The sequence below is a fragment of the Limnoraphis robusta BA-68 BA1 genome (assembly GCF_034932365.1).
Lineage (GTDB): Bacteria > Cyanobacteriota > Cyanobacteriia > Cyanobacteriales > Microcoleaceae > Capilliphycus > Capilliphycus robustus.
On the sequence record NZ_JAYGHR010000098.1, the window covers coordinates 1 to 44,329 of the forward strand.

The window sequence follows — 44,329 nt, forward strand, 5'->3', positions numbered from 1 at the left end:
GTTATTTGTCGGAGTGGGGCGGGTTTATACAGGTTATTTCTGAGAAACATCAATCTTTGCGGAACCCGCCCCTACAAAAAATTCATCATTGTGTAGGGTCAAGTTCAAATTTATTTTTAATTTCCCAAAAACAATATTAATAAACCCGCCCCGTAAATTTGAGGTGATTTGTCATGTAGGGTAAAGTTCAAATTGATATTGAATTTCCCAAAAACAATATTAATAAACCCGCCCCGTAAATTTGAGTTGATTACCGAGGTGGGTTTATACAGGTTATTTGTCGGAGTGGGGCGGGTTTATACAGGTTATTAGTGAGAAACATCAATCTTTGCGGAACCCGCCCCTACAAAAAATTCATCATTGTGTAGGGTCAAGTTCAAATTTATTTTTAATTTCCCCGAAACAATATTAATTAACCCGCCCCGTAAATTTGAGTTGATTTGTCATGTAGGGGCGGGTTCAAATTTATTTTTAATTTCCCCGAAACAATATTAATAAACCCGCCCCGTAAATTTGAGTTGATTACCGAGGTGGGTTTATACAGGTTATTTGTCGGAGTGGGGCGGGTTTAGAGAGGTTATTAGTGAGAAACATCAATCTTTGCGGAACCCGCCCCTACAAAAAATTCATCATTGTGTAGGGTCAAGTTCAAATTTATTTTTAATTTCCCCGAAACAATATTAATAAACCCGCCCCGTAAATTTGAGGTGATTTGTCATGTAGGGGCGGGTTCAAATTTATTTTTAATTTCCCAGAAACAATATTAATAAACCCGCCCCGTAAATTTGAGTTGATTACCGAGGTGGGTTTATACAGGTTATTTGTCGGAGTGGGGCGGGTTTATACAGGTTATTTCTGAGAAACATCAATCTTTGCGGAACCCGCCCCTACAAAAAATTCATCATTGTGTAGGGTCAAGTTCAAATTTATTTTTAATTTCCCAGAAACAATATTAATAAACCCGCCCCGTAAATTCGAGTTGATTTGTCATGTAGGGGTGGGTTTATACAGGTTATTTGTCGGAGTGGGGCGGGTTTATACAGGTTATTAGTGAGAAACATCAATCTTTGCGGAACCCGCCCCTACAAAAAATTCATCATTGTGTAGGGTCAAGTTCAAATTGATATTGAATTTCCCAGAAACAATATTAATAAACCCGCCCCGATGAAAAAGTAAATTAAACCTAAGATATGGCTCTGGGGTCTTGAAGCGAACGGGAGAATGCGCTATCTTAGGAAACTTAGCATCTTATTGAGGAGTCCCCATGCGTCAATCATCCTCTCCTAGCACGGCCAGTGATACCCAAACCTCAACGATCCTCTCTCTCAACATCGCACCAGCCCAAGTGTTGCGGGGAATTCACGCCATCGCACAAGCAGGAGAGGCGATCGCAAAATTGGGGAAACGTCCTCTACTCGTCGGAGGCGATCGCAGTCTCAGCGTCACTCAAACGAGCCTAGAACCCGTCTTAGAACAGCATAACCTCAAATTTGCCTCAGCGACTTACACGCCCGACTGTAGCGAAACCAGCCTGGGGAAATTGCGCGAAAAAGCTAATACTCATCAAGCTGACTTGATCATCGGAATAGGCGGCGGAAAAGCCCTCGACACCGCTAAACTTCTCGCCCATCAGTGTCAACTTCCGATCGCCACCATTCCCACTTCCGGGGCGACTTGTGCCGCTTGGACAGCCCTTTCTAACGTCTACTCCAACGAAGGCGCCTTCCTCTACGATGTTCCTTTAGCCAAATGCCCCGATCTGCTGATTCTCGACTACAGTTTAATCCAAACTGCTCCCCAACGCACCTTAGTTGCCGGAATTGGAGATGCGATCGCCAAATGGTACGAAGCCTCAGTCAGTAGCGGACATTCCGAACAAACCCTACTGATCGCCGCAGTTCAACAAGCTAGAGTTCTGCGAGATATCTTACTACAAAAATCCGTCATCGCCCTACAAGAACCTGGCGGCGAAACTTGGCGAGAAGTCGTAGATGCCACTGTATTACTCGCCGGAGTGATTGGCGGAATTGGGGGCGCCCAATGTCGTACCGTCGCCGCCCACGCCGTTCACAACGGGTTAACTCATGTCGCCGCGAGTCATGGTACACTGCATGGAGAGAAAGTCGCTTTTGGTATATTGGTACAACTGCGCCTGGAAGAAATGCTGCAAGGCAACCAACTCGCAGCCGCAGCCAGACAGCAATTACTCAAGTTCTATGGCGACATTGGTTTACCGCAAACTTTAAACCATTTGGGCTTAGAAAATGTGACGTTAACCGAATTAAAACAGGCGGCTGAATTGGCTTGTAATGAAGGTTCTGATATTCATAGACTACCCTTTCATGTCGTTGTTGAACAGTTGATGGCGGCGATGGTTTCCACAACTGCACCCATCGGGGAAGCTAAAATCAAAGCCTAAATCATAAAAATTAAGGGTTGGGAATGATGAGAAAACAGGCAAAGCTGAAAAATTAGAGCTTATGACTTCAACTTGTATTCTTGCTGATATTGGCGACAAATTCACAAATTATTGATCCCCCCGGCTTCGCCACCCCCCTTATTAAGGGGGGAAGGGGGGGATCGGAAATGGGTAGAATTCGCACACTTAAAACCTCACTCAATACCTGTAGAATTAACCGATGACTTTGGATTGGATTAACCCCGCAGATCGGGTCATGCAACTACCGCCTTATGTGTTTGCGCGTTTAGATGAATTGAAAGTTCGCGCCCGTGAACAAGGCTTAGATTTGATTGATTTGGGAATGGGAAATCCGGGTGGCCCTGCCCCTGAACCCGTGATTGAAGCCGCTAAACACGCCCTCCACATCGCTGATAATCACGGTTATCCCCCTTTTGAGGGAACGGCTAATTTTCGTAAAGCGATTACGCAATGGTATTTGCGGCGCTATGATGTGAAACTCGATCCCAATAGTGAAGCATTACCTTTGTTGGGTTCAAAGGAAGGGTTGACGCATTTAGCTTTAGCTTATATTAATCCAGGGGATGTTGTTTTAGCACCGAATCCTGCTTATCCGGCGCATTTTAGAGGGCCGTTAATTGCGGGGGGAAAGATTCATAGTATACTGTTAAAACCGGATAATGACTGGTTAATTGATTTAGCAACAATTCCCGATCACGTTGCAGAACAAGCGAAAATTCTGTTTTTTAATTATCCCAGTAATCCGACAGGAGCAACGGCACCGAGAGAATTTTTTGAAGAAATAGTCGCTTTTGCTCACAAATATCAAATTCTTTTAGTTCACGATTTATGTTACGCTGAATTGGCGTTTGATGGCTATCAACCGACAAGTTTACTCGAAATTCCGGGCGGAAAAGAAATCGGCGTTGAGTTTCATACCTTGTCAAAAACTTATAATATGGCAGGGTGGCGGGTTGGATTTGTTGTGGGAAATTCATCGATTATTCAAGGGTTGAGAACGTTAAAAACGAATTTGGATTATGGCTTATTTGCAGCGTTACAAACCGCAGCAGAAACCGCTCTAAATTTGCCAGATTCTTATATTACAGACGTTCAAAATCGTTATCAAAAACGGCGAGATTTTCTGATAGATGGGTTGGCGGAATTGGGTTGGACGGTTCCCAAACCTTTGGCTACAATGTATCTTTGGGTGCCTTGTCCTCCGGGAATGAGTTCAACGGATTTTGCATTATCAGTTTTACAACAAACCGGGGTGGTATTAACGCCAGGGAATGCCTTTGGAAGCGGCGGAGAGGGCTATGTAAGGGTGAGTTTAATAGCAGATTGCGATCGCCTCGGAGAAGCATTACGTCGGTTAAAAGAAGCAAATATTAGTTATCAACCGGATCTGCTTCCAGTACAAACTCGATGATTTCTGCAACAACATCCCTAGAACCCTAGCCTCAACCCTTGATACCTGATACCGATAACCTGTCAATTGAGATGATGGGTAATTTTGGGGTTGAGATCTGCAAAGTTATATGGGTATGCGATACAAAAATTCGCTTTTGTAGTATATTCTGAGTGAACAGGCTGTCGTTTAGGCTTGAGTTCACCTGTAAACGCTGCCTGAGACTCAGATGACTTGAAATCAAAGTCAAACTTTAACAAAAGGGGAGATCGCATCAATGATTGGTTTTATTATTTCTGTTGTTGTGTTAGCGGTTAGCTTATTAATCATCTCTAAGCTACCGATTGGGGTAGAAATTGATAATCCGGTGATCGCTTTAATTGCGGGTGCGATTATTGGTGCTTTTAATTCGATCTATCAAATTTTTCCAAATTGGTTTAGAACGTTTAATGCAATTGTTAGTATTGGATTAATTCCTTTGATTGGTAGCATTATTGTGTTTGGTTTAGCCGCTTGGTTAGTAGAAGGGTTTAGATTACGCAATGGAGTGATCAGTGCAATTTTAGGAGCGCTTGCTCTGAGCTTTGTGAACTCTATTCTGTTTTTTATTCTCCGTCAAGTTGGGATTATTGCCTAAGCCATCCTCAAACCTAACCTGATCACATCCTCTAAATCAAGTGATGTCAAAAATGACTTGCTCTACTATACATTGAAAATTAGCTTTAGCCCAGTGATTAAGTCATCGGTACACCGCCTTGAAAAAGCCGTGCCTGCGATGACTCGATTCCCGAGTCAAGACCATTTTTGGATAGAGGATTACAATTGTCTTTTTGAGTCAACATTCGGAAAGATACAATTCACAAATTAACCTCATGGCTATGCAAAAACCACGCAGTCATCGGGTTAGAAGACTTGAATGTTTCTGGGATGATGAAAAATCATAAATTAGCGGGTGCTATTGCTGATTCTGCTTTTTATGAAATTCGCCGCCAAGTTGAGTATAAGTCCGAGTGGTACGGTTCAATCGTAGTTTTTGCTCATAGATTCTATCCGTCAACTAAAACCTGTTCAAATTGCGGTCATGTTCAAGAAATGCCGCTCAAAGAACGAGTTTTTCATTGCGAGGCTTGCGGTGAAGTTCAAGAGCGTGACTATAACGCAAGCCTCAATGCGCGAACGTTTCGCCGAAGGCTATTCGGTTTGAGCCTGTGGAATAGGAAGTGCCGACACCCTATGAAACCCAGTATAGTCTGGAAGAAGCAGGAACGAAGCATTAATACGGGTAGAACCCGTGTTATATCAGTTTTCGATAGCAGAAGATACAACCAGTCACAGAAGACCCACAAATTGAAGGTCTTCTCAAAAGTTTAGCAAAATTCCCCCACTCAGGAGCAAAGAATATGGAAGGATGTACAGTGACAGACTTAAAGGTTCATAGCAAGCAAAACTGCTTTGTGCTGGATGCTGCGGCGATGCAACGCATTCAAGAAGAAACAGGGGTTTCTACAACACTAGAACCTGGAACCTATATCGTGAGAATTCGGAATGGTTCATTTGATTACCGTGGAGATGTGAATCATTCTGGTGAACCTTTGGTCATGCTTTGGATCTATGGTGGTCGATTTATTAACAAAAAAACTAACATAGAAATAGAAGCAACCTGGTCAACATTAAATGGAGATGACGATACACTCACCTTAGAAGTTCTACAAACTTGTAATCTCTGTGCTTTCTTTTTTGATACCTACCTGGAAGACAACGAAGGAGAAGTGACCATCTCTGTTGTCAAAATTTGATCGCCAACGCACAAAGATAGTATCGGAAACGGTTACTCAATATTAATAACGACATCAAAATTAATGGAGACTAGAAGAAGTGAAAGTAGAGAATTCCGCTCTTGATTAAAGAAATATTTGAACGATTCTCCTCTTTCTCCCTTCTAGACTTGAAAAGATTTTGTTGTGGTTCTCCATATGGGGCAGATTCTAGAGTATAAGTTCTCGATCAAGATCTTTTTAAATCTAAGAAATTCCACAAGCGCACAACGATTGTTAATTTAGAACCCTGAAAAACAATGTCTCGCTCTCGCAAAGCATTACTTCAAATACCAGTGGTGCTAATCGCTTTAGCATCTACTCCTGAACTTTTGACTGTTTCTCTAGTATCATTTCTCGATCAAGCCGCGATCGCTCAATCATCAGAGACAGAACCTACAAAAGATCCGACACTAATTTTACCCCAAACCTTTGATGTTCCTAAACCCACCTTCACAGTCCCTAAATCTTTAACTGAGAATACAGTTGTTACGGTGAACGGTTCTAGTAGCATGACTGGAACGAACCAAGCACTTCAAGAACGCTTTCAAGAACGGTTTCCCAATACAAAAGTTGAACTGTCAGCAACCGGAACTAGCGAAGCCTTGGAAGCTGTAAAAGAGGGAAAACTGGATATTGCCGCAGTGGGACGACCCTTAACAGAGGAAGAAAAAGCGGCGGGTTTGGTAGCAGTTCCGGTGGGTCGGGAAAAATTAGCAATTATCATCAGTCCTAACAATTCCTTTGAGGGAAATTTGACCTTTGATCAATTTGCGCGAATGTTTCGAGGCGAAATTACCGACTGGTCAGAGGTTGGCGGTTCTGCGGGTGAAATTCGCTTCATAGATCGACCGAATGACAGTGATACACGCCGCGCATTTAGCGCCTATAAAGTGTTTGAAACCGCTCCCTTTGAAAGTGGGGTGAATACAACTCAAGTCTTAGAAGACGAAACGGATGCGGTTGTCGAAGAACTGGGTAATGATGGCATCAGTTATGCGATCGCCGACCAAGTGTTAAACCGGGATGATGTTAAAATTATCCCGATGCACGGAACCCTACCCGATGATCCGCGTTATCCCTATTCTCAGTATCGCAGCTACGTTTACAACGAAAACAACAAGCCTCCCAAAGTCATCGCCTTTTTAGGTTTAGCAACCTCTCAACCCGGTCAAGAAATTATCGCCGATACGGAAACCGGAGAACCGATTGGGGGGGGGACGGCGGTTGTTCCGCCTACGACTACTGCTCAACAAATCGCCCAGACTCCAACTCCTGTTCAAGAACAACAACAACAAGAAAAAGGCGGTTTTCCCTGGTGGATACTGTTGCTGTTGGGAATTCCACTCTTAGGTGGGTTAATTTGGTGGTTGTTCAAAGCAGGTCAAGGAGAACCCGTTAGCGGTGCGACAGCAACACCAACAACGCCCCCCCCAGCAACCCGAACAGGAATAGCTCCCCCCGTTACCGAAACCCCAATAACTCCCCCCGTTGCCGGAACCCCAATAACTCCCCCCGTTGCCGAAACCCCAATAGCAGCGACATTACCCGAAGTTGATCCTGGCGTTAACTCCCCCACAGCAGGAGCAACCCCAGTCGCTGCCGGAGGCGATCTGACAACCGCTACTTTAGGAACCCCTAGCGGAACGGCTATTGCGACTGGAAACACAGGTTTAACGCCTCCCGGTTTAGGAACCATTGGACTAACAGGACTAGCCGCAGCAGGAGCCGCAGCAGGAGCCGCAGCAGGAGCCGCAGCCTGGTGGGGAGAGCGATCGCCCAGTAGTCGAATTACCCTCGCTCCAGGGGAAGCTCAAGATGCCTACGCCTATTGGTTGATATCGGATACGGACAAAGATTTTGCCAAAGAACACGGAGGACGACAACCTCAACTGCGAGTTTACGATGTCACAGACATTGAAGATCTCGATCAGCAGTCTCCTAACAGTGTTGAGAAATACGATATTGACGAGTCACTTCAAGAGCAACTCATTCCCAACTTAGAAGGAAACCGAGACTATCTTGCAGAAATTGGTTATCTCACCGACGATGATCGGTGGTTGATGTTGGCACGTTCTAACCGAGTGCAGATGCCTCTGGCTGATATTGCTGGAGAGACATCGAATTTGGCTGGAGTGGGTGCTGGGTTAGCCGCAGGTGCTGCGATCATTCCTCTACTGACTTCCTTTGGGAGTCAGATTACACTGAATCTCAGAGAAGAAGAGCCTCAAACCGCAGATGCTTGTTGGGATGTTCCAGATGCTGCGAAAACTGCCGCTAAACAGCAGGGAGGACGGCAGATGCAACTGCGAATTTATGATGTTACGGATATTGATCTAGACGCTCAACCTGCTAACCGTGTCCGAAGATATGATTGTGAAGAATCGACTCAACAACGACGAGTTCCTCTTTTAGACCGCAATTGTGAGTATTTAGCCGAAATTGGTTATATTACCGATGAGGGTGAATGGTTGATGTTGGCTCGTTCGGAACCTGTGAGAGTTCCGGTTGATACCGCTACAGATGAGGAATTAACACCTGATGTCGGTTTAATGGGTGCTGGCTTAGTTGCAGCAGGGGCAATTCCTTCTTTAATGGCACTTGGAAGTCGTTTAAGATTGACTCCGGGTGAAAATCAAACCACTGATATTGATTGGGAAATTTCAGACTCAGCCAAAAATCTCGCTCAACAACAGGGCGCACGAAATTTGCAACTGCGGGTTTATGATGTCACGGATCTTGATGTTGGTGATCTCAGTGTTGATCAAACACCCTCAACAATTGTTCAACAGTGTGAGTTGGATGAATTAACCTCTCCTTTGCAGTTAGAACTCGTTGGCAACCGTGACTATCTCGCAGACATGGGTTATGTTACCGATGAGGGTGATTGGTTAATGTTGGCTCGTTCGGAACCTGTGAGAGTTCCGGTTGATACAGCTACAGATGAGGGAATAACACCCAATTTAGGTTTACTGGGTGGTGGGTTAATTGCAGGTGGTGGGTTAGTTGCAGGGGTTATTCCTCGGATGAGGAGAACGACAACCAGCCATGTGACGCTAACACCGACTGATAATGGCGCTGCTAATGTCTATTGGCAAGTCGCTGATACCGAACAGGAAAATGCTCTTGCAAGAGGCGGACGTCAGTTTCAACTGCATCTTTATGATGTTACTGATATTCCACCGGACTCTGTAGCGACTCATAGCGTACAACAATACAACTTTGAGGAATCGATTTCGACTCCCCAATTGTTAACCCTCGAAGGCAACCGCGACTACTTTGCAGAAATTGGCTATCTCACCGATGAGGGTGAATGGCTGATGCTGGCACGTTCTCATCGAGTTCGTATTCCTCAAGAAACAACCGCAACTCCGCTAGTTGAACCTGTAGAACTGTCCAGTGTCGAATTGAGCAGTTCAGAAGTTGTTCCGGCAGTTGAAACTCATCGCAGTCATGTGACGCTAACACCGACTGATAATGGCGCTGCTAATGTTTATTGGACAGTTGACGATACCGAACAGGAAAATGCTCTTGCAAGAGGCGGACGTCAGTTTCAACTGCATCTTTATGATGTTACTGATATTCCACCGGACTCTGTAGCGACTCATAGCGTACAACAATACGATTTTAAAGAATCAATTTCAACTCCCCAATTGTTAACCCTCGAAGGCAACCGGGACTACTTTGCAGAAATTGGTTATCTCACCGATGATGGTGAATGGTTAATGCTGGCACGTTCTCATCGAGTTCGTATCCCCGCATTTACATCAACAGATTTAACAGAGTCAGAGGATTTGTGGAGTGTAGTAGAATTAACACCTGAAGTTGAACCGCTTCCTAGCCTCAGTTCAATTCCCTGTTCTATTGCCCTCACCCTGGATGAAGAAGGAGCCATTGATGCTCACTGGGAAGTACCAGAAGCCGCTAAAACCCTTGCCAAACAACAGGGCGGACAACAGTTCCAAGTTTGGGTTTACGATGTTACCAATACCACTGTTGAAATCTCACCGAGTTTCTGTATTGAGAAATGTCTGTTAGCTGAATCAATTAGTGATTGGCAGTTTGAACTAGAAAGCGAACGGGAATACTTAGCTGAAATTGGCTATGTTCTGGAAAATGAAGAATGGCTGATGCTAGCTCGTTCTAACCGTGTGTTTGTACCGGGAGACGATGAAGATTTAGATGCTTCTGAGGTGGGTACAACTGCTGCTTTAACGGGTGTAGGTTTAGCGGCAGGAACGGCTATTTCAGCTATGAGTTCATTTCCCTGTTATATTACTCTGAGTCTGGGTGATGATCAATGGGTTGATGCACGTTGGGAAGTGCCAGATGCCGCCAAAGAAAGGGCTAAACAGCAGGGCGGAGAGAAGTTTCAACTGCACGTTTATGAGGTGACAGGGATTGATTTAGAGACTCAGACTGCCAATAGCGTCCAACGCTACAACTGCAATGAGTTAATCAAACAGTGGCAAATTCCTAATCTCAATACTGATTGTGAATATATTGCCGAAATTGGTTATGTAACTGATGCGGATGACTGGTTGATGTTGGCTCGTTCTAACCGGATACGAGTTCCGAAATCATCAACTGAAATCATTGATGGAACAGGGGTTTCTCCGGTGCCTGCAATGTCTTCTGAGATCACATTAACGCTGAGTGATAACCCAACAAGCGCTGATGCTCATTGGGAAGTGCCAAGAGCCGTTCAGGAAGCGGCGAAACAGCAGGGCGGAGAACAGTTTCAATTGCGTCTTTATGATGTGACTGGGGTTGATTTGCAGACGACTCCAGCGAGTAATGTGCGACGGTACAATTGCCATGAGTTAATTCAACAGTTGCAAATCCCTAACTTAGAAGCCTATCGTGACTATCTCGCTGAAATTGGTTATGTTACCGATGAGGAAGAATGGTTGATGTTGGCTCGTTCTAATTCGGTGCGGATATCGACATCTTCTCAAACTGTTACTGAGGAAAATGTTGCACCTGCGATCGCAACTTTGCCTGTTACTGCGGGTAACTGTGCGATTGAACATTTGACGGTTCATAGTCGCCGCAATTGCTTCTTGCTCGATGAAGAACGCATGAAACAGCTTCAGGAAACGGCTGTTTCTCAAACGCTGGAACCGGGTATTTATGTGCTGCGAATTAAAAGTGGTCTGTTCGGTTATGGGGGTTTTGATTCCAACAGTTTACCCTTGGGAGAACCGATGGTTATCTTCTGGCTTTATGGGGGAAAAGTCATCAACAAGAAAACTCGCGTTCCAGTCGGCGCTACTTGGTCAACGTTAAATGGATTTCACGAGACGTTAACTTTGGAAGTTCAGGAAACGACGACTTTGTGTGCCTTTTTCTTTGATAGTTTTCCTGATGATAATCAGGGTGAAGTGACGGTTTCTGTGGCTCGGTTATACGATGCTAACTAGATTTTCACTGGAATTCTAAAATTATTCTCCCGTTGCCTGCGTTGTCTGAACGGGAGATTTTTTTGACATTTTTGACAATTGAAAATTCCTCTGATGACGGATGGGGAGTTGGGGAGTGAGTGACTGTTCCCCGTAATCTGTTCCCTATTCAAATACGAATAATTCCAGAGGTGTTATAGAACTGGTAAATACAAAATAAATGATTCCTGCTCCGAGTAGAGTTACTGCTAAACTAAAAACAATCACCCAGCGATCAGGCGGTTCATAGGTATCTTCATCAATATCGCGACGCACAACAAAGTAATGCTGAGTTGAGAGTAAAACGGTTAGTAAACCGACGACAGAAAATAATAACCCCAATTTCCAACCATAACCCGGACGAGGAACAAGCGGGGGATGAAAAGCCCGTAAACGTAAGATCACAACTCCAAACCCCATTAATGCGATGGCGGTTCGCATCCAAGCGAGATAGGTTCGTTCATTGGCTAAATGATCTCGAATGCGAGAAGGATTGAGTTTTTTGAGTTTATCTTTTGATTTGGCTGTGCTGTTTGTTTGTTCAAAAGTGGTGTTTGAAGACATAGAATGAATTAAAAAGTGGAATCAATAAAGAGGGTCATTAAGGGAAATCTTAGCAACGTTAATGGCTGCAATATCACAAGTTTTAGGATAAAAATAACGACTCAGAATTCAAGTTTGATTCGGTTTTTTTCCTGATCTATGGCGCTACAAGATTCGTTGCTGTAAATGCCGTAATTCCGGTCAGTATCGTTGTGATGACTTCGTTCATCGGGAGTCCTGAAAATTTACAGAGTCATTGCTTCTCAAGGCTTGATTTTACTTTAAGCTGCTTCACCCATAGGATCAAATGTTGTTTTTTGTCTAGACGATAAGTAAAAGTGATGCAGCCTTCGACCGACTGAAACTGATGTCCATATCGAAGGCCTGATCACCAAATTTCAAACCCATGCAACTTAATATGTATTGTAAATGAATTTCAAATGTTTTACAATAGGATTGCAAGAACTCAATCGGGGTAACAGCCAGATTCCAGGCGATTAGCGAGTCAAGGGTATCTGGCTCAACCCTTTTGTAAAATCAGCATCAGCAAGAGCAACAATCACCCTTGAGGAGTTCCGAATTTTTTTGGCGGTAGCGGAACATTTACACTTGACCCAAGCAGCAGAAGAACTCTACATCACCCAAACGACGGTGAGTGCAGCAATTAAAACCCTACAAACGGAATGTGTTGCAAATTGCCTCGAGAGGGAACAGGAAACCCGAAGAATGAGAGAGAATTCTTTAATCGGCTGGGGTGAAAACTGGATTTATAACTCAATAAAAATCAACAAAAAAACTATAAAAATAAGTTTTATAAATCAATTTTTATTGAAGATACAAAGTAGAGACTAAGCTTTGAACAATTAACCCAAATTAACAAGTCGCCCCTAGAACTTTGATTTCATCAATCACTTTAAAATCGAATCAAATTATGATAAAGTTGATATTCAAAAGCCTTTCAAACGCGAGGCGGGCTGGAAAGACGGATGGGTTGATCGAAGACAAACCTAGATCATCTGTATCCTTTACAAGCAGAATCAAACCGCTTCCACTTCAAGGGAATCCGATGCAGTTTCCAGTTATTAGAAGTCGAAGCCGATTCATTTGCATCTATTCTAAGTTAACGATCTGAGGCTAAAATTTCATGCGGTTTTTAGTTGTAGAAGAAGATGAAGCACAAGCTCATCAAATCAAAGTAGCGCTCACAGAACAAGGCTATGTCGTCGATGTCGTTATCGATGGCGAACAGGGGTGGGCTTATGTGGAAACGTTCACCTATGACCTACTTTTAATCAATACTAGCCTGCGCGACCTCGATGGCATTGATTTATGTCGGTGTCTTCGCAATGAGGGCTATAGGGTCCCTATTCTGCTTTTAACGGTTCAAAACAGCAGCATCGATCAAGTCTCCTATTTAGAAGCCGGCGCCGATGATCACCTCGTTAAACCCTTTACTCGAACTGAACTATTTGCTCGTATTCGCGCTTTATTGCGTTCCCCTAGCAGAGCCAATGCTCCCCTACTCCATTGGAACGACTTACACCTTGATCCCGTCTCACGGGAAGTCACCTACCGACAAAAACCTCTATCCCTGTCGCCCAAAGAATACAGTCTGCTAGAACTGTTTCTTCGCAACCCAAAACGAGTTTTAACCCAAAGCGCCATTCTTGAACACCTTTGGTCTTTTGAAAGTCAGCCGAATGAACACACGGTACGAGCGCACGTTAAACGGTTGCGACGCAAGCTCCAAAGTGTCAACGCGGAGAAAATCATCGAAACGGTCTATGGAGTCGGTTATCGCCTCAAACCGCCTTCTCCAGAGCTGTCCAAACAACAGGCTGACATCGCCCCGGCGGAAAGTCCAGAAACACCAGCAGAACTGTTATCTGTCAAGTCTGCGGCTGATGTTTCCCAAGGATCGATCGCTCCATCTAGGGATCTCCCCGCATCCAGGGAACGATTTAAGACCATCATTTTCAATCGCATTCAGACTTTAGAAGAAACGATCAATAATGCTCAAACTTTCACCTCAGAACTGTGTGAAAATGCCGAACTGCAAGCCCACAAACTCGCAGGTTCCCTGGGAATTTTAGGTTTAAAATCCGCGTATCAACTCGCTCAAAACATTGAACAGTGCTTCATTGAAGCCCGTCAAAACCCTCAAACTCAAACCTTGCTCGATACTCTAAAAACATTGATTGCTCAACTCTACCAAGAACTCCAACATCCATTCGACGAGTTCGAGGAAAAAAGACCTGTTCAAAGTGAGCAAGAATCAATCTCAGAACAACAAACGTCATTTCAAGTGTTAGTTGTTGATGATGATCTCGAACTCACCGAACAATTAAAACGAATTGCCATCCATTGGAATATCCAACTGAATGTCACGACTAAACTAGAAGAAGCTCGTGTTGCTTTGCGAGAAACTCCGCCTCATTTAGTCTTGCTTGATTTGGTTTTTCCCGATCATCAAGACGGGGGTTTTGTGTTGCTCGAAGAATTAAAATATCAGTTTCCCGAGTTACCTGTGTTGGTGTGGACGGTACGGGATGACATGAGCGATCGGGCTGCGGTGGCTCGTTTAGGGGGAAATGCTTTTTTATCGAAATCGGTTTCTTGTGATCAAGTTCTCGAAGCGATCAAAGATATTCTCCAGTCTACATCAACGGCTCCAACTAAAATTTTAGCAGTCGATGATGATCCGATCACACTCAACTGTTTACAAGAACTACTTCCTTCTTATGGTTTAGAATTAACCCTTTTAGATGATCCGCGTTTATTTTGGGAAACTCTGGAAAAAACGGGGCCATATCTGCTGATTCTGGATTTAGAAATGCCTCATTTTAATGGAGTGGAATTGTGTAAAACGGTTCGCTCTGATCGCAGTTGGAATGCTTTACCGATTTTGTTTCTCTCGGCTCGCAAAGATCCGCAAACCATTCAACAAATTTATCAAGTTGGAGCGGATGACTATATTTCAAAACCCTTTGCTGAAGCTGAATTAATTACTCGTATTTTTAACCGTTTAGATCGGATTCATCTGTTGCGAAGTTTAGCCGAAACTGATCCGATCACTGGTTTGGTAAACCGTCGTCGCTCTACCCATGATTTGCATCGATATTTGCATCTTTCACGCCGTCACTGTCAGCCGTTTTGCTTAGTTTTGATTGCTCTGGATTGTTTTCAAAGCATTAATAATCAGTATGGCTATACGGTTGGAGATAATCTGATGAGACAGTTCGGGCAAATTTTACAGCGTCAGTTCCGCGATGAGGATATTGTGGCGCATTGGGGCGGTGAGGAGTTTATCGTGGGATTGTATGGGAGTTATCAATCTGACGTTGCTAAACGAATTACTCAACTGCTAGAGTTAGTACAAATGACTGTTTTTCCAGTTGCTAATCATGTGCAGATTCAGATGACAATGAGCGCTGGAATTGCCGCCTATCCAGAAGATGGAATGGATTTATCGAGTTTGTATGCGGCTTCTAATGCGGCACTTTATCAAGCAAAAGCTGCTGGGGGAAATTGCTTTTTCACACCATCAAGCTACTCTCGCTCAACAGTCTGAACATTTACGCCTCAACGGGGTTTGTAGAGCGAAACTTTAACATTTCAGCTCTAGTACACCAAGGAGAAACTGGGTTTTTCAGCCATGATGTGCATAAGTCCTCTGTCTTATTTTCTATATCCAGTCAGGCTGAAACCCAGAAAGACAAAAATTGATCATTTATTTTTAACAGTACCAGGATTTAGGCATCAACCGGGTTGATCGTCCCCGATGTGCGTAAGTCCTCAGTACATTGAACTTTTTGATCTCAAGCCTCAAATGGACTTCGATCTAAGAATGTGAAAAACTTGAGACCAATTTTTGGTTTTTCAATTCTTGATTTAAGTTAATAATAGAGCAGAAAATCACACATTTTATAGGAAAATACAACAGAATATGACAGATGAATTAAGAGAAATGAAACGACGAATCTTAGTGATTGATGATGAGGAGGATATTCGGGAACTGCTACAATTGAGTTTAGAAATGAGTAGTAGTTGGGAAGTGTTCACGGCAGGATCGGGTCAAGAAGGCTTAGAGATAGCCCTGACTTCTCAGCCTGATGCGATTATCTTAGATGTCGTGATGCCCGAGATGGACGGGCCAGCAACCTTCAAACAATTGCAACAAAATCCCGCAACTCGGCATATCCCCGTTGTCCTCCTAACTGCCACAGTGCAAGCGACTGAGCAACCCCGTTACACTGAACTGGGAGTGAAGGCGGTTCTCTCTAAATTGATTGATCCTCTCAGTTTTGCCGAGCAATTAGCAAGGGTTTTAGGTTGGTCCGTCTGATCTTCAAGTCAGGCAAAAATCAGGAAGTTTAGGCGAAATTTTATGAGAAACAAAAAGAATAGCACTGATTCTAAAAAATGGTTGATAATCAGCTCATTTTTTTAAAGATTTTCTCATGAATTGAGCTTTCTTTAATGGGTGTATCAATGACTCGAAAAGTGCTGGGATAGCAAGAGACTCGCGGCTTGACTATCTACAGGACGTGAAAATAAAAAGCCTTGAAGATAGGGACATCCCAACTGCTGGAGTTTAACCCAATCTTGTTCGGTTTCGACGCCTTCTGCTATGACTTCTACGTTTAAGCTATTGGCAAGCATCATAATCGCTTGGATCATATTCCATTTGCCCGATCTGACGAAAGAGTTATCAATTTTTAAAACATCAATCGGCCAGTCTTGTAAGCGAGAAAGGCTGGAGTAACCTGTACCAAAATCATCAATATGTAAACGAACGCCTTGCTGTTTTAAATTCTGCAAGTTGGCGATCGCGATGGTAGAATTTTCCAAAAAAGCACTTTCTGTAATCTCTAATTGTAAGCTTTTGCCATCTAAGTGAGTCTGTTGTAAAATTTCCTGCACTCGTTCACTCAAAAGCGGATCGGATAGTTGGAGAGTTGAGAGGTTAACACTGATGTTGAAAGAGGGATGTAAGGGAAATTCCTGTCGCCAAATTTCGAGTTGCTGACAAGCTTGATGCAGTACCCAGTCTCCGATGAGTTGAATGAGTCCAATTTCTTCGGCTAGGGGAATAAATTCTGCGGGTGTCACCCAACCTCGTCGAGGATGTCGCCAGCGAATTAAGGCTTCAAATCCTGTAATTTGAGCGTTTTCGGTAGAAACAATGGGTTGATAAAACAGGAGAAATTCATCTTGCTTTAAGGCTTTGTATAGGTCTTTTTCTAGACGAAAACGTTCGATAGCTTCGAGTGATGAAAGAGAAGCGGATAGAGGTTGATTTTCAAGGATTTGCGTTAAACGGAGCAAGCGGTTTGTGTTATTGAGGGCAATGTCTAACAAACGCCGGCCTTTGGTAGATAAGTTGCCAAGCTGTCCGGTTTGTAAGAGTCGCAATGCTGCTTGAATTGAGGTGATCGGTGTGCGAAGTTCGTGACTAATCAATTGGTTAATATCTTCTAATGATGCTGTAGAGGTCGCCTCTAACTCAGCGTTAGGTTTCGATGGCTTTGAATGGGGTATTTTTATCAGGGTCATGAGGGTTCTCCAGATTTTAATGAGGGTTTTGTTTACATTACTCTGAAAATGGGAAAAAATATGACAAATGGGTTTTTTTGTTCACTTGTCCGGTCATTATCGATCACCCTCCTCTAATCATAGCTTTAAAAGCGGCTTTTATAAATCCGTAGAAATTAGGAAAAGTTATAAGTTTTTTATACTTCTAATCTTAGTCTTGTTCATCTCTCTGATTGGTCTTAGATTCATCGAATGATTGAGAATCATAATATCACTCTACATCTAAATTTAATGTAAAGTAAAATGTAGCTCCTTGTCCTAGAACTGATTGCGCCCAAATTTTTCCCTGATGACGGTGAATAATTCGTTGAACGGTTGCTAAACCAATTCCTGTCCCCGGAAACTCTTGGGATGAATGTAAGCGTTGAAAGGGTTTAAAGAGTTGATCGACTTGACTCATCTCAAAACCTACGCCATTATCCTGCACAAAGTAAATGGTAGGAAGAGTCTGTTGAGAAGAATTGACTGGAGAGGTGCAAATTGGGGATCGGATTTTTCGTTCAGAGTCTAAAATCGTTTGAGGATCTGATAAAACTCCAAATTGAATGGAAGCTATTTTTTCTTGAGCTGTGTACTTCCAAGCATTCGCAATTAAATTTTCTAAAGCCACCTTTAAAAGCTGCTTATCCCCTTGAACGGTGAGATTCGGTGTAATCATAAAATTAACAGGACGTTCGGGATATTGCTGTTTAAACTCTTGATAAGTTGCGTCAACAATCTCACTTAAGTTAACTTGTTGAATACACATCTGATTTTTTTGAACTTGCGATAATCCCAGTAAATTCTCAATCAATCTATCCATCCGTTGAACCGCTTCTCGAATGCGTTTAATATAAGATATACCCTTTGAATTGAGTTGTTCACTATACTCTTTTTCGAGAAAGCAGCTAAACCCATCAATACTTAATAAAGGCGATCTCAAATCGTGAGACACCGTATAACTAAAAGCTTCTAACTCGGCATTTAAAAACTCTAATTGTTGCGTGCGTCTTTCGAGTTCAGTATTGGCCGCTTCTAGCTGAATTTTTTGTTGTTTGAGTTGTTCTTGAGTGCGTTTTCGTTCAATCGCGTAGCAGAGAGAATAAACGAGCAAATCTCCAATCACTAGCTCTTTTTTTAGATAATCTTGGGCGCCGAGTCGCACGGCTTGAATCGCCATTTCTTCATCATTAAGCCCGGTTAAAACAACAATAGGTAAATGATTGGCTTTGGGCAAAATTCCGGTAAAGGTATCGAGTCCTTGACTATCGGGAAGAAATAAATCGAGCAGAATAATATCAAAATTTTCCTGCTCTAAACTCAAAAAAGCCTCTTGCAATCGTTCAACCTGAGTGACTTTAAAGTGCATGGTTGTATGCCGCTTTTTCAAACTTTCTTGAATCAGAAAAGCATCTCCTGGATTATCTTCAACTAATAAAATTTTAATTAATTCTTGATACATCAAGGGTTCTCCGATGAACTCAATAGAGGGTTTATTTGAACAGAGCAAGGAATCGTAAAATAAAAAATTGAGCCTTGTTGAGTTTGGGAATCAACCCAAATACAACCCTGATGTAACTCAACAATTCTTTTGGCGATCGCTAATCCCATGCCAATCCCAGGGTAATCTCGTTGAGAGTGAAGACGCTGAAAAATCTCAAAAATACAAGCATAATCCTTGGCATCAATCCCAATGCCATTATCTTGAACTGAAAACACCCAGACTTCAGCTTGAAGTTGAACTGCTATTTCTATTTTTGGCGGGCGATCGCGGCAATATTTAATCGCATTTTCAATTAAAATTGTGAATAACTGAGTGAGTTGGGGGCTATCTGCTATTACCTTGGGTAAAGCGGTGGTCTTGATTTGTGTTTGAGTTTGAACAATCTCTGATTGTAGATGATTGATTGCTTCTTGTAGAGCGATATGAGCATCAATCAATTGGGGAGGTTGATGTCGTATTTTCAGACGAAAATAGACTAACAACCCATCTATCATCTGTTGCATTCGTCCAGCCGCATCAACCATAAAATGAATCATTTGATCGGCACTAGAGTCGAGTTTTCCCCCATAGCGTTGTCTCAATAACTGGCTAAAGTTAACAACCATTCGCAACGGTTCTCGTAAGTCGTGAGCGATCCGATCCATTAACTGTTCAAGTTCAAGTTGTTGCTCGTCAGATTTTGCTGAGGAGTAAGAGCGCCTCGAAACTGTTGGAATACAATTTTGCAGCGTTAACAACCCATAAAAGCCTTCTCCTGTGATCGCCGAGATGGGAGTGAGCGAGACTTGTCCGAGAGAAGACGCTTCTCTGCTGTGACAGGCGGAACTTTTCCACTCGTTCAAGGGTACCGAAAAGTGAACTGAGCCTCCCTGCTGAAAGACTTGATAGCCGTAGGAGTGAAATTTCTGTGGGTTCAGTTGGTGAAAATGAGCAAATAATGGAGTTCCAACAATCTGCTGTTTGGGAATTTGTGTGTATTGTTCTAAGTAGCGGTTCCAAAACAATACGATCCAGTCTGATCGCAGCAAACATAAACCAACCGCAACAAAATCTAGAATATTATACTGTATGGTAACTGTTTCTATTTCATTATCCATTGGAATTGAACAGATGTTTAAACATTGACTGGATTGGTGGTATCAGGATTTTGTCTGTTTTTTGAGGTTCACCTCTGAGCAAAGTTATTTTTTTGACAGTTGAGGCAAATATTGATGGTCACAGAGGTCACTTCAATCTATATTAGATGTACATAACTGATTCTCAAAATAAACGGAAGGAAGTCTAACATGAATTATAACTCTTGTCCGGTCAGTCTTGAAATTCTTTTGGTTGAGGACAATCCCGGTGATATCTTTCTGACTCAGGAAACCCTGAAAAATTTAACAATACCGAACCATATACACATTGTTCGAGATGGAGAAGAAGCCCTGGCATTTCTCTATCAGCAAGATCCCTATAAAACTGCTCCTCGTCCCCATATTATTTTACTTGACTTGAATCTTCCTAAAAAAAATGGTCGAGAAGTTTTAGAAGCCATTAAAACCAATCTCAGTCTGAATCAAATTCCTGTTATTGTTCTGACGACTTCAGTCGCCGATGAGGAGATCCTCAAAAGTCATCATCTCCCGGCTAACTACTACATTCCCAAACCCTACGATTTGAGTCAATTTTCTCAGATTGTCCGGGCGATTGAAAGCTTGAGAGGATAAAACCTTAAACCCGATTTAACTCTATTCTAATTGATGATGAAGTTTTCAATGAATTTATTAACAGATTTTAATTTCTATTTAATTGCAAATAATATCTTAATTCAATTCAGCCTTGACTCAAAAATATCTGTAGTTTCAGATGCTTTTTTTACCCTAGCTTTAGGCTCATTATTCCTCACATTAGGCTATTGGATAAGCCAGCGAAAAGATTCACCCTTTAAACAAATTATGGGCTTATTAAGCCTCCTGAGCATTTCGATAGCAACCCCTCATGTTGTCGCTATTTTAATAGGGTGGTGTGCGCTTAATCAAGGGTTGAATCTGATCAACGCAATGGCAGCCCTGATCTCTTGCTGGATAGTTTTCCAGATGATGTTTTACATCCCTAAAATTTTAGCAGTGCCGAGTTCTTATCAGTTAGAAGAAGCCAATCTTGCTCTACAACGAGAAATTTTAGAACGCCAACAAGCAGAAGCCGCTCTTAGGAACTCTGAAGAACTATTTCGAGCGACTTTTGAACGAGCTGCTATCGGTATTGCTCACGTCGGACTTCAAGGTGAATGGTTGCGAGTTAATCAGACGTTATGTGATCTGGTGGGCTACAGTCGTGAGGAATTGCTGCAACTGAGATGTCAAGATCTCACTGATTCTGATCGTCTCATTCATGCTTCTAATTCTGTTGATCGTCTTTTAAGCGGAGAAATTTCTAGTTGTTGCTTAGAAAGATGTTTGCTTCACAAAGAAGGGACTCAAGTGTGGGTTCATCTGTCTGTCTCATTAGTTCGAGATGTCAGTAACAAACCTGCTTATTTTATTGCGATACTGGAAGACATTACAACTCGCAAACAAACCGAAGCAGAAATACAAAAACTCAATCACGAACTCGAACAACGAGTTCAAGAGCGAACCGCTCAACTTCAACAGATTAATCGAAATTTAGAGTCTGAAATTAGCAAATGTAGCCTGATTGAAAATCAATTAAATGTGACTCAAGAACGACTTCAATTTTTGCTGAGTTCAAGTCCCGGCGCGATTTATACCTGCAAACCAAGCGAAGATTATGGCGCGACTTACATGAGTCAAACGATTTATTCGATTACAGGTTATCAGGCTTGGGAATTTGTGGAAAATTCTCGATTTTGGGCGAATCATCTTCATCGAGAAGATTTTGAAAAAACGTTTAATCAGTTATTACAGATTTCAGAAACAGAAACGGATATTCTAGAATACCGATTTCTGCACAAAAATGGTACTTATCGCTGGATACGGGATGAAGTGAAGTTAATTCGAGATCAAACCCATCAATCGACTGAGGTTATCGGCTATATGATTGATATTACCGAACGCAAACAAATAGAAGAAGCTTTGCGGGAAAGTGAAGAACGTTTTCGGTTAATGGCAAATAGTGCGCCTGTGTTAATTTGGATGGCTAATGCTGAGGGTGAATGTACTTTTTTGAATCAAGTTTGGCTAGATTTTACTGGACGAACTTTAGATCAAGAATTAGGAAAAGGCTGGCTTGCTACCGTACATCCCGATGATGCTCGATATTTGCTGGAGAGTTGTTCTTTGAGACTTCAACAGCGAGAGCATTTTATCATGGAGTTTCGTCTGAAACGTTGGGATGGAGAATATCGCTGGATTTTAAACCAAGCTGTTCCTCGAGTGACTCAAGATGATCATTTTTCAGGATATATTGGTTCCTGTATTGATATTACTGAACGCAAACAAGCTGAAGAACAATTGTTTACTCTCAACCGAGAGTTACTTCTGTCGAACCGTGAACTTGAACAGTTTGCTTATGTGGCGTCTCACGACTTACAAGAACCCTTGAGAATGGTGAGTTTATTCTCCCAGTTATTGGCTCATAAATATCAGGATAATCTCGATGAAGATACTCAGACTTATATTCATTATATCGTGGATTCTGCCAGCAGAATGCAACAACTGATCACCGATTTATTGGCTTACTCGCAAGTGGGAACCAGTAAGAGCAAAGGAAATTTTAAACTGATAGATTGTCATCAAGTTTTACAGCAAGTTTTGCAGAATCTCAAAATAGCGATCGCCGAATATAATGCTACTATTCATTTGGCTCCATTACCGACAGTGATTGCCGATGAACAACAGTTAGTGCTCTTGCTACAAAATCTGATTTGTAATGCCATCAAATATTGTCATCCTCAGATTTTACCTCAAGTTGAAATTGCCGTTCAATCCTTACCCGGAGAATGGTGTTTTAGCGTGCGAGATAATGGAATTGGGATTAAATCCGAACATTTTGAGCGAATTTTTAAGATTTTTCAACGCTTACATCATACTCAGGAATATCGAGGAACGGGTATGGGTTTGGCGATTTGTCAAAAAATTGTTGAACGTCATGGCGGGCGAATTTGGGTTGAGTCAGAAGTTGATCAAGGTTCAACGTTTTATTTTACAATTCCGATGTCAAAAAATTCCGGGATAACTGCACAAGAATTGATTCTTTAATGTTAGATTATTCTGGATTATGAGCGGTGATTAATTGCCGTTGAAAAGCTTGATGTTCGGCTGAGGCTAACCCCGTTTGCAAGGTGTTGATAACTTGAGACATTTCTCCGGCTAAAAGTGCTGAAACAGCTAACCACAATCCCGGAAATATCCGACTGCGAATGATTTCATTTTCGGGCATGAGGGAAATATAATCTCCGTCTTCTAAAACAAACCAATCCAATTTATGATCGCTGACTTGCCAAACAATATATTCCTTTACGCCATTGCGACGATAAGCCCGTTTTTTATCTCTTAAATCAATCGTTGCCGTACTCGCAGAAATCTCAGCAATGAGTTCCGGTGCGCCCTCAATATAACCATCATCACTCAGGCGAGATTGTCCCCCATATTGGCTATCAATCAGCAAAACAATATCAGGCTGGGGTTCGTTATCAAGATCTAATCGCACTGTAGGATTATCGCCCAAACGAACACCAGGAGTTGATATTTTGTAAGTCCCTAACCAAATCATTAAATCAGCATGAGGTTCAGCATGAGGTTCAAATCGTAAAGGTGAAGCCATATAAACAATTCCTTCAATCAGTTCAGCTTTTTTAATGTGAGGCATAGTGCTATAGCGTCGCTCAAATTCGGGGCGCGTTAGGGAGTCTCCATTTTCTAAAGGAGGAATGGAAACATTTCTTTTCTGTGTGTGTGAGATGGCTGTCATATTAGTCATCAGTCGTGAGTTGAACAAAACAAGCTAATCTTTGCTCTATTATAGAGTAAAATATATTCATCAACACAAGACTAAAGAATGATCAGAAAAAGACGAAAGCCCATTGATCTATTAACTTTTATTTTTTTTAGTTTATGCTTGATCTTTTCCCTGACTTGGACAAGCTTTTATCCAGCAGAAATCTCTCAAAGTTCTGTTGCCGCTCGTGATGAAATTAGAGGCGTTTGGATTACCAATGTCAACAGTGGAGTTTTATTTTTACCGGGTGGAATTCAACGAGCATTAGATCAACTTTCACAATTAAATTTTAATACCATTTATCCAGTCATCTGGAACCGAGGAACCACTTTCTATCCTAGTGCAAGCGCTCGTCGAGTCACAGGACGTTTTCAAGATAGACTCCTGAATTTAATGCACTTAGGAAAAGATACTTTATCAGAGATTGTTAGCAAAGGGAAACAACGAGATTTAAGAGTCATTCCTTGGTTTGAATATGGGTTGATGGCACCGATAAATTCTCAACTGGTTCAACGCCATCCCGAATGGATTACTTTACCGCAAAGTTATCAATTTTCAGCTATTCCCTCTCTCAAGGAATTAGAAGATGCTTTACTTCCAAATTATCCCGCCAGTAATCGAACTGCTGGCTGGTTTGGTATTAAAAATTTGTGGTTAAATCCCTTTCATCCTGAAGTTCAGAGATTTATAGAAGATTTAATTATTGAAGTGGTGATCAAATATGATATCGATGGGATACAATTTGATGATAACTTTGGAATGCCCATTGAACTTGGTTATGATTGGTTTACCCGCAAACTTTATAAACAAGAACATGAGGGTAAACTTCCTCCGAAAAATCCCGCCGATCCCGAGTGGATGCGTTGGCGGGCGGATAAAATCACAGCCTTTATGAAAACCTTACATGATCGGATAAAATCAGTGAAACCTGACTGTATGATTTCTCTCGCCCCAAACCCGAGCGAATTTGCTTATAATGAATCGCTACAAGACTGGCCAACCTGGGTTAAACAGGGTTTAATAGAAGAGTTAATCTTGCAAGTCTATCGAGACAGTCCCAAAGCCTTTTTAAAGGAGTTAGAAGATCCGGCAGTCAAGGAAGTTCGGCGTAAAATTCCTGTAGGGATTGGCATTTTAAGCGGAACATTATCACACGCTGTTGAGATCAAACAAATTCAGCAACAAGTTCAAGACGTTCGCGAGCGCAAATTTAAAGGAATTTCATTTTTTTACTGGGAAACGTTGTGGAGTTATTTGACTCCAGATGCACCCAGAGAACGTCGGAGAGTGTTTCAAACTTTATTTTCGCCTTCGCCCTCCTAACGTTCTAGGATTAATTCATGTCACTGATTCAAACTCAAACCCTGAAAATTCAAGAATTAGATTCATTCAATCGTTTTTGCCATTCAGCATCAATTTTATCCGTTTGTTCAAGTTCTTGTTCAATCAAATCCGATTCGGTCGTGTAGGCTAAATCTTTCTGAGTGATCACTGTTTCGGCAGCAAACTGACGAGCATAGCTCAGTTTTTGCTGTACAGAATTATCAGCTTGATTTAACAAAGCGACTCGTTCTTGTCGGTGATGATTGCGGACTTCTATTCTAGCGTTGCGCCATTTCATCAATAGATAACGCACCAAAGGAACGGTTAAAAATCCAATGCCATAAACCAATAAAACTGGAAAAATTCCCTCAACAAATGCGACTAATCCTCCCAGGGTTTGAGCAATCGTACCCTCTCGTAATAAACTACCCAAAATGATCGCACCGACAATGTTAACAACTCCTAAACCTGCCGCTAACATGAGTTGACCCGAACTCGCTTGACTAAATTTCCACAACTGTTCTTTGAGATAACTAGAAATCGGTTGAGGACGATATTGAGTTGCTGTCATTTGCAACTCGGGAAAATGATAGACAAATTCACCTTCAGGACTGACTTTTGGATAGCCGTTAAACCGAGTCAAAACAGGCAACATATAGTCCTCGTATTCTTCCTCTTGACGGCTAATGTCATCAAGATACGGTGCAACTTGTTCGGCAATAATTGCCCCTTGATTGTTGCGAATTAACGTAGCAATCGTTTTCCATCGCCATTCCTCTAAATTGGCATTCGGATTCCCCTCTCCAAACAAGAAAGAAAAGACCGATTCTAAAAAGTTGTATTGATCAGTTTGGGAAGTTCCCCCACGCGGGCGTCGATGGGAGGAATAATCATCATAATCCCAATACAAAAACCAATACCAATTAGGGCCGAACCAAACGCGAGGAACAAAGAATATTCCCCCTCCGCCCTCACTACTTCCGCCCGAATCATCACCGTCTCGACTGGAATTAACCGCCATCAAAATCAGGGCAATGCTAACAAAAATTAGCACAATAGAAACAATCAGCAAAATCCCGAAGGAAATGCGGATGAGATAAAATAATACCCGCCAAACTTTTTCCCACCATTCCTGCAATTTTAACCGCAAAAATTTATTGCGGAGAATGCTACGAAAATCCTGGGGAAATAGAAAGGCAATTTCCCCAGACTCGGCAACTTGCAGGTGTCCACCTGCATCAGAAGCAAGTGCTAGAAGTTGTTGTTGAGCGACATTAACATCAATTCCGGCTTGGGCGGCTACGTCCCCGGTGGTGACGCGATAGCCCAACTGCTCAACCGCTTTCATAATTGAAGGGTTTGGTATCATCGGCGTTGTTTCGCTCTCAAGCTATTCACTATCTATTTACAGTATAGATTTTTCAGCAATACTCAGAAAGAGTTCATGGAGAGCTACAGTAGAGAATAGGTTATTTTCAGAGCGTGAACGCAGGTTGAGGTTAAACGGGAGCGGGAATTGGGACTGACTCTTTTCTAGAGCCGCCTTCAAAGCCAGCCCGGAGGCTATTCAACCGAGCGCTTTTTTTGTGGTAACATACAAAGTACCCAATTGAGGCTAGATGGGATCTCTCGGAGATGTAAGTCATACACTTAAACTCCGAAAAGCTCTCAATCAAAAATCTAAGTGTTTGTTTTAATTTGTAACATTTAGAGTTCGATTTGTTGTAGTTTTTAACCTGAATCAGACCGTGAGGTTTTCGTCTCAAAACCTTGGGACTTCAAGTTGACCAGTCGGTTTCATCCTGGGAATAACAAAACACTTAAAACTGGAGATTAGAGCCAATGCCAAGATCGCAACGCAACGACAATTTTATCGATAAAACCTTTACGGTGATGGCAGATATTATCCTCAAAATTATGCCCACGAATCAAAAAGCTAAAGAAGCTTTCGCCTATTATCGGGATGGAATGTCCGCTCAAGGTGATGGTGAATATGCAGAGGCTTTAGACAACTACTATGAAGCCCTCAAGCTCGAAGATGATCCCTATGATCGCAGCTACATTCTTTATAATATTGCCTTAATTCATACCAGTAATGGCGAACATGAAAAGGCATTAGAATATTATCGTCAAGCCATTGATCTTAATCCCCGGATGCCTCAAGCTTTGAATAATGTTGCGGTGATTTTTCACTATCAAGCCGAAAAAGAAAAAGAGGAAGGAAATGGGGACAAAGCTGAAGAATATTATCGTCAAGCGGCTGAATATTGGGTACAAGCGATTCGTCTCGCTCCCAATAACTATATTGAAGCACAAAATTGGCTCAAAACCACCGGACGCTCCAATATTGATGTCTATTTCTAAGTTGGATTTTGTTGATTTCAGTGGCTTGTCTAATTTCATCAATTAGCCCTGAAAAATTCTGGTTTTCTGATTGACTCTTTTCTCTTGATTTAATGATGATTGATCGCGAACAAGTCCGCAAAGTTGCTCATTTAGCTCGGCTAGAAGTCACGGCTGCTGAAGAAGAAAAGTTTACAACTGAACTCGGCAGCATTTTAGAATATTTTGAACAGCTTAAAGAACTCGACACCGAAAACGTTCCGCCAACAACCCGAGCAATTGATGTCAGTAATATTACCCGAGTTGATCAATTACAGCCCTATGAAAACCGAGATTCTCTATTAGGAAGTGCGCCGGAAGCTGATGGGGATTATTTTAAAGTTCCCCGGATTTTAAAAGAAGAATAGAGATGTAGGGGCAATTCATGAATTGCCCTTACCCATTAGTCCCATTTTAATTATTTTTTGTTCCCGAAAGCAGTCCCTATATTATTGTCTGTACTCGCAAGTTCAACCCTGACAATTGAGAACATTTTGGAGAAACCCAGTTCTTTAAATTAACCGGGTTTCTGACGAACATCCTCAAATAATTAGAGACTAAATTCTACGGTTTTCAACCAATCCAAGATTTTGGGATTAACAATTTCCGGGCGTTCATCGTGGGGACAATGACCCGTTTTTGGTACAGAAACAAACTCAACAGGTTGTCCCGCATCCACTAAATCTTGATAAATTTTCGCCCCTTTTATCGGAGTCCAAGGGTCATCTTCGCCCCATATTACTAATAAAGGCTTTTTGACTTTTGGTAATAATTGCGTCGGATGGGGGCCAGCCGGAGCCGTTAAAATCGCCGCAAAAACTTTCTGAGCGCCTTGATCATTTGAAGGGGTATAAAGTAATTCAACTAATTCATCAGTAATCGCTTGTTTATTCCCATAAACCTGACGCAAAGTATTCCGAATGCGATGTTTTTGACGCACTTGGTTGAACAGAAACGAACCAATAACCGGAGAACTCACCATCTTAGTAAACGTTCCCATAATCAATCGTAACGGCAAATTTAACTCCTCTGGGCGATGATTTAAACCGCCTGCACAGTTGAGTAAAACAGCCCCGGCGGAAAGTTCGGGATATTCCGCCACCATCATCAAACTGAGTAACGCCCCGATAGAATTTCCGATAAAAACAGTCGGTTCTTGAATCTGTTCCGCCCAGAAATCATGCAACAGTTCAGTCCACAATTCCAAAGAATAATTAATCGCAGGTTTAGCCGAACCTCCAAACCCAAGTAAGTCTAACGCAAAAACTCGATAACCGCCTTCAGCCAATACCGAAATATTCTGGCGCCAATGTCCAATAGAAGCACCAAACCCATGCACTAAAACAAGAGGATGTCCGTTCCCTTGAACCGTGTATTCGATGGAATGTCCCCGCCATTGCCAGGTTTGCAGGTTTAGGGGAAAGTTGGAAAGAGGTTTTTCAGTTGAAAGCGTCATGTGATAAACTTTTGTAAACAGTGTTACTCTCACATGATAATGGGTTACAAGAGTATTGGGAAAGCCGCCTATTGATCAAAAACCCTAAACAGAGTTTGAGAACAAGTTTGTTGCATTATCAAACCCATTGACGTTTCGGAGATTTGTCGAGTTTTCTATGGAAACCCAAGAATTGAAATTGTGCTTTACAGAATGTTGACATCCTACTTGGAATAACATCTCTAAATTTCTATGTGCGGGACAAATCCACTCGACGGCTTTGGTATACTGATAGACAAACATTCAGACTTAAGTGTGCTATTCTAAAAATGCTTTCGCAAGCTATTATTTCTTTAGATAAGCAGTTTGCATTTTTCAATCGCTTTAACCGTTCGGTCTGGCCTAGTATTTTTAAATATTACAAGGGATATACGCAGTTTGCATTTTCCCTTTGACTTTTAACCTTTCTGTCTAGATAGTATTTTTAAACATTATCAAGAGACATACATATATGTATCGGTTCCAGGTAAGGGCGCACACAGAAACCGGAGAATTCATCGGACTCGTCGGTTCAACTCAGGACTTAGGAATGTGGGACGCAAACAATTGCATACCTCTACGCACCAGCGCTGAAAGTTATCCTTTATGGTGGGCAGACATTGAATTGTTAGAGTCGCCCAATAACCAAAGCATTAATTATAAATACGTTCGACTCAGTGCAGACAATAGCGTGGAATGGGAAGCTTGGGGAGCAGACCGTTGGATACCGCTCGAACCCAATCTACCACCGTCCACCATTATTGTAGAAGATGGCTGGTTCGGTTACGTCCAGCCTTGTCCTTACGGATATTTTAAAGAACCATTCGCCCAAAAGCCACTCATCAAAGCAGAACAAGGTCTAAAAATCGCGGTTGTGGGGAGTTCTGTCGCATTAGGATGCAGTTCATGGTTATTGCGGGGCTGGACAAGCCATTTGGAACAAACCTTGCATGAAAAATATGGTCACATCCTAGTCAATCTATCCGAACTGGGTGCCAATGTTAGCACAACAATTGACAGGTTTTCCTTGATCGTCGCACCCTCTCAACCCGATATCGTCATTATTGCCCTTTCTCTGGGTAACGAAGGGTTGGCTTATTGTCCACCTCACCAACAACGGGCGGTGCAACGCCGTTTTGAAAGAGGATTGCAGCAACTCGTCAAAATGACCAAAGAATTGGGAGCAATGCCCATTTTAGCAGGACTATACCCAAACGGGGATTATACCTTAGAACATAATTTACTGTTGCGAGATACGCACAATCGGATGCTCAGTTGGGGTGTTCCCGTGCTGAATTGGCTGGAGGCTGTAGATGATGGGGAGGGGCGTTGGAAACCGGGGATCTCCTTTGACGCGGCTCATCCCAACAGCTTAGGACACCGCCTGATGTACGATCAGATCGATCTTCGCTTATTCGAGATAGATAAAGACAAATTAATTCAAGCAAAACAACTCTCGAATCAGAAGCAGGAAGTCCCGATTTATCGCGATAATTGGGGTTTCCATGTATTTGCTTGTCAGGAAGAAAAGAGTTTGCGAGTGATTAATACTTCAAAACATCCTTACAGCATCACGAGCGACTGGAAAAAACTCCAAACAGCGATTCAACGTCAAGCCGGATTAATCCCTGGTATTTATATCACGAAAACCATTGAAAAAAATACGCTACCCTTCTTTTGGGTGCGAGAAGATGGGACGATTGAAACGTTAGTTAATATTCCCCCAGGTGCTGACATTGAATATAGTGCAGCTTTCAATTTCTTGACACCCAAAGTCTCACAAGTTTTACACTACGACGGACTTTTAGGACTGTTGAAAGAAAGCGATTCAACTCTGCGCGTGATCAATGAATCAGAACACGAATATAACATCCACCCCATGTGGAAAGAAGTCCGCAGCGCCCTTAAACAAATGCCATCGGGTGTTTATGAAGATTTAATAGAACCCGATATGCCTTTTCGCACGATGATCATTGGCAAAGACGGACTAGAAAGCCGAGTCAAAGTACCCGCTCAATCCTCTGTCATTTTTCAATACAAATGTAAATTATCAGACATTAGCCGAGTGGGGATTATTCCGTTGGGCGCTCGTTGTGCGGCGAGAATGTTGTTATACAAAATGGAATATGATGGGCCAGCTTTTCCCTTTGATCTAACCCGAACAACCAATCTTGGAGATGTAGCCGATATGATTGAAACGGGTTTTTCTGATATGTGGAACCCGAACCTTTTACATTACAATCACGACGAAAGGAGAATCTATCATAGCAAATGGACAGGGCTATCTTTCGCTCATGAAGTGGAAGAAACAGACGACCCCTTAAATGATATGTCACCTATCTATGAACGAATGCGCGTGCGTTACTCAGCGCGAGCGAAACGCTTTTGGTATACGCTACAACAATGTGACGAAGCGCTGTTTATTCGCGCGGGTATTACTAATCGCGATTATGTGATCGATTTGGTCGATAAATTGACAGCAAAATGTCAAGGAAAACCATTCCGCGTCTTGCTGATTTCTCCCCAATCTTCTGACGAATTTTCAGAACTTCCTCATGTGCTGCATTATAATTTGGAGTTCAATCCAGACAAAATGTATGAAGATTTGGAATATTGGATGCACTGCACAAATATAATGCGAGGAATTCTTGAATCCTTGGGCGTATCGAGTAAAAATTTATATTGGTGTCCGCCCAATCCTCCCAAAGATGAGGCTAAATTGAGATAAAATTAATAGGATGGGTTCATTTGGGGAAGCGATCGCACTTTGCTATTTATAGATAATAGTGAAGTCGCGATCGCTGAGAATTTTAACACCTATTGATTATTGCGATCGCCATAAATAAAACAAGTAGTGATTTTGAATAACTTTGATTAAAACTCATATTTTTAGGATGAAGAAACGGATTTTCCTAGCTATTGCAAGAAGTCGGTTTGCTTTGTCTGCGATCGCCAATGAGGATGTATAAATTGATCTAACAGAATGAATCAAGCGGACATGGTATAAGGTATAGATGTAGAGTAATCGTCAGGAAGATCGCTAAAGGAATAGGGCAATGAAAATCAAAGTCAAAAATCTTGGGGCTTTAAAACAAGCCGAATATACCCTTGGCGACTTGACAATCATTTGTGGCTGCAACAATACGGGTAAAACCTACGCTACTTACGCTTTGTTTGGCTTTTTATATCATTGGCGGCGGATTTTTTCGCTCAAAATAGACGACGATAAGATCGAGCAACTGCTTGCTGACGGCGTAATTCGTCTTGATCTACAAGAATATGTAAAACAGTCGCCTCAGATTGTTGATCAAGCGTGTCAAGCCTATAGTCAGCAATTACCCAATATTTTTGCAGCTCCGAAGGAACGATTTAAAAAAACAGAATTTCAGGTAAGCCTAGACATTCAAAATATTAGTTTTACACCTTATTTTGAACTGACAATCGGATCGGCTAATGTGGAAATATTCTCGATGACAAAAAGTGAAGAAAGTCGAGAATTAGTCGTTACTCTACTCGTTGAGAAAGACAAGGCAAAAATCCCCATAGATATACTGAACCGCACCATTTCTGATGCACTGAAAGATATAATTTTTGCTCAAATTATCCCTCGCACTTTGATCGCCAGCGCGGAACGAACGGGCGCTGCTATTTTTCGTAAAGAGTTGAATTTTGCCCGTAATCGCTTGGTTGAAGAAATGGGTCAAGCTGAGAAGAATATCAATCCAATTGAGCTTTTATTCAAGGTCTATCAGGATTATGCCCTACCAATAAAAACAAATGTTGATTTTACGCGAGAACTGGCAACAATTTTCAAAAAAAGTAGTTTTATTGCCGAAAACCATCCCGATATATTGACAGATTTTGCCGACATTATTGGTGGCGAGTACACCGTCACTCGCAACGATGAGCTGTATTATGTACCCAAGGGTAAACGGGTAAAGCTTTCTATCGATGAAAGTTCTAGTGCTGTGCGTTCTTTGCTAGATATTGGTTTTTACCTCAGACATGAGGCGCAACTTGGCGATTTACTGATGGTAGATGAACCTGAATTAAATCTACACCCGGAAAACCAGCGTCGTGTTGCACGGCTTTTCGCGAGATTAATTAACCTTGGTATTAAAGTTTTTATTACAACCCACAGTGATTATATTATTAAAGAATTAAATACATTAATCATGCTCAACCATGATAAACCCCATCTCAAACGAATTGCTGAAGCAGAAGGTTATCGAGCAGAAGAACTTATCTCTTCCGAAAAAATCAAAGTTTATATCGCCGAAGAAGCATCGATAAAAATAGAGGGGAAAACCAAAAAAACTAAATGCCAAACTCTGACACCCGCAGATATCGACCCAGAATTAGGTATTGAAGCTCGCAGTTTTGATCCAACCATTGAAACGATGAACCGCATTCAAGAAGCGATCGTTTGGGGTAAGGATTAATGTCTGATTCTGATATTGCTATCCTTAAAAAGATGATCAAAGAAACCGCCACAGTAAAACTGCAAGAACGACAGGAGGGAAAGCGTTTCAAATATTCAGTCACACTCGAAGAAAAGAATCTTTATTCTGTAACAATTGATGGAATGCCTCAACCTGATCGGGTTATTATTATCAAGTCAGATAGTTTTGTAGATCCAAGGGAAATATTTAATGGATCGAAAGGCGAGTGTAAACGTGCAGATTTTGTCATCATTACGGATACTGACCCAGAAAAAATCATCCTTTGTATTGAGATGAAGAAAAAGAAAGACTTAGAGCAAAAAATTATTCAGCAACTTAAAGGAACGCAGTGTTTTGTTATCTATTGCCAAGAAATTGGTAAAGCATTTTGGCATAAACAGAACTTCCTTGATGATTATCAATATCGTTTCGTTAGTATCGGTAACATCAGCATTTCCAAGACAAAAACACGCTTTGAGCGAAAAACTGATATTCACGCTCGTCCAGATCGGATGCTGAAGATTAAGTCCCCGAATCGCCTTCAATTTGATCATTTGATATAGTTTAGGCTATTGGTGATAGCTGCCGCCTAACGGTAACATTAGAAGTTTGTTTAGTGCTGGATAACGCAGCAACTTTGATAAGTCAGACAGTCTCGAGCAATGATATCCTTGATTTTAACGAAATAAACTGATGAACTAACATGAACCTCCCACTCATTGATCGCGCCCAACAAAACCCAAACAAAATCGCCATTGTCGCCACTGAAGGAACATTTACCTATCATAATTTGCTCCAAACTTCGGCTCAAATTGCTACCCAACTTCTCGAAAATCAAGACGATTTACAAGAACAGCGAGTGGCCTTTTTGATTCCTTCGGGATTTCAGTATGTGGCGACACAATGGGGAATTTGGCGTGCGGGTGGGATAGCTGTACCTTTGTGTGTTTCCCATCCCAAACCCGAGTTAGACTATGTAATTGCAGATTCAGGCGCATCAATTATTATTGCACATCCGAGTTTTGAAACACTATTACGCCCGATCGCTGAAGAGCGAAATATACGATTTATTTTAACATCAGAAACGCTTCCTGAAAATGTCAGTTTACTTCCAGAAATTGAGATCACTAGACGCGCATTAATCCTTTATACAAGCGGTACAACAGGAAAACCCAAGGGAGTTGTTAGCACACATCAAAATATTCAAGCACAAGTAACTAGCTTAGTTTCGGCTTGGGGATGGACGGCAGACGATCGCATTCTACACGTCTTACCTTTGCATCACATTCATGGCATTATTAACGTGTTAACTTGCGCGTTGTGGAGTGGTGCAGAGTGTCATATTTTACCGAAGTTTGATGCAGAAATCGTTAGCGATCGCATTAGCCAAGGGGATTTAACTTTATTTATGGCAGTACCCACAATTTATGTCAAGTTAATAGCCGCTTGGGAAAATTCAGATCGCGATCGCCAACAAAAAATCTCCTCGGGTTGTGCTAAAATGCGCTTGATGGTTTCAGGATCAGCCGCTTTACCCGTTCAAGTCTTGAAAAAATGGCAAACCATTAGCGGTCATTTTCTGTTAGAACGGTACGGAATGACTGAAATCGGCATGGCTTTATCTAATCCTCTGCACGGTGAAAGATTAGCAGGATTTGTCGGGAAACCTTTACCGCAAGTCGAAGTTAGATTAGTCGATGAAAGTGGAGAATTAGTCACTCCAGGAACACCGGGAGAAATTAAAGTTAAAGGATCAACTGTGTTTCTTGAATATTGGCAAAAACCCGAAGCAACTATAAAAGCATTTCGCGACGGTTGGTTTTGTACAGGTGATTTAGCCGTATTAGAAAATGAGAACTATCGCATTTTAGGTCGAATCAGTGTAGATATTATTAAAACAGGCGGTTATAAAGTTTCAGCTTTGGAAATTGAGGAAGTTTTACGAACTCATTGTGATATTCAAGATTGTGCAGTTGTGGGAGTGGAAGATGCCGAATGGGGTGAAAGAGTTTGTGCCGCTTTAGTCTTAAAATCAGGAACTCATTTAACCTTAGAAACCCTCAGAAGTTGGGCGAAAGAACAATTGGCTACCTACAAAGTTCCGAGCAAAATTATAGCGGTGGAAGAATTACCGCGCAACGCGATGGGAAAAGTAACCAAGCCTAACGTCGCCAAGCTATTTCACTGAGATCGGATTGTTCTTTCATCTGCGATTAGCATTATAATGTCTTTACGTTGACATCCTCCCACCACTAATTCGGAGTACCGAATATAGTGGGGGATTCCAAAGATTGCTCTTTGGGCTTCCTCTTTCCACGACTCGACTTGCTTGGAAGAGTTGCCTCACCCAAGTAGAGGTCGATGTCTCCAGAGGCGTTGGTTCCCGTGTGCCCCACGGTACGAAGTGCAATTTCAAGTATGTTGATAGCCGCGTTCCAGTCTCGGTCTAGTACGAACCCACAGTGATCACAACGATGTGTTCTTTGACTCAAAGACTTCTTGACGACTTCCCCGCAGTTGGAACAGTTTTGACTGGTGTAGTGAGGTGGAACGGCGACCGTCACCACCCCGAACACCTTGCCGAAGTATTCCAACCATTGACGGAACGCAGACCATGCAGCATCGGATATAGACTTAGCCAGCTTCTTGTTTTTGACCATATTCCGCACCTGCAAGTCCTCGTAGGCAACCAAGTCGTTAGACTGGATGACGCATCTTGCCAATTTCACGGCAAAATCTTTACGCTGCCTGCTTACCTTGAGGTGTTTTCTGCTCAAGCGGTTTCTGCTCTTGGCTCTATTTTTCGAGCCTTTTTGCGTTCGAGAAAGTCTCTTGTTCAAACGTTTCAGGGCTTTCTCGGACTTTCTCAAGTGACGGGGATTCTCGATTGTTTGCCCGTCAGAATCGGTGTAGAAGTGGGTCAATCCAACATCCAACCCAATATTCTTCTGGGTTGGCGTTCTCTTCTCAACTCGCTCAACATTAAGGCAAAACTGAACGTAGTATCCATCTGCACGACGGACTACTCGAACTCGCTTGATTTGTTCCAACTGGTAGAAGTGCAAGTCACGGGTTCCCCACATCTTGAAGCTTCCAGCTTTGAAGCCATCGGTGAAGGTGATAGTTCTTCTATCCTCCGACAGTTTCCAGCCACAGGTTTTGTACTCAACAGAACCATGTGTTTGATGCTTCTTAAACTTAGGGAAACCTTCTCTTGGTGCGCTTCCTCTAGCGGCTTGCGAAGCCGCGAGGTCGCACCGCTTCTTAGCCGCTTTCTTCTTACAGTTGTCGTAGAACCGAGCAATAGAACTCCAAGCTCGTTCAGCAGAAGCTTGACGAGCCATAGAGTTGAGCTTATTCGCCCAAAGGAATTCATGAGCGAGAACCTTGCAATAAGCACTCAGTTCATACCGCCCAATCCCCTTGTTTTTCATCCAGTATCCGACGCAAGAATTGCGGATAAAGCGTGCAGTACGAATAGCTTCATCAAGCTTTTCATACTGTTGCTTTTCTCCCTCAAGTTTTGCCTCAAATACCAGCATTTTACGTTGCTATGTTTGACATAAATAATTCTAACATAATACATCCTGACCGCAATTCATCTCACCGCCAAATTGAAAATTATGGCGGGAGCCTTCTTGCGGAAGAAGGTAAAGTGCAGAGATCAAAACCTGTCGGTGATTCCCGCACCACACCAACCCAAGCTTAAAGATCAATCAAAACTTACGAGGGTGCGTCTCGACCGGAACTTCTGTTAACAATTTATTGATCGCAGATGAAGAAGACAAAGATATAATTTCCAGAAGGCACTATGAGACAAATAACCCCTTTGGATTGGCTAGGTTTGTGCCGTGAGGAACTTCTTACCCGGAGAAAGACTCAAAAATACTGAGCCTGCCATCTAGAGTGGGTAGCCATAAGTTTCTCAGCTTGGAGACTTTTAATGAGATGACCAATTTTTCACGCGACCGTGTAGATCTGCACATCAACTCAAGACTGAGCCAGTTTTTACTGGTCAGCGTTTTTTCTATGATAGCCGCGATCGCAGGAGTTGTACCCAATCTAGCAACGCTACCGTCTACATTCACTCAGACTCCCGTTGCATCCGCTCAGTCGAGTCAGGAGTTCAGCGAGGGGGAAATTCTCAACTATGCTCGTGCTGTTTTAGCCATTGAACCCAAGCGTCAACAAACTTATGACGAAATTCGACAAATCATCGGTGAATCTGTTCCGGTGGTGGTTTGTAATGAAACGGGTAGCCTTAACCGCTTAAAGCAAGACGTGCGGGTGTTGGCGACAAATTACTGTTCTCACGCCAAAAAAATGATTGAAGACAATAACCTCACCGTTGCGAGATTCAACGAAATTACTCGCAAACAACAAAGCGATGCTCAACTGCAACAACGAATTCAAGCCGCGTTGGTCCAACTGCAACAACCCTCTAGAAACTAAAGGGTTTTGTTTTCCTGACTCTATTCTCCCTATCTATAATGCACTTGGTATGAAAACTCACACTCAACTGTCCTCTCTAAACTGGTATCACGCCATCTCCAAAACTCTCGGCGTCAGCGTTATTTCTATCGTCAGTCTGTTGAGTGGGTTGACTCCCACCCTCTCAGGACAAGATCTGAGCTTTGGTGTGAGCGCTGTTCACGCTCAAGTCAATCAAAACTTTAGCAACGAAGAAATCACCAACTATGCTCGTGTGGTTCTCGCTCTGGAGTCGAGAAGATATCAAGTATTCAACGAGATTAAAAAAATAGTTGGCGAAGTTCCTCGCATTGTTTGTGATGAACCCGGTAGTATTAACGCCCTTCCCGGAAATGCGCCCCAACTGGCGGTGAGTTACTGTGATCAAGCCAAGCAAGTGATTGAAGCTAGAGGCTTGACTGTGACTCGGTTTAATGAAATCACCCTTCGCCAACAAAATGATCCTCAATTTAGGCAAAAAATTCAAGCCGAAATCTTACGACTGATGGAATCTTCTAAACCATAATATTGACTCACCCGAACGATAGGCAGTTTAATCAGTTTGGCAGTGTTGGTCACAACTCTGCCCAATGGGAGCATCTTTTTGTTTGAATTGCATCCCTGTTAAATAATTTCCCAAATCGTTTGAAATTATGGTATAGTTAATCAAGATATGGGTATGTAGCTCAGTGGATAGAGCATCAGATTCCGGTTCTGAGGGTCGGGGGTTCGAGTCCCTCCATACTCGTTTAATACATTTCCTGACCGATCTACCAACAAGGATCAGACTCAATAAATGCGATGACAATATCAGCCGGAACAGGTCTGAGAAAATAATACCCTTGAGCAAATTCGCTACCAAGTGTTCGCAATTGTTCGACTTGTTTTGCGGTTTCGACTCCTTCGGCGATCACCGCCAATTTTAACACATGAGCCAGGGTAATAATCGTCTGCACAATCCCGAAATTTTCTCCTTCTCCTTCCGCTTCCATTTGAGAGATAAAGCTACGGTCAATTTTGAGAGTATCAATGGGGAAACGATTTAGAGAACTGAGGGAAGAAAATCCGGTTCCAAAATCATCAATACTCAGCCGCACATTTAATGCTTTTAACTGTTGTAATAAAGCAATGGTTTCGTCTACATCTTTCATAACAACACTTTCGCAAATTTCTAGCCGTAAATACCGAGGATCAATACCCGATTCTAGAATAATATCGTGAATTTGCTCAACTAAATCGGGTTGCGAAAATTGGCGACCTGATAAATTAACACCCATAATTAATTCTAAGTCTCCAAACCGATCTTGGATTTCTTTTAACTGATGACAAGCTTCTCGGATCACCCATTGACCCATCGGAATAATTAACCCCGTTTCCTTAGCGACAGACATAAACTCATTCGGGAAAAGTAAATCTCGTTGGGGATGTTCCCAACGAATTAATGCTTCTAACCCGATTACTTTACCTGTTTTTAAGGAGATTAAAGGCTGATAATAAAGGACAAATTCTTGACGTTGTAAGGCGAGTCTTAAATCGGTTTCTAGCTGAAGATGCTGTTTCCCGTCAACATTCATTTTTTGCTCAAAAACTTGATAGGAACCTGTACCTTGACTTCTCGCTTGATACATCGCAGTATTGGCATTTCTTAATAAATCATCAGCACTCATATCAGTCGAGTCATTTAAGGCAATCCCAATACTCATCGTTCTAAAAACCTCTTGTCCTTGTAAAAAAAATGGCAAAATTAAAGCTTGTTGAATTCGTTCCGCTACCCAAATTGCATTTTGAGGTTGTCTGAGATTTTCAATCAAAATTGCAAATTCATCGGCACTTAATCGAGCAATCACATCACTGCTTCGCACACAAGTTTTCAAGCGGTGAACCAGATCAACTAACAGTTGATCTCCGGCTTGATGACCTAAACTATCATTGATCACCTTAAATCGATCAACATTTAAAAATAAAACTCCACAGAGTCTATTCTGCCATCGACTTCGATAAATTTCTCCTTCTATTCGATGCAAAAAAGTCGAACGGTTTGGTAAACGAGTTAAGGAATCATGGGAAAGATAATAAACCTGTTTATAAGCAATCACACTAATACTGGTGAGGATAAAAGCTAGCCCTGGCGCAATCAGAGGAAGCCATCCTTTAAAAATAAATAATCCATAGCCAATTGCGAATAAACCCATCAGTACAATACTCAGGGTAATCGCTTGTTTTACCGGATGTCGAATTTGCCAGGTGATTATCCCACCGATGATCGCCCAACCCCAAATCCAAAGGGGTTCTAAACCTAATGGTAAAAACCAAAATAATCGCGGTGATTGCCAAAAATTTTGGCGTTGATTGAAGCCAAAATCATTCAATGCTACACTCATAATATTGCTAACCATCTGAGCATGAACAAATACTCCTGGCATCATCACATCATGGGAGGCTGCCGCACTATAGGGAGTTAAAAAAGAGTCTTTTAAACTTGGGGCTGTTGCACCAATTAATACAACCCGATCTCGCACTAAACTGGGATTAAATTGTCCAGCTAATACCTCTCCAATAGACAGGGTTTCAGCTATCTGAGGCTGGCGATAGTTCAGCAGAATTTGATAACCTTGATCATCAATCGCAGTATATCCACCATTCCCAGCTTTTAACGGAATAAAAACTCCATTCCCCAACTGCATATAATTTGAGTTTCGGGAATAATTTTGCGGTTCAATTCCTTGAGTTTTGAGGTAAAATAAGGCGAGTTGTAGCGACAAAGAAAATAAAGTTTCCTCCTCCGTACTCGCAAATAAAAGTTGGCGGCGAATCACACCATCAGGATCAACGGGAACATCATTAAACCCAATCCGTTCAGGGGGAATATTGGGTGGAGACGGAATCGGAGGAACACCTAAATTAGTAATTGCAACAATATTCTCCGCTTGCAATTGTCTGATTAGTTTTTCGGTTCCTGGTGGATGGGCTAAATCTCGATAAAGATCAATGCCAATCACATGGGGTTGATGCTGTTGCAGTTGAGTTAATGTTTCTGCTAAAATCTCATCAGAGAGCGGCCAACCTTGGGTTTTTAAGTCAGCTTCCGTAATGGTAACAATTAACAGTCGAGGATCGAGTTTTTGGGGAGGTTGTAGTCGCACCAACAAATCAAAGATTCTCAACTCTAAAGGCTGTAAACTTCCCCATTGTTGTAAAATGACAACAACCAAAGCGATCGCTAAACTAGCAACGAACCCCGGAGCGAAGAAAATTGCCCCAGGGGGTAGGCTGTTATGATTGCTATTGAGGATAGGTATTCGAGATAAAATCGAAGGAAGTTTAGGAGAAAACATGGAGTCTATGTAGAGTTTTATCCGAATCAAAGTCAAATCATTTAATCGAGAGCCTGTAACTTCGCCTGATCCAGAAATGATTCGGCTGACAACAAATATTTTTGATCTTACATACAAATGTAAGTCTAAGTCTTAAAATATCGTTATCGAATTTCAGGAATCAATTAAAGCCGATGACAAATCAACTTCCCATCCCCGTGATTGTGAATGGTGCGGGTGGTAAAATGGGTCGAGAGGTAATTAAAGCCGTCGCGACAGCCTCCGACATGACTTTATTGGGGGCAGTAGATCGCAACCCGGAAACATTACATCAGGATGCGGGGAGTTTAGCCGGAATAGAGCCTCTAGAAATCCCTGTAACGAATGATCGTGAAGGGACTTTAGCAATGGCAGCTCAGGAAAAACAACCGGGTGTCATGGTCGATTTTACCCATCCTGATTCCGTTTATGATAACGTAAGGGCAGCGATCGCTTATGGGGTGAGTCCAGTGGTCGGAACAACCGGGTTGAGTCCCGAGCAAATTCAAGACTTGGCGGAGTTTGCAGATAAAGCGAGTATTGGCTGTTTGATTATTCCTAATTTTTGTATTGGCATGGTACTACTTCAGCAAGCCGCAGTCACCGCTTCTCAGTATTTTGATCATGTAGAAATCATCGAACTTCACCATAATCAAAAAGCGGATGCTCCCAGTGGAACCGCCATTAAAACCGCCCAAATGTTAGGAGAATTGGGGAAAACCTACAACCCCCCCACTGTCACAGAAACGGAAAAATTACCGGGTTCCAGAGGCGGTAAAGCGGCGGAAAATATCCGCATTCATAGCATTCGCTTACCGGGGTTGATCGCCCATCAAGAAGTGATTTTTGGCGCATCCGGTGAAATTTATACCCTACGCCATGATACCACAGATCGAGTGTGTTATATGCCTGGAGTTTTACTCGCCATTCGGAAAGTGCTTCAACTCAAAACCCTCGTTTATGGGTTAGAAAAGATACTATAGAAGTTCAGGGTGAGGGATGAAAGGTTGTGACAATTTTATCAACGGGTCTTGTCTCAACCTGACTCACTCTATCACAAAAGAACGGATAAAATACCAATGAAGCTCTATGTTGATTCCCTTAACTCGTAAAACCTTTGAGGAATTGATTCCGGCAGTCGCAACTAGCGATCAATATCGTTATTGTTGGGGAAAGCTTTCTGATTTTATCAAGCGACTGTTAATTTCTGCGGTTTGTGCCTCAGTTTGGATTCTTCTTGAGATTTCCGCATCTGATAGCATCAAACCCGTGTTATTAATATTAGGATTAATTACCATTCTCTACTGGTTTTGGGGGCCAGTTGTAGAAGCCAGTTTGCGGAATATTCAATGTCGAAAATATCCCTACTGCGGATTTTTGCAGGGAAAAGTCCTGGATTTTTATATTACAGAAGAAGTCACCAGCGAACAAGAATCCGTCAATCAACGAGGAGAATTAATTATCATTGAAAATTTAGAGCGGCGAATTAACGTGGAAGTGGGAGATGCTCAAGGGTTTACAACCTGCATTCAAGCCCCCCTAAACCGCTCCCATAAAAAGATTCATCGGGGTCAAGTTGCTCAACTGATTGTCATGTCTTTCCTGGAAGATTTAAGCCGCATTAACCAAGTTTCTGATCTCTATATTCCCAGTCAAAACTTGTGGGTTAGTGATTATCCTTATTTGCGTCGTGACGCCTTTGTAGATTTAAGTCGCTGGGTTCGTTCTCAACGAGAAACCCGCAGGCGATCGCGAACAACCGTTGACCAATGATTGAGCAATAAAATCCCTGTGTCCTTCATCTAGGTTTCATCCGAAAAAACGACTGATAGCCGGAGCAGAAGCTCGTATAGATTAGACATATCTAGGGTTGTCAACTCCCTATCAATCGGAGGAACACACAATGGAAACACCGGGAAATCTCAGTTTAGAACAGCAATTCAAGTTAGAAGTTCTGCAAAAAGAAGTTAAACGTCTAACCCAAGAACAAGCTCAAGCCTATCTCATTGAACTTATGCGTCAGAATATGGTCAAGGATAATTTACTCAAACATTGGATTAAAAATCCTTAATGGATCTTCCGAGATCAGGGGAATAAGGTGTTGATTTGTGATAGATGGGGCGCTCTTGAAGAGCGCCCCTACATTTGAAAAAAATTAATTCACATTCGCCTCACGACCGTAAGCTTGCCAAGCCAAGTCTACCAAACCATTAACAATGGCAACCGAGACAACAGCGCTTCCTTTGCGGCCATCAATGCGAATATGAGGTACCATCGAATCATGTAGACGAGACTTTGCCACATCAGCCCCCACAAACCCAGAAGGCGTTGCAATCACTAAAGCGGGTTTAATTTCTTCAGCTTCAATTAAATCAACCAAAGCCGAAAGAGCAGTCTGTTCTTGACCCACGACAAAAATAGCTTCAGGATACCGTCGAGCTAAAGTTTGAATTCCCCAAGCCGTGCGGGTTTTTTCCCTCTGGGGTCGAGTTACCGCTTCCATCGAACAGTAGACGGGATTAGCAAAAGTAGCGAGAATCTGGGGACTAATTCCCACCTGCACCATCGGTACATCGACTACAATTGTTGTTCGGGCGGCTAAAGCAGCAGCGCCCGCTTGTAAAGCTTGATCAGAAAAGCGAACGAGGTACTTGTACTCGAAATCAGCAGTCGCGTAAATCACCCGACGGACAATTTCGTACTCGGCTGGGGAAAAAACATGATCGCCAATTTCGTGATCAATAATCCCTAAACTTTGGGCATCGGTAATGTGCCATTCCATCGTGATTTTTTGTTGTTATCGGTCTGTGAATCTGTGCAGCACCACCGAACCCAAAAATCTGAGCCAGGTTGTTTCTGTTTACAGGAGTTTAGGATGGGAATTCAGGTGGCACAGTATCATTATATTAGACAAGTTGATCCGGCAAAATGGAGAGTCGATAACTTTCCAGGCTTTAATTTAGCTTCTGCGGCGAGAAGCCACACATCTGAAAACGAACTGTCAGTGTCAGATGAATCGCCGACAAGATCTCTAATTTCTCGGCAATTCCGTTATAATCAAGTACATTCGCTCTAAGTTGCTCAATGAGAAACGTAGCAAAAGTCAGATTATACCCAACGGATGACCAGAAACAAGCCCTTGCAAAAGCGTTTGGCTCTGTACGCTGGGTATGGAATTACTGTCTAGAGCTAAACAACCAAGCCTACAAAGAAACAGGCAAGGGTATCTCAGGAATGCAGC

General features: G+C 42.3%; 33 protein-coding genes, 1 tRNA gene and 1 pseudogene. 25 read left to right on the forward strand and 10 right to left on the reverse strand.

Features of this window, described 5'->3' with window-relative positions; translation table 11 throughout:
- Window positions 1-1,264 precede the first annotated feature (1,264 nt).
- From VB836_RS27870 to VB836_RS27895, 6 genes and pseudogenes are all read left to right on the forward strand, one after another.
- Entirely contained in the window at window positions 1,265-2,419 is a 1,155-nt protein-coding gene (locus tag VB836_RS27870; protein ID WP_323224481.1) for an iron-containing alcohol dehydrogenase family protein, read from the forward strand.
- A 220-nt stretch (window positions 2,420-2,639) separates the two neighbouring features.
- Complete coding sequence (locus VB836_RS27875) at window positions 2,640-3,851, forward strand: aspartate aminotransferase (protein WP_323224483.1); 1,212 nt, start codon at window positions 2,640-2,642, stop codon at window positions 3,849-3,851.
- Between the two features lie 256 nt (window positions 3,852-4,107).
- Window positions 4,108-4,467, forward strand: a complete 360-nt coding sequence (locus VB836_RS27880) for a phage holin family protein (RefSeq protein ID WP_046279588.1) — start codon at window positions 4,108-4,110, stop codon at window positions 4,465-4,467.
- Window positions 4,468-4,667: 200 nt separating this feature from the next.
- A pseudogene (locus VB836_RS27885) lies at window positions 4,668-5,000 on the forward strand (RNA-guided endonuclease InsQ/TnpB family protein); the annotation flags it as partial.
- A gap of 230 nt (window positions 5,001-5,230) precedes the next feature.
- On the forward strand, window positions 5,231-5,626 hold the full coding sequence (locus VB836_RS27890) for a hypothetical protein (RefSeq protein ID WP_323224485.1): 396 nt from the start codon (window positions 5,231-5,233) through the stop codon (window positions 5,624-5,626).
- 278 nt (window positions 5,627-5,904) lie between these two features.
- Complete coding sequence (locus tag VB836_RS27895; protein WP_323224487.1) at window positions 5,905-11,067, forward strand: DUF4912 domain-containing protein; 5,163 nt, start codon at window positions 5,905-5,907, stop codon at window positions 11,065-11,067.
- 144 nt (window positions 11,068-11,211) lie between these two features.
- Here the strand turns inward: VB836_RS27895 and VB836_RS27900 are convergent, their stop codons facing one another.
- The gene (locus tag VB836_RS27900; RefSeq protein WP_323224490.1) at window positions 11,212-11,649 is read right to left on the reverse strand and encodes a YidH family protein; all 438 of its coding nucleotides are present in this window, start codon (window positions 11,647-11,649) and stop codon (window positions 11,212-11,214) included.
- A gap of 537 nt (window positions 11,650-12,186) precedes the next feature.
- Between VB836_RS27900 and VB836_RS27905 the strand changes: the two genes are divergently transcribed.
- The 3 genes from VB836_RS27905 to VB836_RS27915 all read left to right on the forward strand — a co-directional run bounded on the left by VB836_RS27905 (window position 12,187) and on the right by VB836_RS27915 (window position 15,973).
- Window positions 12,187-12,480 carry a LysR family transcriptional regulator gene (locus tag VB836_RS27905; RefSeq protein WP_323224534.1) on the forward strand — a complete coding sequence of 98 codons (294 nt, stop codon included), beginning with the start codon at window positions 12,187-12,189 and terminating at the stop codon, window positions 12,478-12,480.
- Window positions 12,481-12,772: 292 nt separating this feature from the next.
- Complete coding sequence (locus tag VB836_RS27910; RefSeq protein WP_323224492.1) at window positions 12,773-15,199, forward strand: response regulator; 2,427 nt, start codon at window positions 12,773-12,775, stop codon at window positions 15,197-15,199.
- Between the two features lie 396 nt (window positions 15,200-15,595).
- Window positions 15,596-15,973: a response regulator gene (locus tag VB836_RS27915; RefSeq protein ID WP_323224494.1), complete on the forward strand. Its 378-nt coding sequence runs from the start codon at window positions 15,596-15,598 to the stop codon at window positions 15,971-15,973.
- A gap of 143 nt (window positions 15,974-16,116) precedes the next feature.
- On the opposite strand, the gene VB836_RS27920 is transcribed toward VB836_RS27915, so the two are convergent.
- From VB836_RS27920 to VB836_RS27930, 3 genes are all read right to left on the reverse strand, one after another.
- Window positions 16,117-17,184: a putative bifunctional diguanylate cyclase/phosphodiesterase gene (locus tag VB836_RS27920; RefSeq protein ID WP_323224496.1), complete on the reverse strand. Its 1,068-nt coding sequence runs from the start codon at window positions 17,182-17,184 to the stop codon at window positions 16,117-16,119.
- 250 nt (window positions 17,185-17,434) lie between these two features.
- Window positions 17,435-18,664, reverse strand: coding sequence for a response regulator (locus VB836_RS27925; RefSeq protein ID WP_323224498.1), 1,230 nt, complete (start codon window positions 18,662-18,664; stop codon window positions 17,435-17,437).
- Window positions 18,664-19,803 carry a sensor histidine kinase gene (locus tag VB836_RS27930; RefSeq protein WP_323224500.1) on the reverse strand — a complete coding sequence of 380 codons (1,140 nt, stop codon included), beginning with the start codon at window positions 19,801-19,803 and terminating at the stop codon, window positions 18,664-18,666. Before VB836_RS27930 ends, VB836_RS27925 begins: the two co-directional genes overlap by 1 nt.
- A gap of 189 nt (window positions 19,804-19,992) precedes the next feature.
- On the opposite strand from VB836_RS27930, the gene VB836_RS27935 reads away from it, so the two are divergent.
- Entirely contained in the window at window positions 19,993-20,415 is a 423-nt protein-coding gene (locus VB836_RS27935) for a response regulator (protein WP_323224502.1), read from the forward strand.
- Window positions 20,416-20,463: 48 nt separating this feature from the next.
- Window positions 20,464-22,905 carry a PAS domain S-box protein gene (locus tag VB836_RS27940; RefSeq protein ID WP_323224504.1) on the forward strand — a complete coding sequence of 814 codons (2,442 nt, stop codon included), beginning with the start codon at window positions 20,464-20,466 and terminating at the stop codon, window positions 22,903-22,905.
- Between the two features lie 7 nt (window positions 22,906-22,912).
- Here VB836_RS27940 and VB836_RS27945 read toward each other — a convergent pair whose 3' ends face one another.
- Window positions 22,913-23,626, reverse strand: coding sequence for a Uma2 family endonuclease (locus VB836_RS27945; protein WP_235440977.1), 714 nt, complete (start codon window positions 23,624-23,626; stop codon window positions 22,913-22,915).
- A gap of 78 nt (window positions 23,627-23,704) precedes the next feature.
- On the opposite strand from VB836_RS27945, the gene VB836_RS27950 reads away from it, so the two are divergent.
- Window positions 23,705-24,967 carry a glycoside hydrolase family 10 protein gene (locus VB836_RS27950; protein ID WP_323224508.1) on the forward strand — a complete coding sequence of 421 codons (1,263 nt, stop codon included), beginning with the start codon at window positions 23,705-23,707 and terminating at the stop codon, window positions 24,965-24,967.
- A 49-nt stretch (window positions 24,968-25,016) separates the two neighbouring features.
- Here VB836_RS27950 and VB836_RS27955 read toward each other — a convergent pair whose 3' ends face one another.
- Entirely contained in the window at window positions 25,017-26,336 is a 1,320-nt protein-coding gene (locus tag VB836_RS27955; RefSeq protein ID WP_323224510.1) for a hypothetical protein, read from the reverse strand.
- 473 nt (window positions 26,337-26,809) lie between these two features.
- Here VB836_RS27955 and VB836_RS27960 point away from each other — a divergent pair, with 473 nt between their 5' ends.
- Window positions 26,810-27,331: a photosystem I assembly protein Ycf3 gene (locus VB836_RS27960; RefSeq protein WP_046280002.1), complete on the forward strand. Its 522-nt coding sequence runs from the start codon at window positions 26,810-26,812 to the stop codon at window positions 27,329-27,331.
- Between the two features lie 95 nt (window positions 27,332-27,426).
- Window positions 27,427-27,717, forward strand: a complete 291-nt coding sequence (gatC, locus tag VB836_RS27965) for an Asp-tRNA(Asn)/Glu-tRNA(Gln) amidotransferase subunit GatC (protein WP_046280018.1) — start codon at window positions 27,427-27,429, stop codon at window positions 27,715-27,717.
- A 182-nt stretch (window positions 27,718-27,899) separates the two neighbouring features.
- Here the strand turns inward: gatC and VB836_RS27970 are convergent, their stop codons facing one another.
- On the reverse strand, window positions 27,900-28,805 hold the full coding sequence (locus VB836_RS27970) for an alpha/beta fold hydrolase (RefSeq protein ID WP_323224512.1): 906 nt from the start codon (window positions 28,803-28,805) through the stop codon (window positions 27,900-27,902).
- A 490-nt stretch (window positions 28,806-29,295) separates the two neighbouring features.
- On the opposite strand from VB836_RS27970, the gene VB836_RS27975 reads away from it, so the two are divergent.
- From VB836_RS27975 to VB836_RS27990, 4 genes are all read left to right on the forward strand, one after another.
- Complete coding sequence (locus VB836_RS27975) at window positions 29,296-31,551, forward strand: DUF1796 family putative cysteine peptidase (RefSeq protein ID WP_323224514.1); 2,256 nt, start codon at window positions 29,296-29,298, stop codon at window positions 31,549-31,551.
- Window positions 31,552-31,879: 328 nt separating this feature from the next.
- The gene (locus tag VB836_RS27980) at window positions 31,880-33,265 is read left to right on the forward strand and encodes an AAA family ATPase (protein WP_323224516.1); all 1,386 of its coding nucleotides are present in this window, start codon (window positions 31,880-31,882) and stop codon (window positions 33,263-33,265) included.
- Entirely contained in the window at window positions 33,265-33,828 is a 564-nt protein-coding gene (locus tag VB836_RS27985; protein ID WP_323224518.1) for a hypothetical protein, read from the forward strand. Before VB836_RS27980 ends, VB836_RS27985 begins: the two co-directional genes overlap by 1 nt.
- 140 nt (window positions 33,829-33,968) lie before the next feature.
- Window positions 33,969-35,453 (forward strand): acyl-CoA synthetase, encoded by a 1,485-nt coding sequence (locus tag VB836_RS27990; protein ID WP_323224520.1) that lies wholly within the window; start codon window positions 33,969-33,971, stop codon window positions 35,451-35,453.
- A gap of 64 nt (window positions 35,454-35,517) precedes the next feature.
- Here the strand turns inward: VB836_RS27990 and VB836_RS27995 are convergent, their stop codons facing one another.
- Window positions 35,518-36,807 (reverse strand): RNA-guided endonuclease InsQ/TnpB family protein, encoded by a 1,290-nt coding sequence (locus tag VB836_RS27995; RefSeq protein ID WP_323224522.1) that lies wholly within the window; start codon window positions 36,805-36,807, stop codon window positions 35,518-35,520.
- A gap of 406 nt (window positions 36,808-37,213) precedes the next feature.
- Between VB836_RS27995 and VB836_RS28000 the strand changes: the two genes are divergently transcribed.
- The 3 genes from VB836_RS28000 (at window position 37,214) to VB836_RS28010 (ending at window position 38,483) form a co-directional block, all read left to right on the forward strand.
- Window positions 37,214-37,717, forward strand: coding sequence for a DUF4168 domain-containing protein (locus VB836_RS28000; RefSeq protein ID WP_323224524.1), 504 nt, complete (start codon window positions 37,214-37,216; stop codon window positions 37,715-37,717).
- A gap of 49 nt (window positions 37,718-37,766) precedes the next feature.
- Window positions 37,767-38,261, forward strand: a complete 495-nt coding sequence (locus tag VB836_RS28005; protein WP_323224526.1) for a DUF4168 domain-containing protein — start codon at window positions 37,767-37,769, stop codon at window positions 38,259-38,261.
- Between the two features lie 149 nt (window positions 38,262-38,410).
- A tRNA-Arg gene (locus VB836_RS28010) sits at window positions 38,411-38,483 on the forward strand.
- A 22-nt stretch (window positions 38,484-38,505) separates the two neighbouring features.
- Here the strand turns inward: VB836_RS28010 and VB836_RS28015 are convergent.
- On the reverse strand, window positions 38,506-41,070 hold the full coding sequence (locus VB836_RS28015) for an EAL domain-containing protein (RefSeq protein ID WP_323224528.1): 2,565 nt from the start codon (window positions 41,068-41,070) through the stop codon (window positions 38,506-38,508).
- 173 nt (window positions 41,071-41,243) lie between these two features.
- On the opposite strand from VB836_RS28015, the gene dapB reads away from it, so the two are divergent.
- The 3 genes from dapB (at window position 41,244) to VB836_RS28030 (ending at window position 43,159) form a co-directional block, all read left to right on the forward strand.
- Window positions 41,244-42,071 carry a 4-hydroxy-tetrahydrodipicolinate reductase gene (dapB, locus tag VB836_RS28020; protein ID WP_323224530.1) on the forward strand — a complete coding sequence of 276 codons (828 nt, stop codon included), beginning with the start codon at window positions 41,244-41,246 and terminating at the stop codon, window positions 42,069-42,071.
- Between the two features lie 106 nt (window positions 42,072-42,177).
- Window positions 42,178-42,861, forward strand: a complete 684-nt coding sequence (locus VB836_RS28025) for a phosphate ABC transporter permease (protein ID WP_323224532.1) — start codon at window positions 42,178-42,180, stop codon at window positions 42,859-42,861.
- A 130-nt stretch (window positions 42,862-42,991) separates the two neighbouring features.
- Entirely contained in the window at window positions 42,992-43,159 is a 168-nt protein-coding gene (locus VB836_RS28030) for an NblA/ycf18 family protein (RefSeq protein WP_046280012.1), read from the forward strand.
- Between the two features lie 84 nt (window positions 43,160-43,243).
- Here the strand turns inward: VB836_RS28030 and VB836_RS28035 are convergent, their stop codons facing one another.
- Window positions 43,244-43,870 (reverse strand): precorrin-8X methylmutase, encoded by a 627-nt coding sequence (locus VB836_RS28035; RefSeq protein WP_046280013.1) that lies wholly within the window; start codon window positions 43,868-43,870, stop codon window positions 43,244-43,246.
- 302 nt (window positions 43,871-44,172) lie between these two features.
- Between VB836_RS28035 and VB836_RS28040 the strand changes: the two genes are divergently transcribed.
- On the forward strand, window positions 44,173-44,329 hold a 157-nt coding region (locus VB836_RS28040; protein ID WP_323224536.1), incomplete at its 3' end, for a helix-turn-helix domain-containing protein.

What these genes read in the sequence shown, in the direction of transcription:
- VB836_RS27985 (WP_323224518.1), top strand. Translation starts at nt 33,265, where the DNA reads ATGTCTGATTCTGATATTGCTATCCTTAAAAAGATGATCAAAGAAACC.
- VB836_RS28015 (WP_323224528.1), bottom strand. Translation starts at nt 41,070, where the DNA reads ATGTTTTCTCCTAAACTTCCTTCGATTTTATCTCGAATACCTATCCTC.
- VB836_RS27935 (WP_323224502.1), top strand. Translation starts at nt 19,993, where the DNA reads ATGAATTATAACTCTTGTCCGGTCAGTCTTGAAATTCTTTTGGTTGAG.
- VB836_RS27895 (WP_323224487.1), top strand. Translation starts at nt 5,905, where the DNA reads ATGTCTCGCTCTCGCAAAGCATTACTTCAAATACCAGTGGTGCTAATC.
- VB836_RS27940 (WP_323224504.1), top strand. Translation starts at nt 20,464, where the DNA reads ATGAATTTATTAACAGATTTTAATTTCTATTTAATTGCAAATAATATC.
- VB836_RS27970 (WP_323224512.1), bottom strand. Translation starts at nt 28,805, where the DNA reads ATGACGCTTTCAACTGAAAAACCTCTTTCCAACTTTCCCCTAAACCTG.
- gatC (WP_046280018.1), top strand. Translation starts at nt 27,427, where the DNA reads ATGATTGATCGCGAACAAGTCCGCAAAGTTGCTCATTTAGCTCGGCTA.
- VB836_RS28005 (WP_323224526.1), top strand. Translation starts at nt 37,767, where the DNA reads ATGAAAACTCACACTCAACTGTCCTCTCTAAACTGGTATCACGCCATC.
- VB836_RS28035 (WP_046280013.1), bottom strand. Translation starts at nt 43,870, where the DNA reads ATGGAATGGCACATTACCGATGCCCAAAGTTTAGGGATTATTGATCAC.
- VB836_RS27955 (WP_323224510.1), bottom strand. Translation starts at nt 26,336, where the DNA reads ATGATACCAAACCCTTCAATTATGAAAGCGGTTGAGCAGTTGGGCTAT.
- VB836_RS27900 (WP_323224490.1), bottom strand. Translation starts at nt 11,649, where the DNA reads ATGTCTTCAAACACCACTTTTGAACAAACAAACAGCACAGCCAAATCA.
- VB836_RS28030 (WP_046280012.1), top strand. Translation starts at nt 42,992, where the DNA reads ATGGAAACACCGGGAAATCTCAGTTTAGAACAGCAATTCAAGTTAGAA.
- VB836_RS27975 (WP_323224514.1), top strand. Translation starts at nt 29,296, where the DNA reads ATGTATCGGTTCCAGGTAAGGGCGCACACAGAAACCGGAGAATTCATC.
- VB836_RS27890 (WP_323224485.1), top strand. Translation starts at nt 5,231, where the DNA reads ATGGAAGGATGTACAGTGACAGACTTAAAGGTTCATAGCAAGCAAAAC.
- VB836_RS27910 (WP_323224492.1), top strand. Translation starts at nt 12,773, where the DNA reads ATGCGGTTTTTAGTTGTAGAAGAAGATGAAGCACAAGCTCATCAAATC.
- VB836_RS27945 (WP_235440977.1), bottom strand. Translation starts at nt 23,626, where the DNA reads ATGACTAATATGACAGCCATCTCACACACACAGAAAAGAAATGTTTCC.
- VB836_RS28000 (WP_323224524.1), top strand. Translation starts at nt 37,214, where the DNA reads ATGACCAATTTTTCACGCGACCGTGTAGATCTGCACATCAACTCAAGA.
- dapB (WP_323224530.1), top strand. Translation starts at nt 41,244, where the DNA reads ATGACAAATCAACTTCCCATCCCCGTGATTGTGAATGGTGCGGGTGGT.
- VB836_RS27870 (WP_323224481.1), top strand. Translation starts at nt 1,265, where the DNA reads ATGCGTCAATCATCCTCTCCTAGCACGGCCAGTGATACCCAAACCTCA.
- VB836_RS27950 (WP_323224508.1), top strand. Translation starts at nt 23,705, where the DNA reads ATGATCAGAAAAAGACGAAAGCCCATTGATCTATTAACTTTTATTTTT.
- VB836_RS27925 (WP_323224498.1), bottom strand. Translation starts at nt 18,664, where the DNA reads ATGTATCAAGAATTAATTAAAATTTTATTAGTTGAAGATAATCCAGGA.
- VB836_RS28025 (WP_323224532.1), top strand. Translation starts at nt 42,178, where the DNA reads ATGTTGATTCCCTTAACTCGTAAAACCTTTGAGGAATTGATTCCGGCA.
- VB836_RS27990 (WP_323224520.1), top strand. Translation starts at nt 33,969, where the DNA reads ATGAACCTCCCACTCATTGATCGCGCCCAACAAAACCCAAACAAAATC.
- VB836_RS27995 (WP_323224522.1), bottom strand. Translation starts at nt 36,807, where the DNA reads ATGCTGGTATTTGAGGCAAAACTTGAGGGAGAAAAGCAACAGTATGAA.
- VB836_RS27960 (WP_046280002.1), top strand. Translation starts at nt 26,810, where the DNA reads ATGCCAAGATCGCAACGCAACGACAATTTTATCGATAAAACCTTTACG.
- VB836_RS27875 (WP_323224483.1), top strand. Translation starts at nt 2,640, where the DNA reads ATGACTTTGGATTGGATTAACCCCGCAGATCGGGTCATGCAACTACCG.
- VB836_RS27920 (WP_323224496.1), bottom strand. Translation starts at nt 17,184, where the DNA reads ATGACCCTGATAAAAATACCCCATTCAAAGCCATCGAAACCTAACGCT.
- VB836_RS27980 (WP_323224516.1), top strand. Translation starts at nt 31,880, where the DNA reads ATGAAAATCAAAGTCAAAAATCTTGGGGCTTTAAAACAAGCCGAATAT.
- VB836_RS27930 (WP_323224500.1), bottom strand. Translation starts at nt 19,803, where the DNA reads ATGGATAATGAAATAGAAACAGTTACCATACAGTATAATATTCTAGAT.
- VB836_RS27880 (WP_046279588.1), top strand. Translation starts at nt 4,108, where the DNA reads ATGATTGGTTTTATTATTTCTGTTGTTGTGTTAGCGGTTAGCTTATTA.
- VB836_RS27915 (WP_323224494.1), top strand. Translation starts at nt 15,596, where the DNA reads ATGAAACGACGAATCTTAGTGATTGATGATGAGGAGGATATTCGGGAA.